The 41,559-nt window shown below is 27.3% G+C and carries 42 protein-coding genes, 1 riboswitch and 1 other annotated feature (1 of these 44 running past the window's edge); of the genes, 36 read left to right on the top strand and 6 right to left on the bottom strand.

Annotated features, from left to right (window positions below; genetic code table 11):
* The first annotated feature begins 291 nt into the window (after positions 1 to 291).
* From HCG76_RS03905 to HCG76_RS03890, 4 genes are all read left to right on the top strand, one after another.
* Positions 292 to 504, top strand: a complete 213-nt coding sequence (locus HCG76_RS03905; RefSeq protein WP_221698548.1) for a hypothetical protein — start codon at positions 292 to 294, stop codon at positions 502 to 504.
* 123 nt (positions 505 to 627) lie between these two features.
* Positions 628 to 2,124 carry a tyrosine-type recombinase/integrase gene (locus HCG76_RS03900; protein ID WP_221698549.1) on the top strand — a complete coding sequence of 499 codons (1,497 nt, stop codon included), beginning with the start codon at positions 628 to 630 and terminating at the stop codon, positions 2,122 to 2,124.
* Positions 2,125 to 2,128: 4 nt separating this feature from the next.
* Positions 2,129 to 2,509 carry a DUF6262 family protein gene (locus HCG76_RS03895; RefSeq protein WP_221698550.1) on the top strand — a complete coding sequence of 127 codons (381 nt, stop codon included), beginning with the start codon at positions 2,129 to 2,131 and terminating at the stop codon, positions 2,507 to 2,509.
* Positions 2,510 to 2,598: 89 nt separating this feature from the next.
* Positions 2,599 to 3,033, top strand: a complete 435-nt coding sequence (locus HCG76_RS03890; RefSeq protein WP_221698551.1) for a DUF5412 family protein — start codon at positions 2,599 to 2,601, stop codon at positions 3,031 to 3,033.
* Positions 3,034 to 3,128: 95 nt separating this feature from the next.
* Here HCG76_RS03890 and dapB read toward each other — a convergent pair whose 3' ends face one another.
* Genes dapB through HCG76_RS03875 form a run of 3 tightly spaced genes read right to left on the bottom strand, consistent with a single transcriptional unit; the run spans position 3,129 to position 5,779 of the window.
* Positions 3,129 to 3,881: a 4-hydroxy-tetrahydrodipicolinate reductase gene (dapB, locus tag HCG76_RS03885; protein WP_221698552.1), complete on the bottom strand. Its 753-nt coding sequence runs from the start codon at positions 3,879 to 3,881 to the stop codon at positions 3,129 to 3,131.
* 14 nt (positions 3,882 to 3,895) lie between these two features.
* On the bottom strand, positions 3,896 to 4,774 hold the full coding sequence (gene dapA / locus HCG76_RS03880) for a 4-hydroxy-tetrahydrodipicolinate synthase (protein ID WP_221698553.1): 879 nt from the start codon (positions 4,772 to 4,774) through the stop codon (positions 3,896 to 3,898).
* Positions 4,775 to 4,783: 9 nt separating this feature from the next.
* Positions 4,784 to 5,779 carry an aspartate-semialdehyde dehydrogenase gene (locus tag HCG76_RS03875; protein WP_221698554.1) on the bottom strand — a complete coding sequence of 332 codons (996 nt, stop codon included), beginning with the start codon at positions 5,777 to 5,779 and terminating at the stop codon, positions 4,784 to 4,786.
* 209 nt (positions 5,780 to 5,988) lie between these two features.
* Positions 5,989 to 6,162, bottom strand: a riboswitch (Lysine riboswitch).
* Between the two features lie 183 nt (positions 6,163 to 6,345).
* Here HCG76_RS03875 and HCG76_RS03870 point away from each other — a divergent pair.
* From HCG76_RS03870 to hslO, 3 genes are all read left to right on the top strand, one after another.
* Positions 6,346 to 6,597: a small, acid-soluble spore protein, alpha/beta type gene (locus HCG76_RS03870; RefSeq protein WP_195990093.1), complete on the top strand. Its 252-nt coding sequence runs from the start codon at positions 6,346 to 6,348 to the stop codon at positions 6,595 to 6,597.
* 124 nt (positions 6,598 to 6,721) lie between these two features.
* A complete protein-coding gene (locus HCG76_RS03865) occupies positions 6,722 to 7,459 on the top strand; it encodes a class I SAM-dependent DNA methyltransferase (RefSeq protein ID WP_221698555.1) in 738 nt (245 codons plus the stop codon).
* Positions 7,460 to 7,475: 16 nt separating this feature from the next.
* Positions 7,476 to 8,363: an Hsp33 family molecular chaperone HslO gene (gene hslO, locus HCG76_RS03860; protein ID WP_221698556.1), complete on the top strand. Its 888-nt coding sequence runs from the start codon at positions 7,476 to 7,478 to the stop codon at positions 8,361 to 8,363.
* A gap of 113 nt (positions 8,364 to 8,476) precedes the next feature.
* Here the strand turns inward: hslO and HCG76_RS03855 are convergent, their stop codons facing one another.
* Complete coding sequence (locus tag HCG76_RS03855; RefSeq protein WP_221698557.1) at positions 8,477 to 9,172, bottom strand: DUF6873 family GME fold protein; 696 nt, start codon at positions 9,170 to 9,172, stop codon at positions 8,477 to 8,479.
* Between the two features lie 143 nt (positions 9,173 to 9,315).
* Between HCG76_RS03855 and ytxC the strand changes: the two genes are divergently transcribed.
* The 6 genes from ytxC to pheT all read left to right on the top strand — a co-directional run bounded on the left by ytxC (position 9,316) and on the right by pheT (position 17,128).
* On the top strand, positions 9,316 to 10,206 hold the full coding sequence (ytxC, locus tag HCG76_RS03850; RefSeq protein ID WP_221698558.1) for a putative sporulation protein YtxC: 891 nt from the start codon (positions 9,316 to 9,318) through the stop codon (positions 10,204 to 10,206).
* A gap of 342 nt (positions 10,207 to 10,548) precedes the next feature.
* A complete protein-coding gene (locus tag HCG76_RS03845) occupies positions 10,549 to 11,895 on the top strand; it encodes a TrkH family potassium uptake protein (protein ID WP_221698559.1) in 1,347 nt (448 codons plus the stop codon).
* Positions 11,896 to 11,905: 10 nt separating this feature from the next.
* Positions 11,906 to 12,577, top strand: coding sequence for a potassium channel family protein (locus HCG76_RS03840; RefSeq protein ID WP_221698560.1), 672 nt, complete (start codon positions 11,906 to 11,908; stop codon positions 12,575 to 12,577).
* An 11-nt stretch (positions 12,578 to 12,588) separates the two neighbouring features.
* On the top strand, positions 12,589 to 13,380 hold the full coding sequence (locus HCG76_RS03835) for a TrmH family RNA methyltransferase (protein ID WP_221698561.1): 792 nt from the start codon (positions 12,589 to 12,591) through the stop codon (positions 13,378 to 13,380).
* Positions 13,381 to 13,430: 50 nt separating this feature from the next.
* Positions 13,431 to 13,654 (top strand) — a binding site (T-box leader).
* A 61-nt stretch (positions 13,655 to 13,715) separates the two neighbouring features.
* Positions 13,716 to 14,735: a phenylalanine--tRNA ligase subunit alpha gene (gene pheS / locus HCG76_RS03830; RefSeq protein WP_195990102.1), complete on the top strand. Its 1,020-nt coding sequence runs from the start codon at positions 13,716 to 13,718 to the stop codon at positions 14,733 to 14,735.
* Positions 14,736 to 14,752: 17 nt separating this feature from the next.
* Positions 14,753 to 17,128: a phenylalanine--tRNA ligase subunit beta gene (gene pheT / locus HCG76_RS03825; protein ID WP_221698562.1), complete on the top strand. Its 2,376-nt coding sequence runs from the start codon at positions 14,753 to 14,755 to the stop codon at positions 17,126 to 17,128.
* Positions 17,129 to 17,166: 38 nt separating this feature from the next.
* On the opposite strand, the gene HCG76_RS03820 is transcribed toward pheT, so the two are convergent.
* A complete protein-coding gene (locus tag HCG76_RS03820; RefSeq protein ID WP_221698563.1) occupies positions 17,167 to 18,051 on the bottom strand; it encodes a DUF2156 domain-containing protein in 885 nt (294 codons plus the stop codon).
* 163 nt (positions 18,052 to 18,214) lie between these two features.
* Between HCG76_RS03820 and HCG76_RS03815 the strand changes: the two genes are divergently transcribed.
* The 11 genes from HCG76_RS03815 to HCG76_RS18950 all read left to right on the top strand — a co-directional run bounded on the left by HCG76_RS03815 (position 18,215) and on the right by HCG76_RS18950 (position 30,312).
* The gene (locus tag HCG76_RS03815; protein WP_221698564.1) at positions 18,215 to 18,712 is read left to right on the top strand and encodes a hypothetical protein; all 498 of its coding nucleotides are present in this window, start codon (positions 18,215 to 18,217) and stop codon (positions 18,710 to 18,712) included.
* Positions 18,713 to 18,867: 155 nt separating this feature from the next.
* Positions 18,868 to 20,361, top strand: a complete 1,494-nt coding sequence (gene glpK / locus HCG76_RS03810; protein WP_221698565.1) for a glycerol kinase GlpK — start codon at positions 18,868 to 18,870, stop codon at positions 20,359 to 20,361.
* A gap of 142 nt (positions 20,362 to 20,503) precedes the next feature.
* Positions 20,504 to 21,934: an NAD(P)/FAD-dependent oxidoreductase gene (locus tag HCG76_RS03805; RefSeq protein WP_221698566.1), complete on the top strand. Its 1,431-nt coding sequence runs from the start codon at positions 20,504 to 20,506 to the stop codon at positions 21,932 to 21,934.
* A 13-nt stretch (positions 21,935 to 21,947) separates the two neighbouring features.
* The gene (locus HCG76_RS03800; RefSeq protein WP_221698567.1) at positions 21,948 to 23,201 is read left to right on the top strand and encodes an NAD(P)/FAD-dependent oxidoreductase; all 1,254 of its coding nucleotides are present in this window, start codon (positions 21,948 to 21,950) and stop codon (positions 23,199 to 23,201) included.
* A gap of 1 nt (position 23,202) precedes the next feature.
* A complete protein-coding gene (locus HCG76_RS03795) occupies positions 23,203 to 23,556 on the top strand; it encodes a DUF1667 domain-containing protein (RefSeq protein WP_221698568.1) in 354 nt (117 codons plus the stop codon).
* A 99-nt stretch (positions 23,557 to 23,655) separates the two neighbouring features.
* The gene (locus HCG76_RS03790) at positions 23,656 to 24,300 is read left to right on the top strand and encodes a pentapeptide repeat-containing protein (RefSeq protein WP_221698569.1); all 645 of its coding nucleotides are present in this window, start codon (positions 23,656 to 23,658) and stop codon (positions 24,298 to 24,300) included.
* 110 nt (positions 24,301 to 24,410) lie between these two features.
* Positions 24,411 to 25,457, top strand: coding sequence for a calcium/proton exchanger (cax, locus tag HCG76_RS03785; RefSeq protein ID WP_221698570.1), 1,047 nt, complete (start codon positions 24,411 to 24,413; stop codon positions 25,455 to 25,457).
* A gap of 406 nt (positions 25,458 to 25,863) precedes the next feature.
* Entirely contained in the window at positions 25,864 to 27,027 is a 1,164-nt protein-coding gene (locus HCG76_RS03780) for a class I SAM-dependent methyltransferase (protein ID WP_221698571.1), read from the top strand.
* Between the two features lie 66 nt (positions 27,028 to 27,093).
* Positions 27,094 to 28,635, top strand: coding sequence for a cardiolipin synthase (gene cls / locus HCG76_RS03775; RefSeq protein WP_221698572.1), 1,542 nt, complete (start codon positions 27,094 to 27,096; stop codon positions 28,633 to 28,635).
* Positions 28,636 to 28,772: 137 nt separating this feature from the next.
* A complete protein-coding gene (locus HCG76_RS03770) occupies positions 28,773 to 30,158 on the top strand; it encodes a L,D-transpeptidase family protein (RefSeq protein ID WP_260458000.1) in 1,386 nt (461 codons plus the stop codon).
* Positions 30,159 to 30,186: 28 nt separating this feature from the next.
* Positions 30,187 to 30,312 carry a hypothetical protein gene (locus HCG76_RS18950; RefSeq protein WP_260458001.1) on the top strand — a complete coding sequence of 42 codons (126 nt, stop codon included), beginning with the start codon at positions 30,187 to 30,189 and terminating at the stop codon, positions 30,310 to 30,312.
* Positions 30,313 to 30,757: 445 nt separating this feature from the next.
* Here HCG76_RS18950 and HCG76_RS19495 read toward each other — a convergent pair whose 3' ends face one another.
* Positions 30,758 to 30,892, bottom strand: coding sequence for a RebB family R body protein (locus HCG76_RS19495; protein ID WP_370778854.1), 135 nt, complete (start codon positions 30,890 to 30,892; stop codon positions 30,758 to 30,760).
* A gap of 567 nt (positions 30,893 to 31,459) precedes the next feature.
* On the opposite strand from HCG76_RS19495, the gene HCG76_RS03760 reads away from it, so the two are divergent.
* The 12 genes from HCG76_RS03760 to HCG76_RS19340 all read left to right on the top strand — a co-directional run.
* Positions 31,460 to 31,612 (top strand): hypothetical protein, encoded by a 153-nt coding sequence (locus tag HCG76_RS03760; protein WP_221698573.1) that lies wholly within the window; start codon positions 31,460 to 31,462, stop codon positions 31,610 to 31,612.
* A gap of 6 nt (positions 31,613 to 31,618) precedes the next feature.
* A complete protein-coding gene (locus HCG76_RS03755; RefSeq protein ID WP_221698574.1) occupies positions 31,619 to 31,909 on the top strand; it encodes a hypothetical protein in 291 nt (96 codons plus the stop codon).
* A gap of 96 nt (positions 31,910 to 32,005) precedes the next feature.
* Entirely contained in the window at positions 32,006 to 32,836 is an 831-nt protein-coding gene (locus tag HCG76_RS03750) for a deoxyribonuclease IV (RefSeq protein WP_221698575.1), read from the top strand.
* A 188-nt stretch (positions 32,837 to 33,024) separates the two neighbouring features.
* Positions 33,025 to 33,525 carry a hypothetical protein gene (locus HCG76_RS03745; RefSeq protein ID WP_221698576.1) on the top strand — a complete coding sequence of 167 codons (501 nt, stop codon included), beginning with the start codon at positions 33,025 to 33,027 and terminating at the stop codon, positions 33,523 to 33,525.
* Between the two features lie 133 nt (positions 33,526 to 33,658).
* Positions 33,659 to 35,950 carry a xanthine dehydrogenase molybdenum-binding subunit XdhA gene (gene xdhA, locus HCG76_RS03740; RefSeq protein ID WP_221698577.1) on the top strand — a complete coding sequence of 764 codons (2,292 nt, stop codon included), beginning with the start codon at positions 33,659 to 33,661 and terminating at the stop codon, positions 35,948 to 35,950.
* 16 nt (positions 35,951 to 35,966) lie between these two features.
* On the top strand, positions 35,967 to 36,839 hold the full coding sequence (gene xdhB, locus HCG76_RS03735) for a xanthine dehydrogenase FAD-binding subunit XdhB (RefSeq protein WP_221698578.1): 873 nt from the start codon (positions 35,967 to 35,969) through the stop codon (positions 36,837 to 36,839).
* Between the two features lies 1 nt (position 36,840).
* Entirely contained in the window at positions 36,841 to 37,317 is a 477-nt protein-coding gene (gene xdhC / locus HCG76_RS03730) for a xanthine dehydrogenase subunit XdhC (RefSeq protein ID WP_221698579.1), read from the top strand.
* A gap of 29 nt (positions 37,318 to 37,346) precedes the next feature.
* Entirely contained in the window at positions 37,347 to 38,627 is a 1,281-nt protein-coding gene (guaD, locus tag HCG76_RS03725; protein WP_221698580.1) for a guanine deaminase, read from the top strand.
* Positions 38,628 to 38,678: 51 nt separating this feature from the next.
* Positions 38,679 to 39,527: an FAD binding domain-containing protein gene (locus HCG76_RS03720; RefSeq protein ID WP_221698581.1), complete on the top strand. Its 849-nt coding sequence runs from the start codon at positions 38,679 to 38,681 to the stop codon at positions 39,525 to 39,527.
* Positions 39,520 to 39,996 (top strand): (2Fe-2S)-binding protein, encoded by a 477-nt coding sequence (locus HCG76_RS03715; protein ID WP_221698582.1) that lies wholly within the window; start codon positions 39,520 to 39,522, stop codon positions 39,994 to 39,996. The genes HCG76_RS03720 and HCG76_RS03715 overlap by 8 nt, the downstream gene beginning before the upstream one ends.
* Before the next feature lie 25 nt (positions 39,997 to 40,021).
* Positions 40,022 to 41,263, top strand: coding sequence for a xanthine dehydrogenase family protein molybdopterin-binding subunit (locus tag HCG76_RS19345; RefSeq protein WP_221698583.1), 1,242 nt, complete (start codon positions 40,022 to 40,024; stop codon positions 41,261 to 41,263).
* A 12-nt stretch (positions 41,264 to 41,275) separates the two neighbouring features.
* A protein-coding gene (locus HCG76_RS19340) for a xanthine dehydrogenase family protein molybdopterin-binding subunit (protein WP_221698584.1) crosses the window boundary here: on the top strand, positions 41,276 to 41,559 show its start. It continues 640 nt past the right edge of the window; the window shows 284 of its 924 coding nt (coding positions 1-284); it begins with the start codon at positions 41,276 to 41,278; the stop codon falls past the right edge of the window.

The following is a 41,559-nucleotide window of genomic DNA, read 5'->3' as shown; positions in this document are numbered from 1 at the left end:
TTTGACTAAAATGTAAATTCTAATTATTGTACATAATTATTTTCCAATTTTTATACAAAAATATATTGACATTTACAAACAGAAACTCTATCTAAATATACTGAAAAAGTAATTAATGAGAATAAATCAGTAACATATACAGAAATACCTACAACTTATTTTTTAGAAAATGATAAGTGGCATTTAGATTTTTTTGGAGATATAGAGCAATTTAAGCAACAAGTTAAAAATTATAAGTATTCAAATAAAAATATATCTTTTCCATTCAATAATGAAAATATAAATAAGGAAATGAAGTTTATAGTATATACTAAACTGTTTTCTGATGAATGGGGATTACAAACAGTTTTAATTGGACAAATGCAGTTTATTAGACGATTAGCAGAGTTTATTAATGAGAAATATCCTAATATAAATTCATTTAAAGACTTAGATTTAGAAAAAGCAAATATACAATGGATAGATTGGTTAAGTAACTTAAATATAAGTATTACTGTTAAGTAAGTTACCGACTCTAAAATATATGGGAAAGACGTTTATTATAAAACTCCAATTGCCAATTTTTTCAAAATTACAATAAAGTATTTTAATGAACTAACTGATGAACGAGAAGAATGGGAAAAAGATTTGTGGGATGTTAGAAATTTAGAGCAATATGGAATAACTTATAATAAATCTTGTCATGAGCATAACTTGGATTTTGAAAAAATAAATAATCTTGAAATAAGAAAAGAAGTAAAGAAATATATGAAACAAAGATTAATTGCTAACAATAAATTCTCTTGGGCTTCAGCATATAATTATATGAAATATATTCCTCTATTTATAAATTTCATATCTGAATTAGAACCTACTTGGATAGATTTAAAAAACTTAGGAAGACAACATATACTAAAGTATATAGAATGGTTAAATATATATGCTAAAGATAATCCAAGACGAAGAAATACCAACCATAAAGTATATATTAGAGCGTCATTGAATTGTATTCAAAAGTTTTTATCAGATATTAAACTTAGAGAATATGATATTGCTCCTACAAAAAATATTAGGGTCTTAATATTTCCAGAAGATAAACCTAAAGTATCTAAAAAGCCTATTGACCAAATTGATTATGTTCCTGACTTTATATTAGAGCAATTATTTGATAATATAAACAATCTTCATAAAGAAATTATTCCAATAGTTTATACAATGTTTAATACAGGACTTAGAATATCAGATGTTTTAGGGTTAAAACAAGATTGCTTGGTTAAATTAAATAACAAATTTTGGATAGACACAGATATAGAAAAAACTTATGTAGAAGGTCATAGAATCCCTATTGATAATGAACTTGCTAATATGTTGGCAGTTTTAATTGATAATTCTAAAACTTGTAGTAATGAAGATAATAATCCTGAAAATTATATATTTGTTAGATATAAAGGTTCTCGTAAAGGTAAGCCATACGCTCAAAGATGGGTACAAAATAAACTTAATTTACTGACAATAGATTATAATATAACTGATGAACTTGGAAATAGGTATCATTTTAAAAATCACTCTTTTAGGCATACTTACGCTATTAAAATGTTAAATGGTGGTGCTGATATACTTACTGTTCAAGAATTATTGGCTCACGCCTCACCAGAAATGACTATGAGGTATGCTAAATTACTTGATGATACTAAAAGAAAAATATTTGAAAAAGTAGTGAAAAAAGGTGTTTTTAGATTTGATGAAAAAGATAAATTAATAGAAGAAAATGATGGTGAAATTCCATCTGATATTATAGATATGCTTTATACAAATCACAAATTAAATGCTCTTGATACATCCTATGGTACTTGTATGCAAAGAAAGAATGGAAAGTGTACCTATGCTAAACAACCACCTTGCTTAACTTGTAATAACGGAAGTCCTTGTAAAGACTTATGTGTTGGTGCGTTTGATGGTGATACTGTTAAGTATGAGATACTAATAAATTCAACTAAAACTATGATTGAAAATGCTAAAATGTATAATAGAACTGAAATGGTAAGTGAAAATGAAGAATTGTTGAAATTATATGAAGATATTTATTCTAAAATATCACAAGGAAGCATGATTTATAGTAGAGTAGATAAATTAAAAAGAAGGTGAATTAATGAGTAATTATAACCGTTCAGAACATTTAAAAGAACTACATAGTAAACGTAAGGCTATAACTCAAGAAAAGGTAGATAAAGCAATACAAAGGCTTATAAAGGCTCAAAAACCTATAAACTGTAATAGCGTTGCAAATGAAAGTGGAATTACTAAAAAAACTTTATATAATAATAAAGAGATTAAAGAACGTATAGAAACACTTAGACATCAACAATCACAAGTACCTACCCAATCACAAATCAAAAGGGAAATGAACGATAATAATAAAGATGCTATAATAGCAAGTTTAAAAAGAAAAATTAAAAGGCTTGAAGAAGAAAACAAAGAACTTAAAGAACAAGTGAAAATTAATTATGCAGATATTTATAGACAGTTATAATTTTTGTAACTTATGTTATAATTAAACATATATAGTTGCCACGCAATTGTATTATAAGGCGAGCAAATGTAATATATCGGGGGTAAGTTATGAAGAATCGCGATGTAATAAAAGATTTTGAAGAACATTTAGGAGATATTATATTAAATGATAAAAAGGATGTAAAAAGAACTAAAATTACATCAGTAATAGCTTTTACTTTGGTAATATTAATTTTATCATTGCTTATTGGTGGTGTAATGTTCTTAAAGGAAATTTTTTCACCTGGAAAAGAGCTTATTGGTACAACAGAATCTATAGATGGAAAATACACTGTGGAGGCGTATCTTATTAATGGTGGAGCAACCGTAGATTGGGCTGTAAGATGTTACTTGAAGACAAAATATAAATTTGGTGAAAAAATGATATATAATGATTATCATGTAGATAGTGCTATAATGATTTGGGAAGATGACGATACTATCAATATTAATGGACACATAATTGATTTGCCAAATGAAAAATATGATTTTAGGTATGATTAAATTCAAATTTAGCAGTTATATTTGATGAATAATTTTAATCTATTACGAATAAAAGTCCAATGATTTTAATTTAAAATCATTGGACTTTTTTTATATCATAATCCTAATACATCATCCATATCATAAAGGCCTGGAGCTGATACTGTAGACATATATTCACAAGCTTTTAATGCACCAATAGCGAATACATCTCTTGAGATTGCCTTATGAGAAAGTTCAATAACTTCACCAGTTCCTGCGAAGATTACATCATGGTCACCAACAATAGATCCACCTCTAACAGCGTGAATACCTATTTCATTTTTCTCTCTTTTTTTATGTCCGTCTCTACCGTGAACATAATGAGTTTCTTCAGAAATAGCATCCTTTATAGTATCGGCTAAAAGAAGGGCAGTACCGCTAGGAGAATCTAATTTTTGATTATGATGTTTCTCTATTATTTCTATATCATAATTTCCATATAATAATGGAGTAACTTTTCTTAATAATGAATTAATTAAGTTTATACCTAAAGACATATTAGCAGATTTAAATAATGGTAATGATTTGCTCTTTTCATTAATTAAATTTAAATCTTCTTCTGAATAACCCGTAGAACATATAACAAGAGGTTTTTTAGTCTTTTCTGTTAGCTCTAAAAGTTTGTGTAATGTACTTACATTAGAAAAATCTAAAAGTACATCATATTCTATATTTACATCATCAGGTGTAGTGAATACTGGATAGCTTAATTCTCTGGGAAATTTATCTATACCTGCTATAATTTCTAAGCTAGGGAATTCGCTAACTAAATTTGATATTACAGTTCCCATTTTACCACAGCAACCACTTAATAGTATTTTAACCATATGATAAACTCCTTTTAAACTAAATTGTATTTTTTTAATGTGTTAACTAAAGTTTCTTTATTTTTATCGTTCATTTTATAAAGTGGTAATCTTAATTCACCAACATTCATTCCCATAACGTTCATTGCAGTTTTTACTGGAATTGGGTTAGTTTCTATAAATAAATCATTCATTAATTCTAGATAATCAAGTTGTAATTTAGTTGCTTTAAAACAATCACCATTTAAATATGATTCACACATATCATGAACTGTTTTAGGAATTATATTAGCAGCAACTGAAATTACTCCAATACCACCTAAAGATAATACTGGAATAATTTGATCATCATTACCAGAATATATATCTATTTTATCACCACATAAAGCTTTCATTTTAGCAACTTGACTCATATCACCACTTGCTTCTTTAATTGCAACAACATTATTAAGCTCTGTAAGTTTTAATAATGTTTGAGGTGTAATATTCATATTAGTTCTACTTGGAACATTATATAATATAATAGGAGTTTTAACAGCATCATTAATAGCCTTAAAATGCATTATTAAACCTTCTGCATTTGTTTTATTATAGTAAGGTGTTATAACTAAAAGACCATCTACACCAACATTTTCAGCATAAAGACTCATCTCAATAGATGTTTTTGTATTATTACCACCAGTACCTGCAATTACAGGTATTCTTTTATTTACAACATCTACAGTGAATTTAATGGCATCTTTTTTCTCTTGTTCAGTCATTGTAGTAGCTTCACCAGTAGTACCACAAATAATGATAGCATCTGTAGATTCTTTAATATGCCATTCAAGTAATTCTCTTAATTTTTCATAATCTATACCATTTTCATTAAAAGGTGTAATTATAGCTACACCAGAGCCTTTAAATATTGACATTTTATCCTCCTAAAGCCATTCATTTTTTATTAAAACTTCTGCAATTTGTACAGCGTTTAAAGCTGCTCCTTTTCTTATGTTATCAGCAACAACCCATAGGTTTAGTCCATTATCTAAGCTGAAATCACGTCTTATTCTTCCAACATATACATCATCTTTTCCAGAAATTCCTAATGGAGTTGGATATATTAATTCATTTACATTATCACAAACTGTTAATCCTTCTGTTTTTTCAAATAATTTAAATATATCTTCTAATTCAAATGGATTATTTAATTCAACATTAATGCTTTCACTATGACTATTTAAAACTGGTACTCTTACAGTAGTAGCAGTGATTTTTAGATCATTTGAATGAAGTATTTTTCTAGTTTCTTCAATCATTTTCATTTCTTCTTTTGTATAACCATTATCTAAGAAAACATCTATGTGAGGAAGGCAATTTCCAGCTATAGGATAAGGGAACTTCTTAGGAGATTCACCTTTTAAACCATCCTCTAAATCTTTAATACCTTGCATTCCAGCACCTGAAACTGCTTGGTATGTTGAATATACAATTCTTTTTATTCCATAATTATCTAATAAAGCCTTTAATGGTACCATTGCTTGAATTGTTGAGCAATTTGGATTTGCAATAATTCCATTATGACCTTTTAAGTCTTCTGGGTTTACTTCAGGTACAACTAAAGGAACATCTTTATTCATTCTCCATGCACTTGAATTATCTATTACTACAGCACCATAAGATGAGAATATTGGTGCAAATTCTAAACTTGTATCTCCACCTGCTGAAAATAGTGCAATATCTATTTTTTTATTTTTAATATTATCTTCACATGTTTCTTCTACTATATATTCTTGCCCCTTAAACTTTAAATAAGAACCGGCTGATCTTTTTGAAGCAAAAAGATAAAGATTCTTTATTGGGAAATTTCTTTCCTCTAGAATTTCTAAAAATTTTCTACCTACATTACCTGTACTACCAATTATTGCTACGTTATACATATTGGTTCCCCCTTTTTTATTCTTTAATCATATAAAGGTTATAAATTTTATTATATAGAATGTTCTGTTTAATAATATGATGTGAATATACTTAAATTTTAAATTTAAACTAGTATGTAATTTAAAATAACTTTTAATTTAAATATAATGTTAAAAAAACCTTGAGTTATCACTCAAGGTATATATACATCAAAATATATAAAGAATCCTTAAATGATAGCTCACCACATAAATTATGTGACAGAAATATACATATTCTGCATATCCCCAGTTATATAGCTGTAAAGCTTTAGCTATATACTTCGGCGATAAATCCTTTCTTATTATTTTAACATGCTTTAATCCATAATAATACTAATAAGTATCGCACCTCTATCCATTTATAAACTTATATGATAATGATTATACCTTTTATGTATCAAAGTTTCAAGAAATATTTATAAAATATTATTCTATATTTAATTTTATTATATGAATATAAATTGAAAGTGTAACAAAGTATTTTTTTGTATAAATATAAAGATATAGGAGAAAATATTTATATAAATTTTATAGGGGGAATTTTTATGAGTAAAACACCACTAAAGAAAATAATAAAATCAAAAATAAAAACAAATAAAGAACTTACACCAGAAGAAAAAATGCGTGAAAAGATAAAGTATGAAATTGCAGCAGAATTAGGTTTAAGTGATAAGGTAGATACATATGGATGGGGGGGATTAACAGCTGAAGAAACAGGAAGAATAGGTGGTATAATGACTAAGCGAAAAAAAGAGTTAAAGTTACCTACTAATGATCAAATTTTAGGAAGAAAATAATAGATTGACTTAATATTCTATTACATAGTATTATAAAACTTAGAAATTTATTTCAGTATAGGAAATGCTACATTAATTTGGATTTTTTCAAGGTTATAAATAAAGTAGGCTGAGGGGGAATAATATGGCGTATGGTGAATTCGCAAAAATATATGATGAGCTAATAAATGAAGATATTAACTATGATGAAATGGTAGAACGTATTTTAGATATTTGTAGCTCTTATAATGTAGAATTAAATGATTATTTAGATATTGCTTGTGGGACTGGAAATGTAACTATAAGAATTGCTAAGCATTTTAAGAACATTTATGGAGTTGATTTATCAGAGGATATGTTAAGAGAAGCTTTTGATAAATTTAAAGAAGCAAAAATAAAAGGGAAAATAATTTGTCAGGATATGACGGAGCTTTCTCTAAATAGAGAGTTTGATTTAATAACTTCAGTATTAGATTCTACTAATTATATAACAGACTTAGAAGGTCTTCAAAACTATTTCAAGGGAGTGCATACTCACTTAAAAACAAATGGATTATTTATTTTTGATGTTAATTCATATTATAAATTATCAGAGATATTAGGAAATAATATATATACATATAGTGAAGATGAAGTTTTTTATACCTGGGAAAATGTTTTTGATGATAATTTGCTTTCTATGTTCCTAACATTTTTTGTTAAGAAAGGAGAGCTTTACGAGAGATTTGAAGAAGAACATCTTGAAAGAGCGTATACTGAGCATGAATTAGAAGAGCAATTAGAAAAAGCAAATTTAGAGGTTTTAGCTAAATTTGATGGGTATACTGAAAATTATGTACAAGCAAATACTGAAAGAATAGTATATGTAATAAAGAAAAAGTAATAGTTGGAGGAAAAATATGAGCGATAAGATTATTAGAGCAGTTGCAAAAAATGGAATGGTAAGAATAATAGCAGGGATAACTACAGAATTAGTTGAGGATGCTAGAGTGATACATGAATGTACACCAGTTGCATCAGCATCACTTGGAAGAATGTTAACTGCTGGAGCTCTTTTAGGGGCTACATTGAAATCATCAAATGAAGTAATGACTTTAAGAATTAATGGTGGTGGAGATGCTAATGGAATAGTTGTTACTGCTTATGAAGGTGCTAAAGTTAAAGGGTACATTGGAAATCCTTATGGAGATATGCCACTAAATGCAAAAGGTAAATTAGATGTTGGTGGGTATATAGGTAGAGATGGTAATTTAATGGTTATAAAGGATTTAGGTATGAAGGATCCTTATGTAGGGCAAGTACCTATACATTCAGGAGAAATAGCTGAAGATTTAGCTTATTACTTTACTGTATCTGAACAAACACCATCAGCAGTATCATTAGGAGTTTTAGTTGATAAAGATTATTCAATTAAAGTAGCTGGAGGATTTATAATTCAAATGTTACCAGATGCTGATGAATTCTTAGCTGATATAATAACTTATAGATTAGAAGAAATTCCTTCTTTAACAACTATGTTAAACGAAGGAAAAAGCATGGATGATATATTAGATTACATATTTGGTGATATGGATTTAAAGATATTAGAGGAAATAAAACCAGAGTTTTCTTGTAACTGTTCAAGAGAAAAGGTTGAAAAAGCATTAATTTCTATTGGTGAAAAAGATTTAAGAGAAATTTATGAAGAAGGTAAGAATGAGGAGTTAAAATGTCATTTCTGTAATAAGACATATGTATTTACTCCAGAAGAAATTGGTGGATTATTAGCTAATTCAAGTAAATCTTAATAATAAACAAAAAAGTAGGTTATTTTAAATAGCCTACTTTTTTTGTTTATTATTATTATTTTAAGTGAAATACTAATCAACAATTACTTAATAGATACGTATTATATATGGAGTTAAAAAACAAGTAAACTTCCTCTATCTATTAGTTTTGTATTATTAAGATATATGGGTTTAATATCGTATTTATATAAGAATTTTTTTACTTCATCACCATAAGCATAATTATCTAGGGAACCAAAGAATGCCATACAATCATTTGAAATCATACCTCCAACACCACCGATAAAACCATAATTAAGTCCGCTTAATTCTATATCTCCATATGGTAATAATAAAATATCAAAATCTTCACTCTTTAGTGTGTTATATATACCATTATCGTTAGTTATAATTGCTTTTTCACGTAATGGTAATATAGAGCATTTAGTATAACCCTGCTTTACATTTATTATTTTTTTATTTTTACAATAATCTAAAATTTTTTTATCTGTAAATTTTAAATTATGTATTAAATAATTATCAGTAATATAAGCATTAAGTGGTATGTTATTAGGATATTTTTCAGAAAGAGTAGTATAACTTTCTATAAAGTTTATATTTTTTGTTTTTAAAAGTTCTTTAAAAGTTAAATTAATATTTTTATTAATAATTATAGTATTTGTATCAAGTATATTTAGTTGAATATCAGTATGCCCATCTATTGCTTTGTAAAGATTATTATCTCTAGGAATTTTTATTACGTCAAAATTAAATTTTTTTAGTGAGCTTATTTCAGTTTCTGTAGTTCTATAGTCGACAAAGCATATCATTAATCTTCTCCTTATTTAATTATATTTCTTATAACATATAAAATATTCATAAAAAAATCAATATTTTCTTAATAAGTGTACAGCCCGGGGAGTATATAGAAAAAATTTTAATACATACTAATATTAAGAAAGGAGTGAAATCCATGCTTGTGATAAGATTAGTGCATAATAATGATTTAGATTTAGTAAATGAATTACAAGAGCTTAGACAACTATTAAAAAAGAAAAATATCACTATTGGTCTTGTAGAAAGCGGTGAAGGTGACTCACATTTAATCAAGATTATGTGCGATGAAGAGTGTTATAATGAAAAAGTTAAAAGAATGATATATTTATATATAAGCAATATTTTATACAATATAGTTATTGAGAAGTATAGAAAAAAAGAACTTTTTAATTTTTTAACAGAAACTTATTTCTTTTTAAAACAGGATGAAATAATAGAAGTAGAAGATATGATTATGAAAGTTTTAAGAAGTGAAGAAAATTTAAAAGATGATAAAATGATATATTGTATAAGCAAAATAAATTCTATAATAGAAAAAGTAAAAACTTGCTTAGAAGAAAATGAAGAGATAAACATAAAAGGTTTTATAACCTTTAGAATGAAAGAACTACGAGAAGATATAGAAGAAATTATTGATAAAGTAGTAGAAGAATATATGGTTGAAAAGGAATATAAAGAATTTGTAAAATTATTAAAATATTTTGTAGACATTCAAGAAAGTAAAATTGATAAAATTAATATTTACATTCATGAGGGTGGTGGCTATATATTAAAAGATGGCTATGGAAATGATGTTTTTAGTGATTTTATGAAAGAACTATCAGAATGTAGAATTGATACAGAAGCTAAAATAGAGGATATAATAATTAGTGGATTAATAACCAATGCGCCAAAGCAAATAATAATTCACCATAAGGAGAATTGTATAAATACTGAGTTTATAGAAACCATAGTTAATGTATTTGGTGATAGAGTATTTTATTGTGCAGGATGTGCAAATTGTATGCCATCAAAAATAAAAATTTAATTTAAATAAAGGTAATAAAATTGAAAAGTTTAGGGTTGTTATAAAATTATAAGCAACCCTTTTATCATTTAAATGAAGAAGTAAAGTTTATATAAAGAAGCTAACTACCTACTTAAGCTCTTTAAATATACCTTTTGAACCTTCAAAGAACTAAATCATAGATTTTAAATATTAAGGAAAGTTTATTAACTAAATACAAGATTTAGTGTTTAACTTAAATTTTAATATGGAATATCTATGAAAAGTAATATAAAGGTGGTAAAATACATGGTGAACTTCATAATAAAAAATGAGAAAAAGAACAAAATAATATCATAATTATTTTAATTAGGAGGTGAGGTAATGAATTGGAACTTCAAAAAAAATGTTAAACTTAAAGGTGTTCAAATTTTAGCATTAGGATTTATATTAGTAATATTGACAGGAGCATTATTATTAACTTTGCCTATATCTACAACAAGTGGAGAAAGTACTAACTTCTTAGATGCATTATTTACTTCTACATCAGCAGTTTGTGTTACAGGATTAATAGTAGTAGATACAGGTACATATTGGAATGCTTTTGGACAAACGGTTATAATGATTTTAATAGAAATTGGTGGATTAGGATTTATGTCTTTTACAACATTAATTGCTATTATTTTGGGTAAAAAGATTACTTTAAGAGAAAGACTAATATTACAAGATGCTATGAATACATTCAATATACAAGGACTAGTAAAAATGGTTAGGTATGTATTAGTATTTACTGTATCTGTACAGTTTTTTGGTGCATTGTTATTTTCTACCCAATTTGTACCAGAGTATGGAGTAGGAAAAGGTATATTCTACAGTATATTTCATTCTATTTCTGCTTTTTGTAATGCAGGGTTTGATATATTTGGAAACTTCAGCAGTTTAACATCTTATAATTCTAATGTTGTTGTAATAATGGTAGCATCTGCATTAATTATTATTGGTGGATTAGGATTTACTGTATGGAGTGAATTATATAGCAATAAAAGTATAAAAAAAGTTTCTCTTCATTCAAAGATGGTCATATTAATGACTACAGTATTAGTTTTAGGTGGAACAGTATTAATGTTCTTATTTGAGCATAATAATGCTAATACTATAGCAGATATGTCTTTTCTTGATAAGGTTATGAATTCATTTTTCGCAGCAGTTACACCGAGAACAGCAGGATTTAATAGTATTCCTACAGAGGGTATGACTACAGCTGGACAATTTTTAACTATAATTCTTATGTTTATTGGTGGATCACCAGGTTCAACAGCAGGTGGAATAAAAACAACTACTATTGGTATTTTAATTGTAACTATAGTATGTGTTATAAGAGGTAGAGAAGATGCAGAAGTATTTAAGAAAAGATTCAGTAAAGATTTAGTATATAAGGCATTTACCTTAATATTTATTGGATTAAGTTTAGTAATAGTTGTTACTATGTTATTATCTTATACTGAAAAAGGTGCAAGTTTCATTGCGTTATTTTATGAAACAGTATCAGCATTCGGAACTGCAGGACTAACATTAGGATTGACTTCAGAGTTAAGTAATATAGGAAAATTATTAATAATTTTTATGATGTACTTAGGAAGAGTTGGTCCATTAACTGTAGTATTATCTATAACAAGAAAGAGAATCAATTCAGGTATTAAATATCCTGAAGGAAAAATTTTGATAGGTTAGGGGAAGAAAAATGGCAAATAATAAACAGTTTGTAGTTATTGGATTAGGTAGATTTGGAGAATCAGTTGCTAAAACATTATATTCTTTAGGGCATGATGTTTTAGCTATTGATATGGATGAAGATTCTGTACAGGAAATTTCAGATTCTGTTACTCATGCAGTTCAAATGGATGCAACAGATGAAAGTGCATTAAAAACTTTAGGTTTAAGAAATTTTGATGTTGCAGTAGTTACTATCGGATCAAATATACAAGCAAGTGTAATGATAACTTTATTAGTTAAAGAATTAGGAGTTAAATATATAATTGCAAAAGGTCAAAGTGATTTACATGCAAAAGTATTATATAAAATAGGTGCAGATAGGGTAGTATTACCTGAAAAAGATATGGGAGTAAGAGTTGCTCATAATTTAGTTTCTGCTAGTATTTTAGATTTCATTGAGTTATCACCTGATTATAGTATAATGGAACTTAAAGTTTTAAATGAGTGGAGTGGAAAAACTTTAAAAGAGCTTAAATTAAGAAGCAGTTATGGAATTAATATAATGGCAATTAAAAAAGGCGAAAGCATAAACATATCACCTAAGGCTGAAGATATATTAGAAGATGATGATATTATTGTAGCTATAGGATCAGCTGATGATTTAAGTAATTTAGAAGATATTCTAATTAGAAAAAAATAAGAGGTGAAAATTTGATAGTCATTGAAAGTAAAGACAATACATTATTTAAATATACAAAAAAGTTAAAAGAAAGAAAGCACAGAGTAAAGGAAAATAAATATATCATAGAAGGTTTTAGATTAGTTCAAGAAGCTTTTAAAGCAAAGTGTAAAATTGAGTATGTAATAGTAAATGAAAATGGGAAAGTAAAATTAGATGATTATTTAAGTGAATATATGGATAGTATTAAGATATACGAAATGAAAAATGAACTGTTTGCTCAATTATCTTCAACAGAAAATACACAAGGTATTATTGCTATAGCTAATATAAATAATTCTATAAATGATATAAATGGAGATTTTTACTTATTGTGTGATAAGGTTCAAGACCCTGGAAACTTAGGAACTATTATTAGAACAGCTCATGCTGCTGGTGTAAATGGTATAATTTTAACTAAAGGAACAGTTGATATATATAATGATAAAACAATTAGATCAACAATGGGTTCTATATTTTATACACCAATAATTTATGATAATGATTTAACTTTATTAAAAAAGTTAAAGGATGATGGGTTTAGTTTAGTTGCCACATCTTTAGAAGAGTCAAAGAACTTTTTCGAAGAAGACCTAAGCGGCAAGGTGATATTATCTGTAGGAAATGAAGGCAATGGTATAAGTGAAGAAATTTTTGAATTAGCTGATAAGAAAGTTAAAATCCCAATGCCTGGTGGAGCAGAGTCATTAAATGTTGGTGTTGCAACCTCTATAATATTATTCGAGAAAGTAAGACAAAGTTTATGTAAAATAAATTTTAAATAAGGTATTGAAAAAAATATTGGATATTTGTATAATAAATTGTAAATAAATATTGAAAGACAGTGAATGAGAAAGTAGATATAGTGGAATATGCAGGGAGAAAAGACCTTAGACTGGAAGTCTTTTTATATAAAGTTATATTGAAGTTCCCTCAGGAGTCCTAACTGTGAAGTTATAGTAGTAGTTAGCGGTTAAAACCGTTATTTAATTAAGATGGGTATTTTATTATAAAATAAAATACCAATTAGGGTGGTAACGCGGATATTCCGTCCCTGTTTGGGACTGAATATCCTTTTTTTGCGCCAAATTTTATTAATCAATAAGAAGGGAGAATAAAAATGCAAGAAAAATTATTAGCAATTAAAGAAGCTGCTTTTAATGAAATATCTGCTGCTGAAAACAGTGGAACATTAGAAGAAATAAGAGTTAAGTACCTTGGTAAAAAAGGTGAGCTTACTACAATATTAAGAGGAATGGGTTCATTAACTCCAGAAGAAAGACCTATAGTTGGTAAGTTAGTTAATGAAGCTAAAAGTGAAGTTGAACAAAAATTAGAAGAGGTTGGAACTGCAATCAAAACTAAAGAAAAAAATGCTAAGCTTGCAAGTGAAATAATTGATATATCTCTTCCTGGAAAGAAAAATGTAATAGGTAAGAGACATCCACTTGATTTAACATTAGAAAGAATGAAGGAAATATTTATTTCAATGGGATTCAGCATAGAAGATGGACCAGAAGTTGAACTAGATCATTATAATTTTGAAGCTTTAAATATTCCAAAGGATCATCCAGCTAGAAGTGAGCAAGATACTTTCTATATTAATGATAATATAGTTTTAAGAACTCAAACTTCTCCAATACAAATTAGAACAATGGAAAATCAAGAACCTCCAATAAAGATGATATCTCCAGGTAAGGTTTATAGATCAGATGCTGTAGATGCTACACATTCACCAATATTCTATCAAATGGAAGGGTTAGTAATTGATAAGGGAGTTACTTTTGCAGATTTAAAAGGGACTTTAGAATTATTTGCTAAGAAGATGTTTGGAGATAAGGTTGTAACTAAGTTTAGACCTCACCACTTCCCATTTACTGAGCCATCAGCTGAAATGGATGCAACTTGCTTCGTTTGTGAAGGGAAGGGATGCAGAGTATGTAAAGGTAGCGGTTGGATTGAAATATTAGGTTGTGGAATGGTTCATCCTAATGTTTTAAGGAATTGTGGTATAGATCCTGAAGTTTATAGCGGATTTGCTTTTGGATTTGGTGTAGATAGAATGGTTATGCTTAAGTATGGCATTGACGATATAAGAGGATTATACGAAAGTGATATGAGATTTTTAAATCAATTTTAATTAGGAGGTAAAGTAAGATGAAAGTACCATATAATTGGCTTAAGGACTACGCTGAAGTTAACGTAGATCCACATACATTAGGAGATAAATTAACTCTTTCAGGCTCGGCTTTAGAAGAGGTTATTATACAAGGTGATAACATAAAAAATATTGTTACTGGTAAAATTACTAAAATAGAAAAACACCCAGATGCAGATAGATTAAATGTTTGTCAAGTTAACATAGGGGCAGATGAAGAAATACAAATAGTAACAGCTGCAACTAATATGAAGGAGCAAGATATAGTACCAGTTGCTCTTCACAAATCAATTTTAGCTGATGGAAGTGAAATCAAAAAAGGTAAAATGAGAGGGGTAGTATCTAACGGTATGTTCTGTTCTGAAGAAGAATTAGGAATTGCTGGAGATGAACCAGTTCATGGATTAATGATTTTACCAGCTGATGCTCCACTTGGAATGGATATTAAAGAATATTTAGGATTAAACAAAGCAATATTAGATTTTGAAATAACTTCTAATAGACCAGATTGTTTAAGTATAGTTGGTATGGCTAGAGAAACAGCTGCAACTTTAAGAACAGCTTATAAAATGCCAAACTTTGAGTATGAAGCTAAATGTTCATCAAATATAAATGATGAATTAAAGGTTGAAATTAAAAGTGACTTATGTAGAAGATACATGGCTAAAGGCGTTAAGAATGTTAAAGTAATGCCATCACCAGGTTGGATGCAAGAAAGACTTTTAGAAGCTGGTGTTAGACCTATAAACAATATAGTTGATATAACTAATTTTGTTATGTTAGAACTTGGTCAACCAATGCATGCTTTTGATGCAAGACAAATAGAAAGTAAAAACATAGTTGTTGAAGCTGCTCAAGATGGAGAAAAGTTTACAACTTTAGATGAAATAGAAAGAGAATTAGATTCAAGCATCTTAATGATTAAAGATGGTTCTAAATCTGTAGCTGTAGCTGGAATTATGGGTGGATTAAACTCTGAAATTCAAGATGATACTACAGAAGTAATCTTTGAATCAGCTAACTTTGAGGGAACTAACATAAGAGTAAGTTCTAAAAAGTTAAATTTAAGATCAGAAAGTTCTTCAAGATTTGATAAAGATATTGATCCAAACTTAGCAAAACTTGCAATAGATAGAGCATGTGCTTTAATTTGTGAATTAGAATGCGGAGAAGTTATGGAAGGAACTATTGACATTTACAACTCAGTAAAAGAAGAAGGTTCTATAACTGTAGATTCTAATTGGATAAATAAATTCTTAGGAACTGAAATTTCAAAAGAAGAAATGAAGAGTGCTTTAGATTCATTAGATTTAAAGACTACTATTAATGGTGATGATTTAGTTATAACTATACCAACATTTAGAATTGATATAGCTATAAAAGAAGATATAGCTGAAGAAGTAGCTAGAATTTATGGATATGATAAAATTCCTACAACTATATTTAAGGTTTCAACAGAGAGAGAACCAAAATCTAAAACTGAATTATTAAGTGATACAGTTATAGATATAATGGTAGGTAGTGGAGTAAACCAATCTATTAGTTACTCATTTGTGTCTCCTAAGGTATTTGATAAAGTTAATATACCTCAAGACAGCGAATTAAGAAATGTAGTTAAAATTAAAAATCCATTAGGTGAAGACTATAGTGTTATGAGAACAACAACACTTCCTTCAATGATGGAATGTTTAGGAAGAAACTATTCAAGAAATAACGATTATGTAAGATTATTTGAAATTGGTAGAGTATACATTCCTAACGAAGATGAAAGACAATTACCAACTGAAAAGAATATTTTAACAATTGGTATTTATGGAGATTGTGATTATTTAGATCTTAAAGGAATAGTTGAAAATGTAGTAGAAGGACTAGGTGTTAAGGCTAAATATGCAAGAGAAAGCGAAAATCCAAGTTATCATCCAGGAAAAACAGCAGCTCTTATGGTAAGAAATAAAAAAGCAGGTGTTTTTGGAGAAATACATCCAGATGTAACTGAAAACTATGGAGTAGACGTTGATTGTTATGTTGCAGAATTAGACTTAGATGCTTTATTTGAAGCTTCAAATACAAATAAGAAATATAAGGCATTACCAAAATTCCCAGCAGTAACAAGAGATATTGCATTACTTTGTGATGATTCTATATTAGTTGCTGATATAGAAGAAACAATAAGAAAAGCTGGTGGAAACCTAGTAGAAAAAGTTCAATTATTTGATATCTACAAAGGTGCACAAATACCAGAAGGAAAGAAATCTATAGCTTATGCAATAGCATATAGAGATGAAAAGAAAACTTTAGGAGATAAAGATATAGCTAAGGTTCATGATAAGATTCTTAAAGCATTAGAACATAAATTAGGTGCTGTTTTAAGATAATAAATATAATATAAAGGAAGCTGATATATCAGCTTCCTTTATATTATTATTAATGATTTTTTTAGTAAATATAACGGGTTATATGAAAGCTTAGATTTTCTTAAGCCAGTGCTACCACAATCTTCTTGCCTATTAATAAATTTTGTTTCAGAAAAATCCTTTTTGATAAACTCTCTATTTATAAATGAATATACACCCTTATAATTAATATCACATCTTTCAATATGAATTATAGCAGTATCTCTCAGTATTTCGCCAATAGAGAATCCAACTAAAGAATTTTCAACATAAATAGCAATTGAATATAAATTTAAATAGCTTAGATTATGAAGTAAATCAGTTATTTCTTTTGTTTCTATCAGAAGTTCTTTACAAAGATTGATTCTTTTTTTGTGCCACTTGGATAATAAATCTAAGCAATCATTTATTTTTTCTTCACTATCTATTGAAGTAATTGTATATTTATAGGAATTTATAAAAGAATTATAATGGTTTTTCTTTTGATGATATTTTTTACCTTCTAAGTTTAGTAAGTCATTGGTTAAATAGACATATTCAAAGGTATTTCTATTTTCAATAATTTTAAAAGGTAAATTAGTATAGTTTTTTAAATCAGATATAAAGCTATCTTCAATATCACCTAATAAATAAATATTATCATCAGTAGATAGTGATTTTAACTTAAGGATTAATTCCTCAAGTTTTGATTTATCATATCCTAGAGGCATCATAAAAAATGGGCCATCATTAGTTTCTTTTTTTATTATTAGACAATTATCTATTATGGAGTATTTTGTATTACACAAATCTCTCCATAAATATAAAGCGGTAAATGAGTATTCATAAGATTTATTAGTATAATCCTTTAAAAAATTATTAAATAAATCTTTATCACTTATAGCTAAATCTTTGAAGTTTTCCAATTTATCATCCCCTTGTTGTATAAAAAGAAAAAAGGTATATATATTATTTTATTTTTATACTATAAAGATGTGTAATAATATATTAACAAAAATATAGGAATTAAATTTTAACTAAAGAATATAATTTTATGAATAAAACTTTAGTATTAAAGGAATGAAATAAATGAAATTAAAAAATTTAGTATTAAATTTATCAAAAGACGACATATTAAATTTACTGGCATTGCAAGATAAAACAATAATAAAAAAATTAGACTTAGGAAAGACAATTACTGCAAGTGGAATTTATAAGCTAGTTGGATTAAATATTGATTTTGATACATCCATGACAATTTCTAGTTTTAAAAATAATGTAATTTATATTGATATTAATAGTTTTCAAATTTCTAAAAAGAATTCTTCTAATCCATTAGTTAAGGGGTCTATTGCACTTTTAACAAAATCTATTAACGATATAGAGGGATTTACATTAAAAGATAAGGTTTTAAGCATTGATATAGAAAAGATAGTACAAGCTTATGGTACTGACACATATGGAATTAAATTAGATAAACTAGATATTAGTACATTAAATACAAGCAATGGATCCTTTGAATTTGGAATTAATATATTAGAAATAAATTTAAGTAATTTAAAAAATCTAAATAACTCAAAAAAATAATATTTTAAAGGCTATATAAATTTATTTTAAAAATTTAATTTAAGTAAAATAAATCAATATAGCCTTTTATTATTTAATAGATAATAAAATCTTTATACTAAAATAGAAATATGCTATTATATAACAATATTAGTATTTTCATAGGAGGTAAGGGTATGGAAAAATATATTTTAGCTTTAGATCAAGGAACTACAAGTTCAAGAGCTATAATATTTGACAAAGAACAAAATATATATGGAATAGCACAAAAAGAATTTAATCAAATATATCCTAATGAGGGATGGGTTGAACATGATCCTATGGAGATATGGGCATCACAATATGGTGTTTTACAAGAAGTCTTAGCTAAGACTAACATATCACCAGAGCAAATAGCAGCAATAGGAATTACTAATCAGAGAGAAACTGCAATAGTATGGGATAAAGAAACTGGAGAACCAGTATATAATGCAATAGTTTGGCAATGTAGAAGAACTGCAGATATATGTGAAAATTTAAAAAAAGATGGTTTTGATAAATATATTAAGGAAAATACAGGCTTATTAATAGATGCATATTTTTCAGCTACAAAAGTCAAGTGGATATTAGATAATGTGGAAGGTGCTAGAGAAAAAGCTGATAAAGGTAAATTGCTTTTTGGAACAGTTGATACATGGTTACTTTGGAAGCTTACAAATGGCAGAGTTCATGTAACTGATTACACTAATGCTTCAAGAACTATGCTTTTTAATATTAAGGAATTAAAATGGGATACAAAAATATTAAATAAATTAGATATTCCTATATCTATGTTACCAGAGGTTAAAAGCTCTTCTGAAGTATATGGATACGTTAATTTAGGAGGTAAGGATAATATTAAGGTTCCTATAGCTGGAATAGCTGGAGATCAACAAGCGGCTCTTTTTGGGCAAGCAGCCTTTAATAAAGGAGATGCTAAAAATACATATGGTACAGGATGTTTCTTGTTAATGAATACTGGGGAAGAACTAGTTGAAAGTAAAAATGGACTTTTAACAACTATAGCAATAGGATTAAATGGCAAGGTTAATTATGCTTTAGAAGGGTCTGTTTTTATGGGAGGAGCAATAATTCAATGGTTAAGAGATGAAATGGGCTTATTAGCTGATGCTCAAGATTCAGAATACTTTGCTAAAAAGGTAAAAAATAATGGTGGCGTTTATGTAGTTCCAGCTTTTGTTGGACTTGGAGCTCCTTATTGGGATATGTATGCTAGAGGATCAATTTTTGGATTAACTAGAGGTTCAAATAAAAATCATATAATTAGAGCTTCGCTTGAGGCTATTGCATATCAAGTTAAGGATTTGATTAATGCAATGGAAGAGGATGCTGGATGTAAGATTAATACTTTAAAGGTTGATGGAGGAGCTAGTAAAAATAAATTATTAATGCAATTTCAATCAGATATAACTAATATTGAAGTATGTAAGCCTATAATAACAGAAACAACAGCACTTGGAGCAGCGTATTTAGCAGGATTAGCCGTAGGATATTTTAATAATATTGATGAAATTTCAAAGGATTGGTATGTTGGTGAAAAGTATGAACCAAGAATGAGCATTGAAGATAGAGAAAAGCTATATAGCGGATGGAAGAAAGCTGTTACTAGAGCACAACATTGGGAAGAGTAATTGATAAAATTATATGAAAAATGTTATAATATAATAAGTTAAATAAGAATATAAAAAGTAGAGTCAAGTATAAAAACAGAAGATAATTCTTCGTGTTTTTATACTTGATTTTTTTATTTTAATAAAAAAAGGAGTGAGTTTTATGTATGATGTTTTAATAATTGGAGCTGGAGTTATAGGAGCATCTATTTTTAGAGAGTTAACTAAATATAATTTAAAAGTAGCAGTAGTTGAAAAAGAAAATGATGTAGCTATGGGAACTACCAAAGCTAATTCAGCAATTATTCATGCAGGATATGATCCAAAGTGTGGTACGCTAATGGCAAAATATAATGTTAGAGGGAATGATATGTTTGAAAAGATTTGTAGTGAGTTATCTGTTCCCTTCAAAAGAATAGGGTCTTTAGTTTTAGCTTTTAATAATGAAGATTTAAAAGTTATTAAGGACCTCTTCATCAATGGAAATACTAATGGTGTTAAGGGATTAGAGATATTAAATAAAGAAGAGGTATTATCACTTGAACCTAATATATCAAAAGAGGTTATAGGTGCTTTATATGCACCAACAGCAGGAATAATAGGACCCTTTGAATATACCATAGCACTTATGGAAAATGGTTATAAAAATGGAGGAGATATAATATTAGAGAGTGAAGTAGTATCAATTGATAAATTAGAAGAAATTTTTATTATTAAGATTAAAGACGGAAAAGAAATAAAAGCTAAGTATATTATAAATGCGGCAGGTATTTACGCAGATAAAATTCATAATATGATATGCAAGGAAAAGTTTAAAATAATACCAAGAAAAGGTGAATATTATGTAATGGATAAGTCACAAGGTAATATAGTTAATCATACAATATTTCCTTGCCCATCAAAAGTTGGAAAAGGTATATTAGTAACTCCTACAGTACATGGTAATATTTTAGTAGGTCCAAATGCAGTAGATTTAGAAGATAAAGAATCATTAAATACAACAAGTGAAGGTTTAAAGTATATAAGAAAATCTGTAGCTCATATAACTGAAAAAATAGACTTTAAAGAAAGTATAAGAACATTTTCAGGCTTAAGAGCAACTTCTACTATTAATGATTTTATTATAGGTGAAGATTCAGAGGTGAAGGGCTTTATAGATGTAGCAGGAATCAAGTCACCTGGCTTATCATCAGCACCTGCTATAGCAGAGGATATTATTAAATTATTAAGAAATTCTGGATTAAATTTAATGAAAAATGATAATTTTATCGAAGTGAGAACACAAGTTCGGATGTCGGAGTTATCACCACTTGAAAAGGAAGAATTAATTAAAAATCAACCTTTATATGGCAGGATGATATGCAGATGTGAAGGTATTACTGAAGGAGAAATAGTTGATATAATAAAGAACTCCTTTGGAAAAATAACATTAGATGGAGTAAAAAGAAGATGTAGACCTGGAATGGGAAGATGTCAGGGCGGTTTTTGTGGCCCAAGAGTTCAAGAAATTATTGCTAGAGAATTAAATATAAAAATGGAGGATGTATTATTAGAAAAAAATGATTCTATTATTTTGTATGGAAAAAGCAAATAGGAGGTGAATTTAAATGGTATTTGATTTAATAGTAATAGGGGGTGGACCAGCGGGACTATGTGCTGCATATGAGGCTAAAATGCAAGGTGTAGATAAAATATTAATAGTAGAAAGAGATAAGGAATTAGGCGGCATTTTAAATCAATGTATTCATAGTGGCTTTGGACTTCATACATTTAAAGAAGAACTTACAGGACCAGAATATGCGGAAAGATTTATTAATATGGTTAAAAAAACAGACATAGAAATTAAGCTTGATACAATGGTTTTAGAAATAGAAAGGGATAAAACTATACATGTAATTAATACAAAAGATGGATATATGAAATTAAAAGCAAAATCGTTAGTGCTTGCAATGGGATGTAGAGAAAGAACCAGGGGTGCTATTGCTATACCTGGAGATAGACCATCAGGAGTTTTAACAGCAGGAACAGCTCAAAGATATATAAATATGGAAGGATATATGCCTGGTAGAGAGGTATTAATACTAGGTTCTGGGGATATTGGCCTTATAATGGCAAGAAGAATGACTTTAGAAGGTGCAAAAGTAAAAGGTATTGTTGAATTAATGCCATATTCTAATGGGTTAAATAGAAATATAGTTCAGTGTTTAAATGACTATAATATACCTTTATATTTATCTCATACTGTAATAGATATAATAGGTAAAAATAGATTAGAAAAAGTTATTATAGCAAAGGTTGATGATAATAGAGTACCTATTAAGGGAACAGAAAAAGAGTTTAATGTGGATACTTTATTATTATCTATTGGTTTAATTCCTGAAAATGAATTATCTATAAAAGCTGGTATAGAAAAAGATAAAAGAACAAATGGCCTTATAGTAAACGAAAGTATGGAAACATCTATGGAAGGAGTATTTGCTTGTGGTAACGTACTTCATGTACATGATTTAGTTGATTTTGTTAGTGAAGAGGCTAAAAGAGCTGGAAAGTGTGTTTATGAATATTTAAGTGGAAAATTAAAATCTGCAAAATATGTAAATATAATTAATGGATCTAATATAACTTACACTATACCACAGAAGCTGAATGTAGAATCTATAAAAGATAAGCTTATAGTCTTTATGAGGGTAAATAATGTATACACTCACAAGAAGATAGTCGTAAAGTCTGGTAATGATATAATTTCAGAGTTTAAAAAAGAACATTTGGCTCCAGCTGAAATGGAAAAGATAGTTTTGAGTAAATCTAAATTAGATGGTATAAAAGAGGATTTAATTATATCAGTGGAGGATGACAAGTAATATGAATAGAGAGTTAATATGTATATGTTGCCCAATGGGATGTCATTTAACTGTAGATATAGATAATAAGATAGTAAAAGGTAATACATGCAGGCGTGGAGAAGAATATGGATTAAATGAGGTTATTAATCCAGTTAGAGTTATTACATCAACTGTAAAGATTAAGTCTGCCGCTTTACCAGTTTTACCAGTAAAGACAAATGGAGCTATACCTAAAGAGTTAAATTTTCAGGCTATGAAGATAATAAATAGTATTACTGTTTTAGCTCCAATAAAGCTAGGTGATATTATTATAAAGAATATATTAAATACAGGAATTGATTTAGTTGCAACTAGAAGTATGGAAAAGATATAATATCAAACCTTTCATTTTCTAAGTATATATTATGTATATCATATATTATTTAGATAATATATAATGATATATGTGATATATAAGCGAGGAGAGGATTTAATGACAAAGTTAATTAAAATACAAAATCCTAAATTTATTGATGATGTTGGAAAAATAATAGATTTAAGAGAAGAATTTATCTATAGTGAAAAAATACAAAATAAGATTATAGAAAATACAGATATTGAAGATAAGAATGATATAGGTTTAACAATAGATTCATGTATATTTGATAATATAACTTTTATAGACTGTAATTTTGAAAGAGTTGATTTAATAGATACAATATTTAAAAATTGTGATTTATCTAATGTATCATTTAGTGGTGGAAGTATACATAGAGCACAATTTATCAATTGTAAATTAATAGGTACACGCTTTGATGAATGTAGTTTTAAAAATGTATTATTTGAAAATATATTAGGAAAATATTCTAATTTTTCTTATAGTAAAATAGTAAGTGTTAATTTTATTGAATGTAATATGATAGAAAGTATATTCCAAGAGGTAAAATTAGATAAAGTAACCTTTGATAATTGTAATTTTACAAACGGATTTTTTAATAAAACATTTTTAGGTAAAATGGATTTAACTACTTGTGATATTACAGGAATTGATGTAGATATTTCTAATATATATGGAACTACAGTAACAACAATGCAAGCATTAGATTTAAGTAGATTATTAGGATTAAATATAAAGTAAAAAAAATTAAACTATCTATGAGTTTTTTCATAGATAGCTTTTTTTATAATAATATCTTGGGATAATGGGAAAAATACATCATATATTGAAATGAATTGGATGTGATATATATGAAGTTCTTAAAATATATGTTGATTTTTATTCCAATCAGCATAATAGGGAAATTTATGAATTTTTCTCCAACAGTAATGTTTATTTTGGCAGCATTATCAATTATACCTCTTGCAGGTTTAATGGGAGAAGGTACAGAAGAAATATCATTTTATGCAGGTCCTAAAATTGGAGGATTTTTAAATGCAACCTTTGGAAATGCAACAGAATTAATAATTTCATTTTTTGCATTAAAGCAAGGTTTATTTGAAGTAGTTAAATCATCTATTGCGGGATCAATTATAGGTAATATTTTATTAGTATTAGGTGCTAGTATGCTCATGGGAGGAATTAAGCATAAAAATCAAAAATTTAATAAAAATATAGTTGAAGTTACATCTAGTATGTTATTATTTGCAGTTATTGGATTATCAATACCAGCAGTATTTACTCATACTTTTCCAAATAATTTGTTAAATACTAGATATGAAGGATTGAGCTTAGTAGTAGCAGTTATAATGTTTATAATATATATATTAAGCTTAGTATTTTCATTTTTTACTCATAAAGAATTATATGCAGTAAATTATGATGAAGAAGAGGGAAAAGCAAAATGGTCTTTAAAAAAGGCTATAATTATTTTAATAGTAGCTACTGTTTTTATTGCCATAGAAAGTGAATTTTTAGTTGATGGAGTAGAAGGAATAACAGGAAAATTGGGATTAAGTGAATCATTTGTAGGAATTATATTAATTCCTATAATAGGAAATGCAGCTGAACATACTACAGCAATTACTATGGCTTTAAAAAATAAAATGGATGTTGCAATTGAAATTGCAATAGGTTCAAGTATGCAAATAATTTTATTTGTAGCCCCAGTGCTTATATTCTTAAGTCTTATGTTTACACCTATGACTATAATATTTAATCAATTTGAACTAATTGCTCTTATAGTATCAGTATTGATTGCCAATAAAGTAGCTAGTGATGGAGAATCAAATTGGTTAGAAGGAGCTCAATTAGTTGCAGTGTATTTAATAATTGCAGCTGGATTCTTTATAGTATAAATTATAGATTGCATAATACTACTAATTAGTACTGTAATTACATAGCATGATATATTTATATATGAGTAAAATAACTTTGTAATGTAAGATAAACATTATAATGTATTTTCATATAGGAGGAATTAATACTATGGGTGAAAAGCATAGCTGTTGTTGCTCAAGTCAACAAGAAAAAGAAAAGAAAGCAAATAATTGTGGATGTGAACATAGAAAAGGTAAAAAGGGTCAAAATATAAAAGAAAATTATTAAAAAATAAATGGCTAGTATATATGCTAGCCATTTATTTTTTAGAATATTTAATAAAAATTTGAATAATTCAAATTAACATATATAATTAATAATGGAAAAATGATATTATATAAATTAAAATGATATTATATTATACATAAATAAGGTGAGATACATATGGAAGAATTAAAAAAGATATTAGATGAAATGTTTAAAGATGACATAATTAAGGTTGTTATAAGTAATAAGCTTAATAAAGATGTTAAGTACAATAAAATAACAATTAATTTAAAGGAAACTAATAAGGGAAAATTTTATCAAATAGAGAAATTTACTGATAAACAAGTTTTTCATGAAAACATAGATGTAGAAAGTATAAATGAAAAAGTATGCGAGTGCATAACTGGAGCTTATAAACAACTTTCTGCATGGTCAAATAATTGTACATATGATATGAAAATATCTAAAAAGGGAAAAGTATTTTTAAGTAAGAAAAAATCTGATAATGTTAAAATAGTTAAAAAAGGTCATAATAAAGAGAAAAACTATATATTAAAAGAGGGGATGATTATAGAACCTCTTATAGACTTAGGAGTATTTACTAAGGAAGGGAAAGTTATTAACTCTAAATATGATAAATATAAGCAAATAAATAGATTTATAGAAATAATAGATGATGAAATTAAAAAGAATGATTATAAAGAGTTAACTATATTAGATTTTGGATGTGGGAAATCATATTTAACATTTGTATTATATTACTATTTCGTAGAAATAAAAAAAATAAATGTAAAGATGATTGGATTAGATTTAAAGGAAGATGTAATTAAAAAATGTAATGAAATAGCTCAAAGATATAAATATGATAATTTACATTTTGAGTTAGGTGATATTAATGGATTCAAATATAATAATAAAGTTGATATGGTAATAACTTTACATGCATGTAATACAGCAACAGATTATGCTTTATATAATGCGGTTAAATGGAATAGTAAATTTATTTTCTCTGTACCATGTTGTCAGCATGAGTTTAATGCTCAAATGAAAGCAGATGAATTATCAATATTAACTAAGTATGGAATAATTCAAGAAAGGGTAGCCGCTTTAATGACAGATAGTGTAAGAGCTAACTTATTAGAGGCTGCAGGATATAAAACACAACTATTAGAATTTATAGACATTTCTCATTCTCCTAAAAATATTTTAATAAGAGCCTCTAAAACAAATATTTCAAAAGAGAAAAAGGAAAAATCTTTAAAAGAAGTTGATAACCTAATTAATACATTTAATTTTAATCCTACACTATATAATTTATTAAAAGATGATAATTTAATTTAATACCTAAAGGCAGTAAAATATATTTTATTACTGCCTTTATTTTAAAATACATTTAAGGAGATGTTTATGAAGGCAGGCAAGAAAAAAGTTTTTAATGTTATTTATGGAAGAATATTAATGATAATTGTTATATTACTTATACAAATCACAATTTTAGGATTAGCATTTATGTGGTTAAGTGAAGATCTTCCATATATATATGGTGGATTTACAATACTTACAGCAATTTTAGTAATATATATTCTAAATAAAAATGAAAATCCATCATTTAAATTAGCTTGGATGTTACTTTTAGTTATATCACCTGTTTTTGGTGCATTATTTTATTTATTTGTGAAATTCCAAGTTGAAAGTAAACTAATTAATTATAAGCTATTAAAAATTATAGATGAAACACAACAGCATTTATCACAAGATGAAGAGGCTATTAATGAATTAGAAAAAGTAGACAAGCAGGTAGCTAATTTAGCAAAGTATATGGTTAATATAGGTGGATATCCAATTTATAAAAATACAGATGTAAAATATTTTTCCTTAGGTGAAGAAAAATTTGAAGAAATGAAAGTACAAATAAAAAATGCTAAAAAGTTTATTTTTATGGAATATTTCATTGTTGAAGAAAGCTATATGTGGAATTCAATTTTAGAATTATTAGAAGAAAAGGTTAAAGAAGGTGTTGAGGTTAGATTTATGTATGATGGTATGTGTGCATTATCATTATTACCATATGACTATCCTGAATATATTAAAAAAAAGGGAATAAAGTGTAAGATGTTTTCTCCTATTAAACCAGTTCTTTCAACAGCACAAAATAATAGAGATCATAGGAAAATACTTGTAATCGATGGGGAAGTAGCATTTAATGGTGGAATAAATTTAGGTGATGAGTATATAAATCGTATTGAAAAGTATGGTCATTGGAAGGATACTGCAGTAATGATAACTGGAGAAGCAGTAAAAAGTTTTACATTAATGTTCTTGCAAATGTGGAATATTAATGAGAAAGATCATGATGATTTTGAAAAGTACATATCTATTGAAAAGGAAGAACTTAATGCTAGTGGTTATGTAATGCCTTATGGAGATAGTCCTTTAGATAATGAGAATGTTGGTGAAAATGTATATTTAGATATATTAGCAACAGCTAAAGAATATGTTCATATTATGACGCCTTATTTAATTATTGATAATGAAATGATGACAGCTTTAACTTATGCTGCTAAAAGGGGAATAGATGTAAAATTAATATTACCAAGTATACCGGATAAAAAAAGTGCATTTATGTTAGCTAGAACCTATTATTCGGAACTTATACAAGCTGGGGTAAAGATATATGAGTACACACCAGGGTTTGTACATGCTAAAGTATTTTCTAGTGATGATGAAAAGGCTGTAGTAGGAACAATAAATTTAGATTTTAGAAGTTTATATCTTCATTTTGAATGCGCTACCTTCTTTTATAAAACTAATGTAATAAAGGATATAGAAAGTGATTTCCAAAATACATTGAAATTATGTAAGCATGTAACTATAGAAGATTACAATAAATTAAATATATTTTATAAAATTGGTGGAGGTATTTTAAAGTTAATTGCCCCATTAATGTAAATAATAAATTAGAAATAATAATGAAATGTTATATTCATTTGATTATTATTTTTTTTATTTGTCTTAAAATTAGAAATAATTACATAATAATATAATGTACAAGCCGTTTTAGAAAGAACATAAGGGGGGATAGGTTTTTGGATAAGAATAGAAAAGGTAGTATAATGTTCTCTATTATAACTACTATTTTTACTATAGTAATAATATATCTATTAATTTCTATTTATTTTAATAAGCATTTTTTTTATGGAACTTACATAAATGGTGTAAATGTATCCTTTAAAACTGTAGAAGAGGCCGATATAAAATTATTAAATGCATCATCTGATTATGTTATTGAAATTAGAGAAAGAGATGATGTTGTAGAATATATCAAGGGGGATACAATCAATTTTGAATATAAAGGAACAGATAAAATAGGAGAATTAAAGAAAAATCAAAATGGATTTTTGTGGCCTAAATTTTTATTTTCTAAGAATATATATAATATAAATAATGTTTATAATTATGAAAAAGCTTTGCTTGATGAAGAGTTTAACAAATTATCTTGTTTCAGAAAAGAAAATATTATAGAACCATTAGATGCTTGTTTTCACTTTAATGGAACTGATTATGATATAGTTGAGGAGATATACGGTAATAAGGTTAATAAAGACTATCTGTATGCATATATATTGAATTCTGTATTGATAGGAAGAAAAATAATTGATTTAGAAGAAATAAATGCTTATGAATATCCTGATTTTACTTCAACTAGTGAAAAGGTTATAGATGCGCAAAAGGAATTAAATAAATATGTATCCACTGAAATTTACTATACCTTTGATGAAGAAATAGAAATTTTAGATGGAAGTATTATTAATGAGTGGTTAGAAGTAGATCAATCTATGAATGTTGTTTTTAATGAAAAGAAAATTAAAGAGTATTTGAATGAATTAAGTAGTAAATATGATACTTATGGAAAGACACGTAGTTTTAAAACAACTACTGGAAAAACGATTGATGTAGTAGGTGGAAATTATGGTTGGAAAATTGATAAGAGCAAAGAATTTGAAGAGTTAATGGAAAATATAAAAGGTGGAGAAAAAATAAAGAAAAAGCCAGTATATATACAAGAAGCATGGGGAACTAGGGAAAATGATATTGGTAATACTTATGTAGAAATAAACTTAACTAATCAGTGTTTATGGTTTTATAAAGAGGGAAAGTTAATTGTTCAAGGGGATGTTGTAACTGGTAATATAAGTAGGGGTAATGCAACACCACAAGGAACCTATATATTAAATTATAAGCAAAAAAATGCAACTTTAAAAGGTGCTGGATATAGTTCTGATGTTAAGTATTGGATGCCATTCAATTGTAATATAGGAATACATGATGCAAGTTGGAGAGGATCATTTGGTGGGTCAATTTATAAAAGTGATGGTAGTCATGGATGTGTAAATGCACCATTATATTTAGCTAAAAAAATATACGAAAATATAGAGCCTGGAACTCCAATTGTTTGCTATAAGGAAGAGTAATAAAAAGTATATAGGAGGTAATAAAAAAATGTTGTTTACAGGAATAATTGCTTGGATAAACATAGTCTTAATACTTACTATTTCAATATTAGGTGTATATGCATTAATACTGCTGATAAAGGCATTAAATATATATATTAAGAAAAACTCTTAATGGTATAATAGTATAAACAAATTAATTTGAGGAAAAATATGTACACAAATGTAAAAAAATTTGGTTCAGCTTCAAAAGTTAATTCTAATATTTTAATATATGATAAAATGCTTATAATATAAAAGAACATCTGGATTAAATGATAAATAATGGCGTGAAATTGTGAAGAAATATTTAACTTTATACGAGTTAGTTATTTATTAAATTGCTAGATAAATAGGAAGTTGTAGGTGAGTTTAAAATGAAAAGTGAAGATTAAAAATACCTAAGGGGATTTTTTGTAATATATATTTTAATTCAGCTTTGCTAAATTTATCGAAAGTTTTCAAAAAAGTTAAAAAAACAGCCTTATATAATAATTTAACTTTATCATAGAAGGCTGTTATATATGACCTCTTACTGTTATTGCATCTAAGTTAATTTAAGTTTATGAAATATAGTTTCATTAGTCAGTATCAACAGCATAAATCAGATTAACACCCTGAAATTCATTTGCTTGATGGATTAAATTGGATTGTTGTTGTCCATAGGTGGCGTCTTGTATTGCTTCTGAAAATTCATTAGGAAAGTATTGTAATATATCGCCATTATTAAATGAACTTTCAGTAGTTTTATTAATACGTGCACAATTTCCTTTGTAGTAACAAATTTTGATGGATTTAACTCTTGATTTATACAGTATTCTAAATACTCTATTTAGGAATTTTTCAAATTATCTAAGCTCTTTTCGTCCTTTTTCATTATTTGCACCAGTTACTAAAATTCTTAACATATTATACACTCCTTATTTTTTTATCTCTCAAAATTATAATATGATTATGTAACTTAATTTGTGATTAACTTAATAACATAGTAAGCTCCTTTAAATCATTTGATGACAGTAGTGAATAAATTACAAATATCTTTTACTACATATTAGCAAGTTGAGTTATATTGCTTAACCGTATCAAATAAAGTCTTATATTTAGAGGAATAATTAGATCCAATAATAATAAAAATTAGATAAGAATAATATTTTTATGGATTATATCATAGTTTATATTGATATAATCCATTTTAGCATTATTGTAATATTTTATTAGTATACATAATAAAATATATTATACAAAATTAAATAGCTATAAGCTCAATTAAGGGGTGTAGATTTATGGGAATTAAAACAGAAACTGTAATTTTAAGATTATCAAGAAATGATGAGAGAAAGCTTAGAGATAAAGCTATAAAAGATAATAAAAGCATAACTGAATATATTAAGCAAGTTTGTATATATGATCCATGGATTGAAAATTATGAGGAGTAAAAAAATATGGATTTTATAAATAGTAGTATATTACATAAGGTATTTATTATTTTTTATATTGTTATTATAATTTATGGATTTTACTCTGATATTAAAGATAAGAATAAAGTGGAAAAAAGAATAAGAGAAAAAATAGATGGTCAATACAAAACAGAAATATTATTAGAAATAGATGAAGATGAAAAATATATGTTGAAAAGTTTAGCTTATGATTATGGATATAATACAATAGAAGAATTTATTGTTACAATATTAAACGAAGAAGTAAATGATGAAAGAGATGAGTATAATTGTTAAAATATATTATTTAATAATAATTATTATCTATTGATAGTATTAAAATATTGTAGTATATTTAAAGTAATATAAAAAAACAGTACTGGAGGACTATAAATGTTAAACATAGGATGTCACTTATCTACTACAAAGGGATTTAAAAATATGGGAAAAGAAGCTTTATCTATTGGAGCTAACACTTTTCAATTCTTTACACGTAATCCTAGAGGTGGAAAAGCTAAGGATATAGATGAAAAAGATGTTGCTGGACTTTTAGAAATTATGGAAGAAAATAATTTTGCTAAAATATTAGCTCATGCACCATATACTTTAAATGGATGTTCAGCAGATGAAAATACAAGAAGATTTGCAACTGAAATGATGGCTGATGATTTAGTTAGAATGGAGTATTTACCTAATAATCTTTATAACTTTCATCCAGGAAGCCATGTAAAACAAGGTGTTGATGTAGGGATAGATTTTATTGTAGAAATGTTAAATACAGTATTAAAACCAGAGCAAACAACTACAGTTTTACTTGAAACAATGGCTGGAAAAGGTACTGAAATAGGTAGAAGTTTTGAAGAAATAGCACAAATAATTGAAAGAGTAGAATTAAAGGATCATTTAGGAGTATGTTTAGATACGTGTCACGTTTATGATGCTGGATATGATATAGTTAATGATTTAGATAATGTTTTAGACGAATTTGATAGAATAATTGGATTAGATAGATTAAAAGCTATACATTTAAATGATAGTAAGAATCCTTTTAAAAGTCATAAAGATAGACATGAAAAAATAGGTGAAGGAAGCTTAGGACTTGAAGGAATAAGCAGAATAATAAACCATCCAAAGCTTAGACATTTACCATTTTTCTTAGAAACACCTAATGAATTAGATGGATATAAAAATGAAATAGAATTATTAAGAGAACAATATAAATAGTAGAAAAAGTGGAAGTATTTTTTGATATCATTTAGATAAAACAAGGAGTACTTCCGCTTTTTTTATATGTAATGTTAAAACTAAATATAAATTAATAAAAGAGAGTAAAATAATGTTATAAATATATTTTATTCTTTTAATAATATAAATATATTATAGGTTAAAAAAATATTAGAGGTGATTTTTTTATGAGTGAAAACAATGGTAGAGAATCTAAAGCAATAGAGGTATTATTTCAAAAGCTAATAAGTGATAGTTATAAACAAAAGCAATATAGAGATATGTACACAATCGATATATTACCTAGAAATGTTGGGAATATTCAGAAGTATAAGGATTTTGAAACTATTATATTAAAAAATAATAGCTATAATGTTTTAAATAAATTTGTTTTATCAATGAGTAAATTATATCTTTATGATAGTCATATTTTTAAATTAATACATGAAGAAGGAGAAAGTTTATCTTTTGAGCCTTATAATAATGATTTAAATAGGTTTATAGATGATGTTATTTACAATTTATCTGTTCCAGATAAGAGAATGGATATTATATTTAATGAATTAAAGATTGGAATAGAAATAAGTTCATGGTGTATAAAGGTTATGGATTTTGGTTGTACAGAGTTAAGATTTGTTATGGATATGTTTAAGTCAGAAGGGCTTTTTATAAGAAGACCATTTTTATAAGAAGACCATTTTTATAAAATAGAACCTTATTATGTAGTATTTAACAAATAGTCGTAATATACTATAATTAATATATATTGATATAGTTTACAAAAAGTATAAGGGTGAAAAATGAAGGGTGAGGGGTGAATCGATGTCTAATAAAATTTTAGGTAGCGATATAAATAGGGTTGATGCTGTTGCAAAAGTAACAGGAAAAGCTAAGTATACAGATGATTTTATTGAAAGGGATATGCTTGTTGGAAAAGTACTTAGAAGTCCTTATGCACATGCATATGTTAAAAATATAAATGTAGAGGAAGCATCTAAATTAGATGGAGTATATGCAATAATAACATCTAAAGATTTACCAAGGGTAAAATTTGCAACAGCAGGTCATCCCTATTCATTAGATCCAGGACATAGAGATGTAGAAGATAGATTAATATTGACTGATAAGGCTAGACTAGTTGGAGATGCTATTGCAGCAGTAGTAGCCAAGGATGAAATTATAGCGGACAAAGCATTAAAATTAATAAAGGTTGATTACGAAATTTTACCATCTGTATTTGTACTGGAAGAATCAGTTAAAGAAAATGCACCTAAAATTCATGAAGATAGAAAAAATAATATAATTGCCTCTTCTGTTATAGATATAGGTGATATTGATAATGAGTTTAAGAATGCAGACTTTATATTTGAAGGGGAATATGAAACTAGTATAGTACAACATTGTCAGCTTGAAAATCAAACCGCCTATGCTTATGTTGATAGTAATGACAGAATAGTGATAGTAACTTCAACTCAAATACCTCATATAGTTAGAAGAGTTGTAGGTCAAGCATTAGATATACCATGGGGACGAATTAGAGTAATTAAACCTTATGTTGGTGGTGGTTTTGGTAATAAGCAAGATGTAATAATTGAGCCATTAACTGCAGCTATGACCTTAGCGGTAAATGGTCGACCTGTTAGATTTTCACTAAGTAGGGAAGAGGTTTTTATTGATACAAGAACTAGACATGCTATGAAGTTTAATATTAAAAGCGCAGTTTCTAAGGAAGGAAAACTGCTTGGTATTTACATGGATAATATTGTTAATAATGGAGCTTATGCATCTCATGGACATTCAATTGCAATGAGTGCAGCAAGTAAATTTAGACCATTATATAATTTTAATTCTATAAGAGTTGAGCCTAAAACAGTATATACAAACTTACCAACAGCAGGTGCAATGAGAGGCTATGGAATTCCACAAGTATGCTTTGCTTTAGAAGCTCATATTGAAGATATAGCAGTAAAATTAAATATAGATTCAATAAAGTTTAGAAAGGATAACTTTATATCACTTGGACATACTGATCCTTTAAGTGGAATTAAAGTAAGATCATTTGAATTAGATAAATGCATTGAAAGAGGAAAAGAGCTTATTAAATGGGATGAAAAAAAAGAATTATATAAGAATCAGAACTCTAATAAGAGAAAAGGTTTAGGAATGGCTTGTTTTAGTTATTTTTCTGGTACCCATCCTGTAGCCTTAGAGCTTGCTGGTGCAAGAATTGTAATGAATCAAGATGGATCTGTACAATTACAAGTTGGTGCAACTGAAATTGGTCAAGGTAGTGATACTGTCTTTTCTCAAATGGTAGCTGAAGTTTTAGGCCTAGATATGAAAGATGTTCACATAGTTACAACTCAGGATACAGATATTACTCCATTTGATACAGGTGCATATGCATCAAGACAAACTTTCGTTACAGGAGCAGCGGTTAAAAAGGCTGCAGAAGAAGTAAAAGAAAAGGTGCTTTCTATAGCAAGTAAGAAGTTTGGTTTAAATGTTGAAGAGTTAGATATTGAGGATGGAAATATAATAGAGAAAAAGTTAAATGATATATTATGTCCATTATCAGAAATAGCAATGTATTCTTATTATGACAGAATAAATGCTAAACCAATAACAAGTGATACTTCTGAAAATGTAAGAATTAATGCTGTTGCATATGGTGTAACATTTGCAGAAGTTGAAGTAGATATTGAAAGTGGAAAAATAGAAGTTTTAGAAATATATAATATTCATGATTCAGGAAAGATAATGAACTATAAGCTTGCAGAAGGACAAGTTCAGGGTGGAGTAAGTATGGGACTTGGTTATGCATTATCAGAACAAATGTTATTTGATAAAAAAACAGGTAAGCCACTAAATAATAATTTATTAGATTATAAAATTCAAACAATATTAGATACTCCTAAGATTGGTGTAGACTTTGTGGAAGAGGCAGACCCAGCAGGTAGCTTTGGACAAAAATCTTTAGGAGAAAATCCAACTATTTCTCCTGCTCCAGCTATAAGAAATGCTGTATTAGATGCAACTGGAGTAGCGCTAAATAAGTTACCTATGAATCCACAAAGTGTTTTTGAAAAGTTTAGAGAAGTTGGTTTAGTTTAAAAAGGAGGGAGTATTTATGTTTGATATAAAGGAAATAAAAGAGCCTTTATCTTTAAATGAAGCTTTAAAAGAGTTAGATGATAATAAAGGCTTAAAGATAATATGTGGTGGAACTGATGTATTAATAAAATTACATCATGGAAAAATGAATGATGCAGAGCTTTTAAGTATAAAGAATATAAACTCTTTAAAAGAAATTAAGGTTTTAGAAGATAATACAATTTCTATAGGGTCAGCTGTAACATTTTCAGATATATTTAGAAATGATATAATTAATACCTGTATTCCAATATTAAGTGAAGCAGCTGTATCTATGGGAGGTCCACAAATAAGGAATATGGCAACTATAGGTGGAAATGTATGTAATGGAGCAGTTTCAGCTGATAGTGCACCAGCTTTATTTTCTCTTAATGCATTACTTAAGATTAAAAGTTTAAATGGTGAGCGAATAGTTAATATTACAGATTTTTATGAGGGACCAGGTAAAGTTAAAATTAAGGAAAATGAAATTTTGACTGAAATATTAATAAAAGAAGAAGATTATAAAGAAAAAAAAGGAAAATATATAAAATTTTCTAATAGAAAAGCTCTTGATATATCAATGTTAGGTGTAGCTGTTTTATATGAGATAGAAAATAGTATATTTAAAGATTTAAGGATTTCTTTAGGGGTAGCATCTCCAACACCTATACGATGTAAAACAGCAGAAAACTTTGCTATAGGAAAAGATATAAATAATGAAGTAATTAATAAAATTGCTGAATTAGCAAAGCTTGATTCTAATCCAAGAAACTCATGGAGAGGTTCTAGAGATTATAGGTTGCATCTGATAAGTACCTTAATCAAAAGGATTTTAAATGATGAGTATATAAAAAGTGAGGTAAAGTGATATGAGTCAATCTATTATGAAAAAAATTAATTTAATAGTAAATGATATTGAATATAATTTAGAAGTAGATATTAGAGAGTCTCTTCTTGATGTATTAAGAAATAGGTTATTTTTAACTGGAGTAAAAAGAGGTTGTTCCGTTGGTGAATGTGGGGCGTGTACTGTTTTAATAGATGGTGTTCCTATAGATTCATGTATTTATCTTGCTATATGGGCAGATAAAAAGAAAATATTAACTATTGAAGGTGTAGCTAAAGATGGAAAGCTTAGTAAAGTTCAGCAAGCTTATGTAGATGAAGGTGCTATTCAATGTGGTTTTTGTACACCAGGTCTTGTTTTAACAACAACATCATTAGTTAATAGTGGTAAGGAATATACAGATGAAGAAATTAAAAGAGAGATATCAGGTCATTTATGTAGATGTACAGGATATCAAAAAATATTTAAGGCTACTAAAAAATCTTTGCAGAAAAAATAATTAAATATTTATTAAGGGGAGATTTAAATTTGAAAAACGTTTATGGAGTAAAAGGAAATATAATATATACAAAAGAATTTGGAAAATATGAAGTTATAAGTAAAGGAATAATTATTATAGAAGATGAAAAAGTTAAAGGGATTTATAATGAATTACCATTAAATTATAAAGATATAAATGTTAAGGACTATGGTGATAAATTAATTATTCCTGGATTTGTTGATTTGCATTTACATGCACCACAATTTCCTAATATGGGATTAGGATTAGATAAGGAGTTAATTCCTTGGTTAAATAAGTATACATTTCCTGAAGAAGAAAAATATTATGATTTGCAATATGCTGAAAAAGTATATAAGAAGTTAATAAATAAGATATGGAGTGTTGGTACAACTAGATGTTGTATATTTAATACAATTCATAAGGATAGTACAAAGTTGCTTTTAGATTTATTTAATAAATCAGGATTAGGAGCTTATATAGGAAAAGTTAATATGGATAGGGAATGTCCAGATGAATTAAAAGAAGAAACTAATACATCTATTTTAGATACTCTTGAAATAGTAAATGAGTATAAAGATAAGTATAAATTAGTAAAGCCAATAATAACTCCAAGATTTGTTCCAACTTGTAGCTTTGATCTTCTAAAAAGTTTAGGTGAAATAGCAAATAAATATGATATACCAGTACAATCTCACCTTTGTGAAAATTATGGTGAAATAGAGTTAGTTAAAAGTCTTCATCCTGAATGTAAGAATTATGCCGAAGTATATAATAAGTCAAATTTATTAAAAGATAATAAGTGTATAATGGCTCATTGCGTATTAGTCAATGAATCAGAAATAGATTTATTAAAAAAGAAGAGAACATTTATAGCTCATTGTCCAACTTCTAATTTAAACTTATCTAGTGGAATAGCACCAATTAGAAGAGTAATTGAAAGAAAAGTCAATGTTGGATTAGCTTCAGATATATCAGGTGGACATACATTGTCAATACCAGAAGTAATAGCTTCTTCTGCACAAGTATCTAACTTGAAATGGCTTAATAGCAATAAGGTTGAAGAAAAACTTACAACAGCCGAATTGTTTTATTTAGCAACTAAGGGTGGAGGCAAGTTCTTTGGCAAAGTTGGTAGTTTTGAAGAAGGTTATGATTTTGATGCTTTAGTTATAGATGATAGTGATTTATTAATTGAAAATAATCTTTCTTTAGAAGAAAGATTACAAAAGTTTATTTATATAGGTAGTTCTAATAATATTGTTGAAAGATATGTTTGTGGAAATATTATTAAGGAGCCTAATATATAATAATGTAAATTTAAATATTAAATGCTTATTAAAGTAAAGAGTGGTGAGTCTTTGATTAAAATATTTAAACCAAATACTTTAGATGAAGCAAAAAAGTTATTAAAGAGTGAGAAATGTACAAATATTTTGGCTGGTGGAACAGATTTAATTATTGATATTAGAAAAAATAAAAAAACACCTAATAGTTTAATTGATATAGGTAGTATAGATGAATTAAAAAATATTAAAGAAGAAGAGGGGTTTATTTCTATTGGAGCTATGGTAACTTTTAGTGAGTTATATGAAAGTGAAATAATAAGAAGAAATTTTACTTCTTTATATGAATGTAGCAAAGCTATGGGATCTCCTCAAATAAGAAATGCTGCTACTATAGGTGGGAATGTTGCAAATGGAGCATCAGCAGCAGATTCAATTCCTTGTTTAATGTCCTTAAATAGTGAAATTGTATTGGAATCATCTAATGAAACTAGGGTAATAAAATTAGCAGAGTATTTTAAAAACTATAATATTGAACATTTAAGAAATGATGAAATAATAACAAAATTCATTATACCTAAAGATAATAGTATAAGTGGATATTATAAGCTTGGTAAGAGAAATTCATTAGCAATAGCTAGGATAAGTGTTGCTGTTAGTATATCAATGGATAATTCTATAATTAATGATATAAATGTAGTTATAGGTGCTGCAGGAAAAGTACCATTTAAAGTTGAAAGCATTAAAAATTTAGTTATAAATGAAAATAAGAGTGTTCTATTTAATGATAAGGTTTTAAATCTTTTAGAAGAAGCAGTTTATAATAGCATAAAAGGAAGAAGTACTGTGAATTTTAAAAAGGAAGCTGTTAAAGGTGCATATAAAAATGCTTTGTATAATGCATTAAAGATAGAAGGTGTTTAGTATTAAAGTTTCTATTAATGTAAATGGAGTTAATTATGATAAAGATATTGATCCATCATTAAGATTAATTGATTTCTTAAGAGAAGAATTAAAGTTAAAAGGAACTAAAGAAGGTTGTGGTGAGGGTGAATGTGGTGCGTGTACAGTTATTGTAGAGGGTAAAACCATAAACTCATGCTTAATGTTAGCCTCTTCTGTAGATGGAAAAAATGTAATAACAATTGAAGGTGTATCAGATAATAATAAGTTACATCCAATACAAGAAGCATTTATGGAGGTTGGTGCAGTTCAATGTGGATACTGTACACCAGGTATGATACTAAGTGCAAAAGCATTATTAGATAAAAATCCAAATGCTAATGAAGAGGAAATTAAGTCTTCTTTATCAGGAAACTTGTGTAGATGTACAGGATATAAGAAGATAATTCAAGCTGTTATTTTAGCAGAAGAAAAAATAAAAAGTAAATAAATCTAATGCTTTTGGAGGTGTAAGGTTGGTTGGTAAAAGTGTAATAAGGCCAGATGCATATGAAAAAGTATTAGGGAGAGCAATATTTCCAGATGATTTAGAGTTTGAAAACATGCTTTATGCAGGAGTTAAGAGAAGTTCTATTGCATATGGAAGAGTTAAATCTGTAAATATACAAGAAATTAAAATGTTAGATGGTGTAATTGATGTTATTGACTATAAAGGGATACCGGGTGAAATTAGTCATGGAGTAGTTTTTAAGGATATACCTATACTAGTTAAGGATATAATAAAAAGAATTGGTGATTGTATAGTATTAGTTATAGCTAAGGATAAGAAGAGCTTAGAAAATGCCTTAGAAAAAGTTAGTATAGAATATGAAGAATATGAAGGTATATTTACAATAGAAGATGCTTTAAAAAGTGATGCTCCTATTTTAGGTGAAAAAAGTAATATTTTATATGACATAGAAATTAAAAAAGGTAATATTGAAGAGGGATTTAAAAAATCTAAGTTTATAACTGTTAACACATATTCTACACAAATGGCTGAGCATGCCTTTATGCAGCCTGAAGTAGCTATTGCCAATTATAAAAGTGATAACACAATAGACTTATATGTTGCAACACAATATCCACATTATGATAGGGAAGAAATAGCAAGATGTCTTAATATTAAAGAAAATCAAGTTAATGTTATTAATATGACTATTGGTGGTGCATTTGGAGGCAGAGAAGATATAAATCCACAATGTCATGCAGCTATTGCATCTTATATTACTAAAAGACCTGTTAAAGTAATTTATTCTAGAGAAGAATCTACTATTTCACATAGTAAGAGACATCCAATGAAAATGTATTATAAAACAGGTGTTGATAATAATGGGAAATTAATGGTATTAAAGGCTAGAATATATGCAGATACAGGGGCTTATGCCTCTTGGGGTATGAATGTTGTGAGAAAAGCAGCAGTACATGCAACAGGACCGTATGAAATTCCAAATGTAGATATAAAAGGTTATGCTGTTTATACAAATAATCCATTTTCCGGTGCAATGAGGGGGTTTGGTGCGGCGCAAGTACCAGTAGCTCACGAGTCACAAATGGACATATTAGCAGAAAAACTTAATATTCATCCATTAAAATTTAGAAATATTAATACTTTAAAATGTGGAAGCTATACGGCAACAGGTCAAAAGCTAGAAGAAAGCATTGGAATTAGTAAATGTATAGAAAAATTAGCTTCTATTGATAAAGTTAATTTGTAAGGAGTAGTTTATATGAAAAAGAAAGGTGTGGGATATGCCTCAATTTTTTATGGTACTGGTTATGGTAATGGATTTCCTGATGAATCAAGAGCAACTGCTAAGATAAAAAGTGATGGAATCATTAACATTTATGTTGAAGTATCTGATGTAGGATCAGGTGGGAAAAGTATAATGTGGCAAATAGCGTCTAAGACTTTGAATATAGATAAAGCCTTAATTAATATAATTAATACTAATACAAAATATATGTTAGACTCAGGCACTGCAGCAGCTAGTAGACAAACTTATAATACTGG

The sequence above is a fragment of the Clostridium sp. K13 genome, assembly GCF_019734195.1.
Classification (GTDB): domain Bacteria; phylum Bacillota; class Clostridia; order Clostridiales; family Clostridiaceae; genus Clostridium.
Note: the sequence above shows the minus strand (reverse complement) of the source record. Positions and strands in the feature narration are given on the sequence as shown.

Bases quoted from the DNA above. Each gene is read 5' to 3' on its own strand.
- HCG76_RS03905 (WP_221698548.1), top strand. From the start codon at position 292: ATGAAGTTTATAGTATATACTAAACTGTTTTCTGATGAATGGGGATTA.
- HCG76_RS03895 (WP_221698550.1), top strand. From the start codon at position 2,129: ATGAGTAATTATAACCGTTCAGAACATTTAAAAGAACTACATAGTAAA.
- HCG76_RS03890 (WP_221698551.1), top strand. From the start codon at position 2,599: ATGAAGAATCGCGATGTAATAAAAGATTTTGAAGAACATTTAGGAGAT.
- dapB (WP_221698552.1), bottom strand. From the start codon at position 3,881: ATGGTTAAAATACTATTAAGTGGTTGCTGTGGTAAAATGGGAACTGTA.
- dapA (WP_221698553.1), bottom strand. From the start codon at position 4,774: ATGTCAATATTTAAAGGCTCTGGTGTAGCTATAATTACACCTTTTAAT.
- HCG76_RS03875 (WP_221698554.1), bottom strand. From the start codon at position 5,779: ATGTATAACGTAGCAATAATTGGTAGTACAGGTAATGTAGGTAGAAAA.
- HCG76_RS03870 (WP_195990093.1), top strand. From the start codon at position 6,346: ATGAGTAAAACACCACTAAAGAAAATAATAAAATCAAAAATAAAAACA.
- HCG76_RS03865 (WP_221698555.1), top strand. From the start codon at position 6,722: ATGGCGTATGGTGAATTCGCAAAAATATATGATGAGCTAATAAATGAA.
- hslO (WP_221698556.1), top strand. From the start codon at position 7,476: ATGAGCGATAAGATTATTAGAGCAGTTGCAAAAAATGGAATGGTAAGA.
- HCG76_RS03855 (WP_221698557.1), bottom strand. From the start codon at position 9,172: ATGATATGCTTTGTCGACTATAGAACTACAGAAACTGAAATAAGCTCA.
- ytxC (WP_221698558.1), top strand. From the start codon at position 9,316: ATGCTTGTGATAAGATTAGTGCATAATAATGATTTAGATTTAGTAAAT.
- HCG76_RS03845 (WP_221698559.1), top strand. From the start codon at position 10,549: ATGAATTGGAACTTCAAAAAAAATGTTAAACTTAAAGGTGTTCAAATT.
- HCG76_RS03840 (WP_221698560.1), top strand. From the start codon at position 11,906: ATGGCAAATAATAAACAGTTTGTAGTTATTGGATTAGGTAGATTTGGA.
- pheS (WP_195990102.1), top strand. From the start codon at position 13,716: ATGCAAGAAAAATTATTAGCAATTAAAGAAGCTGCTTTTAATGAAATA.
- pheT (WP_221698562.1), top strand. From the start codon at position 14,753: ATGAAAGTACCATATAATTGGCTTAAGGACTACGCTGAAGTTAACGTA.
- HCG76_RS03815 (WP_221698564.1), top strand. From the start codon at position 18,215: ATGAAATTAAAAAATTTAGTATTAAATTTATCAAAAGACGACATATTA.
- glpK (WP_221698565.1), top strand. From the start codon at position 18,868: ATGGAAAAATATATTTTAGCTTTAGATCAAGGAACTACAAGTTCAAGA.
- HCG76_RS03805 (WP_221698566.1), top strand. From the start codon at position 20,504: ATGTATGATGTTTTAATAATTGGAGCTGGAGTTATAGGAGCATCTATT.
- HCG76_RS03800 (WP_221698567.1), top strand. From the start codon at position 21,948: ATGGTATTTGATTTAATAGTAATAGGGGGTGGACCAGCGGGACTATGT.
- HCG76_RS03795 (WP_221698568.1), top strand. From the start codon at position 23,203: ATGAATAGAGAGTTAATATGTATATGTTGCCCAATGGGATGTCATTTA.
- HCG76_RS03790 (WP_221698569.1), top strand. From the start codon at position 23,656: ATGACAAAGTTAATTAAAATACAAAATCCTAAATTTATTGATGATGTT.
- cax (WP_221698570.1), top strand. From the start codon at position 24,411: ATGAAGTTCTTAAAATATATGTTGATTTTTATTCCAATCAGCATAATA.
- HCG76_RS03780 (WP_221698571.1), top strand. From the start codon at position 25,864: ATGGAAGAATTAAAAAAGATATTAGATGAAATGTTTAAAGATGACATA.
- cls (WP_221698572.1), top strand. From the start codon at position 27,094: ATGAAGGCAGGCAAGAAAAAAGTTTTTAATGTTATTTATGGAAGAATA.
- HCG76_RS18950 (WP_260458001.1), top strand. From the start codon at position 30,187: ATGTTGTTTACAGGAATAATTGCTTGGATAAACATAGTCTTAATACTT.
- HCG76_RS03760 (WP_221698573.1), top strand. From the start codon at position 31,460: ATGGGAATTAAAACAGAAACTGTAATTTTAAGATTATCAAGAAATGAT.
- HCG76_RS03755 (WP_221698574.1), top strand. From the start codon at position 31,619: ATGGATTTTATAAATAGTAGTATATTACATAAGGTATTTATTATTTTT.
- HCG76_RS03750 (WP_221698575.1), top strand. From the start codon at position 32,006: ATGTTAAACATAGGATGTCACTTATCTACTACAAAGGGATTTAAAAAT.
- HCG76_RS03745 (WP_221698576.1), top strand. From the start codon at position 33,025: ATGAGTGAAAACAATGGTAGAGAATCTAAAGCAATAGAGGTATTATTT.
- xdhA (WP_221698577.1), top strand. From the start codon at position 33,659: ATGTCTAATAAAATTTTAGGTAGCGATATAAATAGGGTTGATGCTGTT.
- xdhB (WP_221698578.1), top strand. From the start codon at position 35,967: ATGTTTGATATAAAGGAAATAAAAGAGCCTTTATCTTTAAATGAAGCT.
- xdhC (WP_221698579.1), top strand. From the start codon at position 36,841: ATGAGTCAATCTATTATGAAAAAAATTAATTTAATAGTAAATGATATT.